Below are 55,624 nucleotides of genomic sequence, written 5' to 3'. Positions count from 1 at the left end.
CGCCGCACCGGCGCCGTCCCCGCGCGGGCGCTGGAGTCAGCCCACCTCGGCGCGGGCGGCGGCCCAGCGCTCGTTGAGCTCGGCGAAGTACGACGCCTTGTCACCGTCGGCGGCACCTCGGGCGATGTCCACGAGCTTCTGGCGGTACACGGGGCCGTAGAGGTCGATCTCGGCCTTGCTGATGACGTCGGCCTCGTAGCTCTCCTCACCGGTCTTCGCGGGCGTCATCTCGACATACTCCACGCCGGCCTCCTCGAAGTCGCCGAGCGTGGTCGGGGTCGGCCCGTCGACGAGCGGCGAGAGGCCGCCGTTGTCGAAGGCGTAGTTCGACTCCTTCGCGAACCACTCGATCCAGGCGCGCGCGGCCGCCTTGTGCTCGCTGTGCACGTTGATGGCGTTCTTGTAGTCACCGCCGACCTGGGCGTGGAACGTGCCGTCCACCTGGTACGGGAACGGCATGTAGCCGATGACGTCGCGCGATTCGCCCGCCGCTTCGGCAGCATCCTGCATCTGGGTGATCGCCCACGAGCCGAGCAGCATCGTGGCGACCTTGCCCGTGCCGAGCAGGTTCTTCGACTCCTCCCAGTTCGTGGTGAGCGGGTCCTCCTCATTCAGACCGTTCTCGACGATGTCGTAGAGGAGACCGTCGACGATGCCGTGCCACTCGTCCTCTGCCCAGGGGGTGTCGCTGTAGGCGACGTGAGTGTTGGAGTAGTCGGGATCACCCAGTGCGCCGCGGTTGCTGTCGGACTGGCTGAGGGGCCACCCGTCGGCGTAGTTCGTGTAGTACGGGATCGCGTCGGTCTTCTCGCCGATCGCCTTCAGGTCGTCGAGGAACTCCTCCGGGGTCGTGGGCAGATCGGTGATGCCCGCTTCCTCCCAGACATTCTTGTTGTAGACGAGGCCGTTGGTGTTGCCGGTGATGGCGATCCCGTAGGTCTTGCCGTCGTAGGCCTCCTCCGACGCGAAGCGGTAGGTCTTCGCGACCTCGTCGGTGTCGCCGATGGGCTCGAAGAAGTCGCCGAGCTGGTCGGGGTTGACGCTGTTGGGGATCAGCAGCACGTCGCCGTAGTCCTCGGTGTTCATGCGCACCGCGATCTCGCCCTCGTAGTCGGTGATCGCCTCGAACTCGACCGTGACGTCGGGGTACTCCTCCTCGAAGGCGGCCTTGTAGTCCTGGAAGACCGTGTCGACGATGTCGGTGCGCTGCGTCAGCACGGTGATGGTGCCCGCGACCGCATCGTCGCCGCCATCCGCAGCCTGACCGCCGCCGCTGCACCCGGCGAGCGCGAGCGTGCCCGCCCCGATCAGGGCGCCCGCCGTGAGGAACTTCTTCGTGACCATCATCGGTCTCCTGTCATCGTCGACATGGGTTCAAGGGGTGATTGCACTCAAGCACTTAAGCGCTTAAGTTGGCATGAGCGTAGACACGACGGCGCAGACCTGTCAAGCACTCTCCGATCCCCTAGGGTCGATCGCATGCCCGGAAAGAAGAAGTCGTCGCAGCGGTTGACGATCAGCGACATCGCGCGCCGGGCCGGGGTGTCGACATCCGCGGTCTCCTACGCCCTGAACGGAAAGCCCGGCGTCTCGGAGAGCACCCGCGCGCACATCCTCGAGATCGCCGCCTCGCTCGACTTCGCCCCGACCGCCGCCGCACGGATGCTCTCGCAGGGCCGCAGCGACACGGTCGGTCTGGTGCTGCGCCGCGACCCGCGGTTCCTGGCGAATGAGTCGTTCTTCATGCAGCTCATCGCGGGGCTCGAGATCGGGCTCGCGGAACAGGGCCGCGGCCTGCTCCTGCAGCTCGCGAAGGACCGCGAGTCCGAGATCGCGACCTATCGCAGATGGACATCCGAGCAGCGCGTCGACGGCGTCGTGCTGGTCGACTTCGAGAGCGACGACCCGCGCGTCGACGTCGTGCGCTCCATCGGCCTCCCCGCCGTCGCGATCGGAGACCCGTCGCTCACGGGCGATCTCGCCACCGCCTGGACCGATGACGCCGCCGGCGTGCGCGACGCGGTCCGCCACCTCCATGCCCTGGGGCATCGCGCGATCGCCCGCATCGCCGGCGGCGCGCACTTCGCGCACGTGAGGATCCGCGACGAGGCGTTCTCAGCCGAGTGCGACCGGCTGGGCGTGCGCTACGCAATCCGGCACGGCGATTTCGGTGTGGCGCTGGCCGAGCAGCACACGCGCGATCTGCTCGCCGCCGGAGGTTACTCCGCGTTCGTCTTCGACTCGGGGCTCACGGCCGTCAACGGCCTGCGCGTCGCGCGCAGCCTCGGCGTCGACGTGCCCTCGGCGCTCAGCGTCGTCGGCTGGGACGACTCGATGCTGACGCAGGTCACCGACCCGCCCATCTCCGTCATGTCGTACGACGTGGTGCAGTACGGTACCGAGGCCGCGCGCCTGCTCGGCGCCGTGCTCGCCGGCGAGCCGCCGCACGCCCGCCTCGGCGGCACGCCGACGCTGCACGAACGCGGCACCACGGCGCCTCCGCCCCGCTCAGCGGACCCGATCGGCTGAGGTGGACCGGATCGAGGTCAGCCCTCGTAGCTGCCTTCGAACAGCCCGATCTCGTTTCCGTCGGGGTCGCGGAAGAGCGCCCACCAGCTGGTCTCGCTGATCGGCGAGCGCTCCTTGAGCACGGTGCCTCCCGCGGCAGTGACCTTCCGCAGCGTCTCCTCGATCGAGTCCACCTCGACGACCGAGCGCGGTTGCGTGAAGCCTTCCTCGCGCGGCGTCAGGGCGCCGCCGGAGACGCCGTTGGGCGCCTGCCACATCGGGTACTCCTCGAAACCCGGAGGTGAGGCGAAGCTCCATCCGAACAAATCGGCGTAGAACTGCTGTCCGCGCTCCAGGTCACCGACCGGGATCTCGAGGTGAGTCACATCTCCGTGCGCCATCGCTGCCTCCTCATCTGGGTTCCGACGCGCTCACCGTACGACCCACGGCAGGCGGCGACAAGACCGATACGGTCGATCTGTGACGAAAACCCTCGAAGCGCGCGCTCTGCTGCTCGATATGGATGGAACCCTCGTCGATTCGACGGCCGTCGTCGAGCGGATCTGGCTCGAGTGGTCGGCCGAGCACGGCCTCGACCCGGAGACCGTGCTCGCCTTGATCCACGGCCGTCAGGCGTACAGCAGCATGGCCGTGCTGCTGCCCGAGCGACCCGCCGAGCTGAACCACGCCGAGGGCGCCGCGATGCTCGTACGCGAGACCGAGGACACCGACGGGGTCGTCGAGATCCCTGGCGCCGGGGCCTTTCTCGCCTCCCTCGCGAAGGTGCCGCACGCGCTCGTCACCTCCGCCAGTCTGCCGCTCGCCCAGGCCCGGATGAGCGCCGCCGGGCTCGCCGTGCCCGCCGTCGCGATCACCGCGGAGGATGTCCCCGCGAGCAAGCCCGATCCGTCCGGCTTCCTGATGGCGGCCGAGGCGCTCGGCGTCGATCCCGCCGACTGCGTGGTGTTCGAGGATTCCTACGCCGGGATCACCGCCGGCCGCGCGGCCGGGATGCGCGTGGTGGGCGTGGGGGCGGACGCCGTCGCGCACGATCCGACGCACGCGGTGCCCGACCTGCGCGGCGTGACGGTCACGCAGGAAGGGGACGGGGTGATCCGGATCGCCTTCGCCGGCTGACCCTTCGCGCGAGCAGTCAGACGGTGCCGGCCGGCGGCCAGACGCCGACGATCACCGCCATCACCACGATCGTGACGAGCTCGTGGGCGATGTTGAGCGTCGTGAGTCCAGACGGGCGGCCTTCGAAGGCGTCGTGCGTGATGAACCGCGCCGCCGTGAATCCCGCCCACAGCAGCAGCCCCGTCACGACAGCCGACACGAAGTAGCTTCCCTCGTAGAAGTGCCACGCGATGGTGGTGGCGCCCGCGAGCACCCACGCGGTGACGAAGCTCACCACGACCGTGACGGCGATCGGCACAACGGCGTCCTTGCCGGTGCCCTCCATGGACGCGCCGGACAACGTCGACCAGCGGGTGCCGAAGACCTTCGGCGCGTACCAGATGGTGCCGACGAGCATGCTCGACACCGTCGCGAGGAGGACGGCCCAGTAGTTGATCTCGGGAATCATGCCCCGACTGTAGCGGCACGGATACCCGCGCCGGGATACGCCCCGCGAGGTGTGCTTCGATACGGTCATGACGAGGGATGACTCTCCCCAGAGCCCGGCTGACTCCCCCTGGCACCGCTGGTCGCCCATCGGCGAGACGCTCGATGCGAGCGGGGTGAGCGGCGCCGGCGTGCCGAGTATCACCTCACTCCGATTCCTGCCGCTCGCCGAGATGCTCACGCCGGAGAATCCTCGTCACGGCGAGACGGACCCGTCAGAGTGCGGTCACTGCCGTCCTTCCCCGCACACGATCTGGGCGAACGACACGTGGGCGGTGCGGTCGGGGTTCGCGGTACCGGGCCTGCCCTTCATCGCGACGATCTCTCCTCGTGCTCATGTGCTGCTCGAGAGCGCGCCGCTGGATGTGCTGAGCGCGATGGGACCGGTGCTCCAGCGAGTCTCCAACGCCGTGAAGCGGATCCCCGGGGTCGCGCGGTGTCATCTCATGCGCTGGAACGACGGATCCGCTCATCTGCACCTCTGGGCGTACGCGCGTCCGGAAGGCATGATGCAGGGGCGAGGCGCCATCCTGCCGTTCTGGGAGCAGGTGCTCCCCGCCATGCCCGAGGAGATGGCGCACGAGCACATCGAGATCGTCGCGCGGGCGCTCGAAGCGAGCGGTGACGGGGCGTACTATCCCGAGCGCCGCGGATGACACGAGCCGGGCGTCCGCGGAGCAACCTGCAGCAGCGCCCAGAATGCGACGAGGCCCGGATCGGCGGATCCGGCCTCCTCGTGTCTTGCCGCGTCAGCGGGCGAGCAGCTGGCGCTTGGAGCTGATGACGCCCGTGTCGAAGCCGGCGAGGTGCAGGCCACCGTGGAACCGAGCGTGCTCGATCTTCACGCAGCGGTCCATCACCACGTCCAGACCGCCCTCCTCGGCGATCGCGGCGGCCTCCTCGTTCCACGAGCCGAGCTGCAGCCACAGGGTCTGGGCGCCCGCCTCGACGGCCTCGCGGGCGACGCCCGGCAGATCCTCGTCGCGGCGGAACACGTCGACGATGTCGGGCTTCACCGGCAGGTCGGCCAGGCTCGCATAGGCCGGGCGGCCCAGGATCGTCGTCTCGCGCGGGTTGACGAAGTACACCTCGTACGGCGAGCTCGACAGCAGGTAGGTGCCGACGAAGTAGCTGGCACGCGCGGGGTTGTTCGAGGCGCCGACGATCGCGATCGTCTTCGCGCGGCGCAGGATCTCGTATCGCGCCTGCGCGCCGGGCCCGACCCAGGTGCGTCCGGGGACGGGTTCCTTCGCCCAGGGCAGCTCGCAGGCGACCAGCCCGCCGGGTGCTTCGCTCATCGTGTGACTCCCGTCGCCTCGGTGAGGGCCTGATCCAGGTCCCAGATGATGTCCTCGACGTCCTCGAGGCCGACCGAGATGCGGATCAGGTCGGCCGGCACGCCCGCCGAGACCAGCTGCTCCGGCGTGAGCTGCTGATGCGTGGTGGAGGCGGGATGGATGACGAGCGTGCGCGCATCGCCGATGTTGGCGAGGTGCGAGGCGAGGCGCACGGAGTCGATGAACGTCTCGCCCGCCGCGCGCGCCGCATCGGCGACCGCGGCGTCGTCGGCGAAGTCGCCCTGCGGCTTCACACCGAACGCGAAGACGGAGCCCGGGCCGAGGGGGAAGTACTTCTTCGCGCGCTCGTGGTGCGGGTGGCTCTCGAGGCCCGCCCACGTCACGAACGACACGCGCGGATCCGTCGACAGCCACTCCGCCACGGTGCGCGCGTTGGCGAGGTGCGCGTCGATGCGCTGCGGGAGGGTCTCGACGCCCTGCAGCAGATTGAACGCGGCGGTCGGACCGAGCGAGGGGCCGATGTCGCGCAGCTGCTCGCTGCGCAGCTTGGTGAGGAACCCGTACTCACCGAAGTTGTCCCACCACTTGATGCCGCCATAGGAGGGCACGGGCTCGGTCATGGTCGGGAACTTGCCGTTGCCCCAGTCGAACCGTCCTGATTCGATCACGATGCCGCCGAGGGTGGTGCCGTGGCCGCCGAGGAACTTCGTGACCGAGTGGATCACGATGTCGGCGCCGTGCTCGAGCGGGCGCGAGAGGTACGGGGTCGAGAGCGTCGAGTCGACCACGAGCGGGATGCCCGCGGCGTGGGCGACCTCGGCGAGACCCTCGATGTCGGCGATCTCTCCCGACGGGTTGCCGATGCCCTCGACGTAGAGAACCTTCGTGTTCTCGCGGATCGCCGCGGCGTACTCCGCCGGGTCGCTGGAGGCCACGAACGTGGTGTCGACCCCGAAGCGGCGCAGCGTCACATCGAGCTGCGTCACGGTGCCGCCGTAGAGGTTGGCCGAGGCGACGACATGGTCGCCGGCTCCGACCAGTGCGGCGAAGGTGATGAACTCGGCGCTCATGCCGCTCGCCGTCGCCACGGCGCCGATGCCGCCCTCGAGGGAGGCGAGGCGCTCCTCGAGCGCGGCGACCGTCGGGTTGCCGATGCGCGAGTAGATGTTGCCGTACTTCTGGAGCGCGAAGAGGTTCGCGGCGTCCTGGGCACCGTCGAACACGAACGACGATGTCTGGTAGATCGGCACCGCGCGGGCACCGGTCGCGGCATCGGGGGTGCCGCCGGCGTGCAGCGCGCGGGTGCGGAACCCGAAACGGTGCTCCTCGGTCATGCGTTCTCCTTCGGAGTGTTGTCGGGCTTCTGCAGGGCATCGACGGCGTCGCGGATGCCGTCGACGGCCCAGGGGTTCTGCAGCGAGGTGGTGTCGCCCAGGGTGTCGCCCTGCCACAGCTGAACCAGCAGGCGGCGCAGGATCTTCCCGGAGCGCGTCTTGGGGATCTCCGGCACGAACACGAGGTGTCGCGGCTTGGCGATCGGGCCGATGTCCCGGGCCACCTGCGCGCGCAGTTCGTCGGCCGACACCTCGTCGCGCACGGTGACGAAGGCGACCACGGCGTGACCGGTCAGCGGGTCGTCGACGCCCGCGACGCCCGCCTCGCCCACGGCGGGGTGCGCGACGAGCGAGGACTCGATCTCGATCGTCGAGAGCCGGTGACCCGAGACATTGACGACGTCGTCGAGGCGACCGAGGATCCGGATGTATCCGTCATCGTCGACCGTCGCCCCGTCGCCCGCCACGTAGTACGCGCCGTGCTCGCCCTTGCCCGCAAAGGGGGCCCAGTACGAGTCGCGGTAGCGCTGCGGGTTGCCCCAGACCGTGCGTGCCATCCCGGGCCACGGGCGGCGCACAACGAGCGTGCCCGAGCGACCGGGCGCCACTGGTTCGCCGTCGTCATCCACCACGGCGGCATCGATGCCGGGAAGCGGGATGGTCGCTGATCCGGGCTTGAGGGTCGTGGCGCCCGGCAGCGGCGCGATCATGGCGGCGCCGGTCTCGGACTGCCACCACGTATCGACGATCGGCAGCTCGTCGCGCCCGTGGTTGCGACGGAACCAGACCCACGCCTCGGGATTGATCGCCTCGCCCACCGTGCCGAGAAGGCGCAGCGTCGACAGGTCGTGCTCCTGCGGGATCGTGTCGCCCCACCAGGTCATGAAGGTGCGGATCAGGGTGGGCGCCGTGTAGTAGACGGTCACGCCGTAGCGCTCGATGATCTCGAGATGACGATTCCGGCTCGGAGTGTCAGGCGTGCCCTCGTAGATGACCTGCGTGAGCCCGTTCGAGAGCGGGCCGTAGAGCTCGTACGTGTGCGCCGTGACCCAGGCGAGGTCGGCGGTGCACCAGTGCACGTCGGAGTCCTTGGCGTCGAAGTGCGCCCAGTGCGCCCAGCTCGCCTGCGTCAGGTACCCGCCCGATGTGTGGACGAGCCCTTTGGGCTTCCCCGTGGTGCCGGACGTGTAGATGATGAACAGCGGGTGCTCGGAGTCGAACGGCTGCGGCACGTGCGACGGTGACGCCGTCTCGACCACGTCGTGCCACCACACATCGCGTCCCTCGGTCCACGGCACGTCCTGGCCGGTGCGGCGCACAACGAGCACGTGTTCGATCGAGGCGATCCCGTCCGCGGCCTGGTCGGCGGCCGACTTGACCTCGACGGCCTTTCCGCGACGCCACTGCCCGTCGGTCGTGACGAGCAGCTTGGCGCCGGTGTCCTCGATGCGGAACCGCACGGCCTCGGCCGAGAAGCCGCCGAACACGAGCGAGTGCACCGCGCCGATGCGCGCGCACGCGAGCGCGATCACCACCGTCTCGATCAGCACCGGCAGATACACGACCACCCGGTCACCCGCCTCGATGCCCAGAGCGAGCAGACCGTTCGCTGCCTGCGAGACGCGCCGCTGCAGATCCGCATAGGTGACCGTGGTGCGGTCGCCGGGCTCGCCCTCGAAGTGCAGCGCGACCTTGTCGCCACGGCCTTGCTCGACGTGGCGGTCGACGCAGTTGTAGGCGACATTGAGCTGTCCGCCCACGAACCAGCGGGCGGCGGGCACGCTGAGCTCGCCATCCCCGTCGCGCACCGGCGGCTCCCACTCGTGTGCGGTGTGCCAGGGGGCCGCCCAGTCGAGACGGCGGGCCGCCTCCTCCCAGAAGGCGGTCGGGTCCGCCGCGGCACGCGCGTAGGCCTCTTCCCCGACATTCGCCTGCGCCGCGAAGTCTGCGGGCGCCGGGTAGGCGCGCGTCTCGACCAGCCGCGCCTCCTCAGCGTGATCGATGAGGGTCATCACAACCACCTCTTCAGCACGGCGCGCTCGAACAGCACAAGCAGCGCGTTGGTCAGGGTTCCGAGCAGGGCGAGCAGCACGATGGCCAGCAGGATCCGGTCGACGCGACCGGTGTTGCCCGAGTCGGAGAGCAGCCAGCCGAGGCCCATCGATGAGGCGATGAGCTCGGCGGCGACGAGGAACAGCCAGGCCTGCGCGAGCGCCAGGCGCAGGCCCGACACGAGCGACGGGACCACCGCCGGCAGCTGAACGGTGCGCAGCAGGGACCAACCGCGCAGGCCGAAGGAGCGGCCCGCCTCGACCAGCTGAGGATCGACCCGGCGCAGGGCTCCCGCGACGGTGGTGAACACCGGGAAGAACGCCCCGATCGCGATCAGGGTGATCTTCGACTCCTCGCCGATCTGCAGCCACAGGATCAGCAGGGGCACCCAGGCCAGCGACGGCACCGCGCGCAGCGCCACCAGCAGCGGGCTGAGCAGGATGTCTCCCGAGCGAGTGAGACCGACGATCGCGGCGAAGAACAGGCCTACGACGGATCCGACGAGGAAGCCGATGATCACGCGCTGGGTCGAGATCGCGATGTGCGTGAAGAGGCTGCCGTCGGCGATGAGCTGTCCGGCTGCCTGCACGACCGCGATCGGCGACGGCAGGCGGAAGGGCGGAACCAATCCGGTGAGCGTGACCGCCAGCCAGACCACGACGATCGCCACGGGCACGAGGAGGCCGCCCACGACCCGGACCGAGGTGCGCGACCACCACGGGGTCGCGCCGAGCGGGTGCGATGCACGCACGGTGGCTGCGGTCACGGTCCCCGCGACAGCGCGCTGATCCGGAAGGCTCAGGCCGGGTACGACGGATGCCGCCGTGGACGCATCCACGGCGGCATCCGCCTGCGAGCTCTCGGTCACTTGCTCGTGGCCGCCTTCGCGAAGGAGTCCTCGATGATCGACTCGAGCGCGGCGGTGACGGCCGCCTCGCCGCCGGCGACGTCACCGGAATCGACGATGACCGGCGCGATCTTCTCCAGCACGGCGATCTGGTCGTCTCCCGGGACGCCCGACACATCGAGGTTCGAACGCTCCTCGATCACGGTCTTCGCGACGGCGGGGTCGATCGCCGCCACCTCGGCGAGCAGCTCCGCCGTCTCCTCCGGGTGCTCCAGCGCCCAGGCGCGGGCCTCCTCGTACGCGTCGACGACGACCTGCGCGACATCCGCGTGGTTCGTGATGAAGTCCTCGGTGGCGTTGAGGAAGCCGTACGTGTTGAAGTCGACGTTGCGGTAGATCAGCTTGTCGCCGGACTCGACCTCGGCCGCGGCCATGATCGGGTCGAGGCCCGCCCAGGCCTGCACCGAGCCGCCGTCGAGGGCGGCGCGGCCGTCGGCGTGCTGGAGATTCTGCACCTCGACGTCGGCGAGCGTCAGGCCCGCGGCCTCGAGCGCCTGGAGCAGGAAGAAGTACGGGTCGGTGCCCTTGGTCGCGGCGACCGACTTGCCCTTCAGCTGCTCGACGTCGGTGATGTTGCTGTCCGCGCCGACCACGATGGCCGACCACTCCGGCTGCGAGTAGATGTCGATGACCTTGATGGGAGAGCCGTTCGAGCGAGCGAACAGCGCGGCCGAGCCCGCGGTCGATGCGACGTCGGCCGATCCCGAGCGCAGCAGCTCGTTGGCCTTGTTCGACCCGGCCGACTGCACCCACTCGACGTCGACGTCGTCGCCGAGGGCCTTCTCGATGAGGCCCTGATCCTTCACGATCAGGCTGAGGGGGTTGTACGTGGCCCAGTCGACCGTGACGGAGTCGGTCGACCATTCGGCCGCGCTGCTCCCGGAGGCGTCGTCGGCGGCGGCGGGCTTCGGGGCGTTCTCGCCGGCGACGCAGCCGGTGGCCAGCATCGCGATGGCGCCGGTCAGCAGGAAGGCGGGGGCGGTGCGGCGGATGATGCTCATCGGGTCTCCTCAGGGGTGCCGTACGGGTCGGCTGCGGTGGGGTCGCTGTGGTGGGTGGGAACGCCGAGCCCCTCGAGGAGGCCGGCGCGCAGGTCGGCGAGCGCTCGGTCGGCGCGGTCGCGCGGGCGAGATCCGGGCACGTCGACGATGTCGGCGATCGAGCCGGAGGCGGTGTCGTCGGCGCCGTGCAGGGAGCGCAGGAGCAGCACGCGGTCGCCGAGGTACAGGGCCTCCTCGACGTCGTGTGTCACGAGCAGGATCGTCGTCGGCTGGGCGGCGTGGATGTCGATCAGCAGGTCCTGCATACGAAGGCGCGTCAGCGCGTCGAGGGCCCCGAAGGGCTCGTCCAGCAGCAGCACCTCGGGGTTGCGCGCGAGCGCACGCGCGAGGGAGGCGCGCTGCGCCATGCCGCCGGACACCTCGCTGGGTCGCTGATCCGCGGCGTGATCGAGGCCGACGAGATGCAGCAGCTCCGCGACGCGCTCGCGCGCCGCGCGGCGACCGGCGGCGCCCGTGTAGGCACCGCGGGGCAGGCCGAGGTGCACGTTCTGAGCGAGCGTGCGCCACGGCAGCAGACGCGGCTCCTGGAAGGCGACGGCCGTGCGCTCGTCGGTGTCGGACAGCGTGGTGCCGTCGACGGTGATCTCCCCCGCGGTGGGCGAATCGAGGCCGCCGATGAGGCGCAGCAGCGTCGACTTGCCGCAGCCCGACGGGCCGATGACAGACAGGATCTCCCCGGCCGCGAGGCCGATGTCGACGCCCCGGAGCACCTCACGGGTGCCGGTCGGCGTCGCGAACGTGCGACTGACGGACCCGAGGCTCACGGCGCCCCCGCGCGCGCGAAGGCCGCCGGATGCGACGTCGACGGACGCGAGGGATCCTGCAAGCGGGGACATACCCCCATCGTCGCCAAGGCCTGTGAATATGACGAATCGTTCCGAAACACGGCGACATGGAGCACGCCACGGCGTCGTGGAGCACGTCCGGAGACGGGAAAGGGGCCGGATCCCGAAGGATCCGACCCCTTTCGACTCAGAGAGTCAGGCGGTCATTCGCCGATCGTCATCGGCCGCAGCCGATGAGCGGTCTGCTCAGCGACCGGCGAGCTTCTCGCGCAGAGCGGCGAGGGCCTCGTCGTCAGCGAGCGTGCCGGCGCCGGCCGACTCCGAGCTGAACGACGAACCGGCGGCGGAGAACTCCTCGCCGGCCTCGGCCTCGGCCTCGAGGGCCTTGGCGACCTGCGACTTGTGCTGCTCCCAGCGGGCCTGAGCAGCGGCGTACTCCTGCTCCCACTTCTCGCGAGCCTCGTCGAAGCCCTCGAGCCACTGGTTGGTCTCCGGGTCGAAGCCCTCGGGGTACTTGTACTCGCCGTTCTCGTCGTACTCGGTGACCATGCCGTACAGCGCCGGGTCGAACTCGGTGCCGTTGGGGTCGACCATCTCGTTGGCCTGCTTGAGCGAGAGCGAGATGCGGCGACGGTCGAGGTCGATGTCGATGACGCGGACGAAGACCTCCTCGCCCACCGAGACGACCTGCTCAGCCAGCTCGACGTGCTTCGCCGAGAGCTCCGAGATGTGCACGAGGCCCTCGATGCCGTCGGCGACGCGGACGAACGCACCGAACGGAACGAGCTTGGTGACCTTGCCCGGCGTGATCTGACCGATCGCGTGCGTACGGGCGAAGACCTGCCACGGGTCCTCCTGCGTCGCCTTCAGCGACAGCGAGACGCGCTCGCGGTCGAGGTCGACCTCGAGGATCTCGACGGTGACCTCCTGGCCCACCTCGACGACCTCGGAGGCGTGCTCGATGTGCTTCCACGAGAGCTCGGAGACGTGGACGAGACCGTCGACGCCACCCAGGTCGACGAACGCACCGAAGTTGACGATCGACGACACAACACCCTTGCGGACCTGACCCTTGTGCAGGTTGTTCAGGAACTGCGTGCGCGTGGCCGACTGCGTCTCCTCGAGGAGGGCGCGGCGCGACAGCACGACGTTGTTGCGGTTCTTGTCGAGCTCGAGGATCTTCGCCTCGATCTCCTGGCCGAGGTACGGCGTGAGGTCGCGGACGCGGCGCAGCTCGATGAGCGAGGCCGGCAGGAAGCCGCGCAGGCCGATGTCGACGATGAGGCCACCCTTGACGACCTCGATGACGGTGCCGGTGACGACGCCGTCCAGCTCCTTGATCTTCTCCACGTCGCCCCAGGCGCGCTCGTACTGCGCGCGCTTCTTCGACAGGATCAGACGGCCTTCCTTGTCCTCCTTCTGGAGAACGAGGGCCTCGACGACGTCGCCGACGCTGACGACCTCGTTGGGGTCGACGTCGTGCTTGATGGAGAGCTCGCGCGAGGGGATGACGCCCTCGGTCTTGAAGCTCACGTCGAGCAGGACCTCGTCGCGGTCGATCTTGACGATCGTGCCCTCGATGATGTCGCCGTCGTTGAAGGACTTGAGGGTCTTCTCGACCGCGGCCAGGAAGTCCTCAGCAGAGCCGATGTCGTTGATCGCGACCTGCTTGGTGGCCGGGGCGGTCGTTGCGTTAGTCATTTAGTGGGTTGTCCTTGTTGGATGTTTACTCGGGCCACGGCTCGGTCTGCACCCCCGGATGACCCGGACGCGCGAGACCACGGTCGAACCGCGGCAGTTGGATTGTGTTGGTGCATCACGCCGTGGTCCATCTCCGAGCAAGCCGAAGCGACGCGCACACGCGTGACACTCCAGGGTATCAGAGTCCTGACCCCGGATCCGAGGCCCTCCGCGCGGTCGCGGCGGGCTCAGTGAACGCGGGCGAAGAAGGCGCGGGCGCGCTCGCTCTGCGGGCGAGCGAGCACCTCAGAGGGGATGCCCTCCTCGACGACGACTCCCCCGTCCATAAAGACCAGCTTGTCGGCGACCTCGCGGGCGAAACCCATCTCGTGGGTGACGACCATCATCGTCATACCCTCGGCCGCCAGCGACTTCATGACCGCCAGCACGTCGCCGACCAGCTCCGGATCGAGCGCGCTGGTGGGCTCGTCGAAGAGCATCATGTCGGGGTTCATCGAGAGCGCGCGGGCGATCGCCACCCGCTGCTGCTGGCCGCCCGAGAGCTTCGCAGGATGCTGATCGGCCTTCACCGACAGACCCACGCGCTCGAGGTTCTCCAGCGCGACCTTCTTGGCCTCGGCGGCGCCGCGACGCAGCACCGTGCGCTGGGCGAGCATCAGGTTCTCCAGCACGGTGAGGTGCGGGAAGAGGTTGAACTGCTGGAAGACCATGCCGATCCGGGCCCGCACCCTGTCGAGGTCGGTCTCGGGATCGCGGATGTCGATGCCCTCGACGAGGATCTGCCCGTCATCGGCGTCCTCGAGCCGGTTCACGCAGCGCAGCAGCGTGGACTTGCCGGATCCGGACGGGCCGACGACGCAGACGACCTCGCCGGATCCGACACGGAAGTCGACGCCCTTGAGAACCTCGTTCGATCCGTACGACTTGCGCAGCCCCTGGATCTCGATCGCGGGCACGTCTGCGGACGCGGTCATCGCGTGGCCTTCCTCTGTCGACGCTCCATCCACGCCACCAGCTGCGTGAGAGGCAGCGTGATCACGAGGTACAGGAGCGCGGCCTGAACGAGCGACGTCGAGGTGCCGGCCGACAGACCGGATGCCTGGAAGTCACGCGCGAGCGTGGTGAGCTCACGCTGCAGGGGCTCCGCGCCGATGATCGCCAGCAGCGAGGTGTCCTTGATCAGCAGCACGAACTCGTTGGTGAGCGGCGGGATCACCACGCGGAACGCCTGCGGCAGCACCACGCGGAACATCGTCGCCCCCGAGCTCATGCCGAGCGAGCGCGCCGCCTCGGTCTGCCCCTTCGGAACCGCCTGGATGCCGGCTCGGATCGTCTCGGCCATGTAGGCCGATGCAACCAGCACAAGCGCGAGCAGGCCGGCTCCGACCAGGCCGCCGGGCGGCGACCAGCCGAAGGCGATCGGCACACCGAAGCCCATGAAGATGATCACGATCAGCGCCGGGAGGCCACGGAAGAACTCGATCCATGCCGTGGCCAGCCAGCGCAGCGTGGCGATCGGAGACAGCCGCATCAGGGCGAGGGCGAGGGCGAGCACGATGCCGCCCGCGAATGCGATCGCCGTGTACAGCAGCGTGTTGACGACGCCGACCGAGATCAGGGTCCACCAGTTGCCGGCGGCCGCCGGCGAGAGGAACTGCGCGCGGAACCGCTCGCTGTTGGGACCGAACAGCAGCCAGGCGAAGAGCCCGACGACCACGACCGCGACGACGACGTTCAGCGTGATGATCGCGGCGAGCCGCCGAGTTCGTCTGCTCAAGAGATACCCGTCCGGGAGGAGTCGACCGCGGTCAGTTGACGGCGAAGTACGAGTCGTAGATCTTGTCGTAGCTGCCGTCGGCGCGGATCTCCTCGAGAGCGCCGTTGATCGCGTCGAGCACGGCGGTGTTGCCCTTGCTCACGGCGAAGCCGTACTGCTCGCCGGTGTCGTACTGCTCGACGATCTGGAACGCGCCGTCCTTGGTGTGCTCGAGGTTGACCGGGAGGTCCTGGAGCAGCGCGTCGACCTGGCCGGCCTGGAGCGCGGGCCACATCTCGGCGTCGCTCGGGAAGGCGACGATCTCGGCGCCCTTGGCGTTCTCGGTGGCGTAGGACTCACCCGTGGTGGCCTTCTGCACACCGACCTTGACGCCGTCGAGGTCGCCGATCGAGGCGATGTCGCTGTCGTTGGCGACGAGGAGGGACTGCTCGGAGTCGTAGTAGGGGTCGGTGAAGTCGAGGTTGGCCTTGCGCTCATCGTTGATGGTGATGGCGGACGCGGCGACGTCGCACTGCTTCGAGTTCAGGACGATGCCCGACTGGATTCCGTCGAAGCCCTGGTCCTTGACCACGAGCTTCAGGCCGAGGTTCTCGGCCACGGCGTTCATGATCTCGATGTCGAAGCCGGTGTAGCCCAGCTCGCTGCCCTCGTCGAAGTCCTCGAACGGGGCGTAGGGCACGTCGGAGCACACGGTGAGCGAGCCGGCGGTGATGGTGGAGAGCTCAGCCTCCCCCGCGGGCTTCTCTGCGGAAGGGGCGCTGGAGCCGCAGGCGGACAGGGTGATCGCGGCGGCCGCGGCGAGAAGTGCCGTGAGCGGCACGCGAGTCTTCGACATATCGCGATCTTAATCGAGGGCCCGCGGGCTGCTATTACCCCATCTCCCAGAGAGATGGAACCGTTGCGTAACACCGTGCCCATAAGCTCTCGGACCCGGGTGGCGCGCAAGACGCCGTCGGACGCGCATCAGGGGTGCTCTGCCCCTCGGGCAGGAACCCTCGCCGCGCTAGTGTTTCTCGGAGGATCACCTGGGGGAAGGCGATCTCCACCGTCTCCCCGGGGCGTCCCGCACCGTCCACAGCGCCCCCGAGGAGTCTTATGTCCCTCCCTCCGAACGACGACACCGGCGTTCCGCCGGTTCCGCCCGAGCCGCCGCAGCCGCCGAGTGGTCCCGCGCAGCCTGATGCTCCGCAGGAGCCGGAGGTGCCTCAGGTTCCCCAGCCGCCGAGCTTCGAGTTCGCACCTCCCGCATACGAGCCGCCGAGCTACACACCGCCGGCCGCTGACGCACAGGAACCCCCGGCCTCGCCGGACGCCCCCGGGTACGCTGCGCCCACCCCCGGATACAGCGCACCGGCGGCCCCCGTCTACGGCGCGCCCACGGGCGAGGCTTCGTTCCCCGGTGCTCCCGCATCGCAGGGGCACCCCGGATCCGTTCCCCCCTACGCGACGGGCGGGTACACGGGCACTCCGTACGGCGGCGGGCCTGCCGCGCCGCAGGGATCGGGGAAGGGGCTCGCGATCGCCGCGCTCGTCCTCGGCATCGTGGGCATCCTCGGCATCGCGGTCGCCTTCATCCCGTTCGCGGGCTTCGCCGCCATCCTCGTACCGATCGTCGCCATCGTCCTGGGCGTCATCGCCCTGGCGAAGAAGAAGCCGGGCAAGGGCCTCGCCATCACCGGCACCGTGCTGGGCGCGGTCGCGCTGGTCGCCTGCACGACGATCGCCATCGCGATGACGGCGTTCGTCACGAGCGTGGCGAACGACCCCGACCGCTTCATCCGCGAGAGCTGCGAGGCCGCGGGTCTGACGCAGGAGGAATGCGACGAGCTGACGGCGGATTCGGGCGTCACCGATCCTGAGTCGGCGCCGCAGGACGATCCGGCCGAGCAGACGGCCGGCGGATCGGTCGAGGTCGGCGAGCTCGCCTTCGGCCAGATCGCGGGCGAGGAGGGCTCGTGGTGGTACGTGGTCACCCTCGACCAGGCCGACAGCGCGGCCATGTACGAGTACTTCTTCTTCGATGTCGAGGCGCTGGATGCCGCGGGCCGGGTGCTGGACACCGACACGCAGTCGGCCACCCTGCTGCCGGGCAAGACGGTGCTGATCGGCGAATTCTACGACCTCGGCGCCGACCCGATCGCCGAGCTGAACCTCGTCGGCCTGGACGACGAGATGAACGAGGCCGTGTCGCTCCCGGACGACTTCGCGGGCGAGTTCACATTCAGTGAGGTCACCGGCACAACCGACTTCGGTCTCACCACCGTCACGGGCACGATCAGCAGCACGTTCCCCGTGGACCAGGAGGCCGTGTACATCAGCCTCGTCGCCCGTGACGCGGCGGGAAAGCCCGTCGCCGTGGGCCGTGCGACCACCGACCGGATCCCGGCCGACGGCAGCGCGAAGTTCGAGGGCTACATGACCGGCGAGGTGCCCGAGGGCGCAACGCTCGAGGCGTCCGCTCAGCTCTACTGAACCGGGGCCTGTCGCAGGCACCGCCACCACGAAGGCCCGGCCGCGCAGCCGGGCCTTCGTCGTATCCACCGGGCTCAGTGTCGCGCCGCGTCGAGGGCGTAGTCATCCGGCGCGAGAACACGCAGCCCCGTGTTGTGCAGCAGGTACTGCGCTCGCAGGCGCATGCCGGTCTCCGCCATGGCATCGGCCATGGCCGCCGCCCACGCGAGCTCCTCGTCTCTGAAGCTCTCCTCTCCCTCGCGCTCCCAGACCACCACGAGCTGCGTGACGTCGATCGCCGCGCCGATCCGGCCGATTCGGTCGGCGATCAGGCGCGCGGCCGTGACCGGACCGAGGTCTTCGACCACGGCAGGCTCGTGCGGATCCTCCGGAAAGTCGGTGGTGGGCATGATCGCCTCGCTCATCCGATCGTCGTCATCGAGGAACATCAGCCACAGCTGACGTCGGATCGCGCCGGTGAGCATCAGCCCGACCAGTTCCTCCAGCGTGGCGTCGGTCAGGGACTCCTCGCGCAGTTGCGCCATGCGGCGCGCGGCCGCCTCCGTGTATGTCATGTCTCGAGGTTGGCGCCTCATCGTCCGCGCCGACGGGTCCAAGGCGATCCGGGGAGACGATCCCGCGAAACAGCTCCTGTGGACGACTCACACCGCGCAGCGCACGCAGCGAGACGCCGTCGGGCGGGCGCGGAGCCGATCCTGCGGGATCGGTTCCCCGCACACCTCGCAGATCCCGTACGTCCCCGCCTCGATACGGCCGAGAGCCGCATCGATCTCTCGCAGCTCGTCGCGCGCGGCGTCGCTCAGGCCCGCCAGACGAGACCACTCCCCCGACAGCGTGGCGCCCTCCGGGTCATGCTCGTCGTCGGCCGTGGCATCGCCCCGTGCGGCGGCCACGGCGGTGATATCGCCCGCCCGCGCGGCGATCCGCCGCTCTGCCTGACGTCGGCGCTCCTGCAGCAGCGAGCGCAGCTCGGCATGGGTCGCGGACATGTCGGCACCCTATCCGGCACCCGCCCGAAACGGGAACGACCCCCGCACCTTGTGGGTGCGGGGGTCTGGTCCAGCTCAGGTAGAGCGGTCTGTGGCGGGCTCAGCGCCCGGCGTCAGAACGTCAGAGGGTCAGCGCGCAGCCGAGCCCTCGACGTAGTCCTCGTCGGTCGACTTCCAGGCGAACAGGGCGCGCAGCTCCTTGCCCGTGACCTCGATCGGGTGACCCTGCTCCTTCTCGCGGAGCGACAGGAACTCCTGGGCGCCGTTGTCCTGGTCGTCGATGAAGCGCTTGGCGAACGCACCGGACTGGATGTCCGCGAGGACCTCCTTCATACGCTCCTTGGTGCCGGCGTCGATGACGCGGGGACCCGAGACGTAGTCGCCGAACTCGGCGGTGTCGGAGATCGACCAGCGCTGCTTGGCGATGCCGCCCTCCCACATGAGGTCGACGATGAGCTTGAGCTCGTGCAGCACCTCGAAGTAGGCGATCTGCGGCTGGTAGCCGGCCTCGGTGAGGACCTCGAAGCCCGCCTGGACGAGGTGGCTCATGCCGCCGCAGAGGACGGCCTGCTCGCCGAACAGGTCGGTCTCGGTCTCCTCGGTGAAGGTCGTCTTGATGACGCCTGCACGCGTGCCGCCGATGGCCTTCGCGTACGAGAGGGCGGTGGCCCACGCGGTGCCCGAGGCGTCCTTCTCGACGGCGATGATGTCCGGGATGCCGCGGCCTGCGACGTACTCACGACGCACCGTGTGGCCCGGGGCCTTGGGCGCGACCAGGATCACGTCGACGTCCTGGGGGGCGTCGATGTAGCCGAAGCGGATGTTGAAGCCGTGCGCGAACGCGAGGGTCTTGCCCGCCGTCAGGTTCGGCGCGATCGACTCGGAGTAGATGCCGCGCTGGTGCTGGTCCGGCGCGAGGATCATGATGAGGTCGGCCCACTTGGTCGCGTCGGCGACGTTCAGGACCTGGAAGCCCTCGTCCTGCGCCTTGGCGGTCGACTTCGATCCGTCCTTCAGCGCGATGGCGACCTCGACGCCCGAGTCGCGCAGGTTCTGCGCGTGGGCGTGGCCCTGCGAGCCGTAGCCGACGATCGCGACCTTCTTGCCCTGGATGATCGACAGGTCGGCGTCCGCGTCGTAGAAGATCTCGGTGCTCACGGTGGTGTTACTCCTTGGTGGGTTGGGTTCAGAAAATGGTGAAGCGGGTGGATCGGCCGGATCAGCCGCGCAACACGCGCTCGGTGATCGACTTGGAGCCGCGGCCGAGGGCGAGCAGGCCCGACTGCGCGAGCTCGCGGATGCCGAAGGGCTCGATGGCCTTGAGGAACGCGTCGACCTTGCCCTTGTCGCCGGTGACCTCGATCACCAGCGCATCGGGGGCGTAGTCCACGACATTCGCACGGAAGAGGTTGACGACCTCGAGCACGTTGGATCGCGTGGTGTTGTCGGCGCGCACCTTCACGAGCATGTGCTCGCGCTGCACGCTCGCCGACTGCTCGAGCTCGACGATCTTGATCACGTTCACGAGCTTGTTCAGCTGCTTGGTGACCTGCTCCAGGGGAAGGGCCTCGACGTCGACGACGACGGTGATGCGGGATAGACCCGGCACCTCCGTGACGCCCACGGCGAGCGACTCGATGTTGAAGCCGCGACGGGCGAACAGCCCGGCCACACGGGTCAGCAGACCCGGCTTGTCCTCGACGAGGAGGCTCAGCACGTGCGTGGTCATGTCAGTCCTCCTCGCTGAAGGCCGGGGCGTGGTCGCGGGCGTACTGGACGTAGCTGTTGCTGACACCCTGCGGCACCATCGGCCACACCATCGCGTCGGCGCTCACGACGAAGTCGATCACGACCGGGCGGTCGTTGGTCTCGAGCGCGAGCTTGATCGCCGGATCGACCTCCTCCGGCTTCTCCACGCGGATCGCGAGGCAGCCATACGCCTCGGCCAGCTTGACGAAGTCGGGGATGCGGATCGTGTCGTGGCCCGTGTTCAGGTCGGTGTTCGAGTAGCGACCGTCATAGAACAGGGTCTGCCACTGCCGCACCATGCCGAGCGACGAGTTGTTGATGATCGCGACCTTGATCGGGATGTTGTTCAGCGCGCAGGTGGCGAGCTCCTGATTGGTCATCTGGAAGCAGCCGTCGCCGTCGATCGACCAGACCACGCGGTCGGGCTGGGCGACCTTGGCGCCCATCGCGGCGGGCACGGAGTAGCCCATGGTGCCGGCGCCGCCCGAGTTCAGCCACGCGTTGGGCCGCTCGTACTTGATGAACTGCGCCGACCACATCTGGTGCTGTCCCACGCCGGCGGCGTAGATGCCCTCCGGACCCGTGAGCTCGCCGATGCGGCTGATCACGTGCTGGGGCGAGAGCAGTCCGTCCGTCGGCGGGGTGTAGCCCAGGGGGTACTGGTTCTGCAGCCCGCGCAGGAACGCCCACCACTCGCTGATATCGGTTCGGTCGCTCTGCGCGTGCAGCGCGGCGTCGAGGTCGACGAGCACGTCCTTCAGATCGCCCACGATCGGCACATCCGCGGTACGGATCTTTCCGATCTCAGCGGGGTCGATGTCGACGTGCACGACCTTGGCGTTCGGCGCGAACAGCGCGGCCTTGCCCGTCACGCGGTCGTCGAAGCGCGCGCCCAGGGCGACGATGAGGTCGGCGTCCTGCAGGGCGAGAACCGCGGGCACGGTGCCGTGCATGCCCGGCATGCCGAGGTGCTGTGCGTGCGAGTCGGGGAACGCGCCTCGTGCCATCAGCGTCGTCACCACGGGGGCACCGGACGCCTCGGCCAGCGTCTTCAGCTCCTGCGAGGCGCGGGCGCGGATCACGCCGCCGCCCACGTAGAGCACCGGCTTCTCGGCCTGGGCGAGCATCGCGGCCGCGGCCTGGATCTGCTTGCCGTGCGCCTTGGTCACGGGGCGATAGCCCGGCAGGTCGATCTTCGGCGGCCAGATGAAGGGCACCTCTGCCTGCTGAGCATCCTTCGTGATGTCCACGAGCACGGGTCCGGGGCGGCCGGTCGAGGCGATCTCGTACGCCGCCGCGATGGCGCCCGGGATCTCCGAGGCGTCCTTCACGAGGAACGAGTGCTTTGTGATCGGCATCGTGATGCCCACGATGTCCGCCTCCTGGAAGGCGTCGGTTCCCATGAGCGTCGAGAACACCTGGCCGGTGATCGCGAGCAGCGGCACCGAATCCATGTAGGCGTCGGCGATCGCCGTGACGAGGTTCGTCGCACCGGGACCGGAGGTGGCGATGCACACGCCGACCTTGCCGCTGGCGGCGGCGTAGCCCTCGGCCGCGTGACCGGCGCCCTGCTCGTGACGGACCAGGATGTGCCGCAGCTTCTCGGCGGACATCAGCGGGTCGTACACGGGGAGGATCGCGCCGCCCGGCAGGCCGAAGACGTCTTCGACGCCCAGGAGCTCGAGGGAGCGGACGACGGCCTCGGCACCCGTGAGCACGGGAGCGGAGGACGAGGAGGAGCGGGATGCGGGAGGGCGCGGCAGCACCTTCGCCGCGTCAGAGGCCGCGGAATCGGGCATGGTGATGTTCCTTGAGTCGAGTCGGGGGGACCACGTGAATGGACACGGGTCAGCCGGTCGTCGCGCCCTCCGCAGCGGAGCGCACGAGTCGCGAGTACTTCGCCAGAACGCCTCGGGTATAGCGCGGGGGCAGGGGCTCCCAGCCGGAGCGGCGGGATTCGAGCTCTGCGTCGTCGACGAGTAGGTCGATCGAGCGAGCCGCGATATCGACCCTGATCAGATCACCATCGCGCAGGAAGGCGATAGGACCACCGTCCACCGCCTCCGGTGCAACATGGCCGATGCACAGTCCGGTTGTGCCGCCTGAGAATCGACCGTCCGTCAAGAGTAGTACATCCTTGCCGAGCCCAGCGCCCTTGATGGCCGCCGTGATGGCGAGCATCTCGCGCATGCCGGGGCCGCCCTTGGGGCCCTCGTAGCGGATGACCACCACGTCGCCGGCCTTGACCTCGCCGTTCGCGAGGGCGTCCATCGCGGCGCGCTCGCGCTCGAACACGCGCGCGGGCCCCTCGAAGACCTCGGCGTCGAAGCCGGCGGTCTTCACGACGGCGCCCTCCGGCGCGAGCGATCCGTGCAGGATCGTGATGCCACCGGATGCGTGGATCGGGTTGTCGAAGGTGTGGATGACCTCGCCGTCGATCGGGTCGGGGTTGAGGTCGGCCAGGTTCTCGGCGAGCGTCTTGCCCGTGACGGTGAGGGCGTCGCCGTGCAGCAGCCCCTCGTCGAGCATCGCCTTCATGATCACGGGGATGCCGCCGTGACGGTCGACGTCGTTCATGACGTACTTGCCGAACGGCTTCATGTCGGCCACGTGCGGCGTCTTGTCGCCGATGCGGTTGAAGTCGTGCAGGGTCAGGTCGACCTCGGCCTCGCGCGCGATCGCGAGCAGGTGGAGCACGACGTTGGTCGAGCCGCCGAGCGCCATCGCGAGGGCGATCGCGTTCTCGAAGGCCTCCTTCGTCAGGATGTCGCGGGTCGTGATGCCCTGGCGGAGCAGGTTCACGACAGCCTCGCCCGAGCGGTGGGCGAAGTAGTCGCGACGACGGTCGGCGGAGGGCGGGGCGGCGGAGCCGGGGAGGCTCAGGCCCAGGGCCTCGGCGACCGAGGCCATCGTGTTCGCCGTGTACATGCCGCCGCAGGCACCCTCACCCGGGGCGATGGCGCACTCGATGCGCTTCAGGTCCTCTTCGCTCATCAGGCCCGCGCGGCAGGCGCCCACGGCCTCGAACGAGTCGATGATCGTGACGTCCTTCTCGGTGCCGTCCGACAGCTTCACCCAACCGGGCGCGATCGATCCGGCGTAGAGGAACACGCTCGAGAGATCGAGGCGGGCGCTGGCCATGAGCATGCCCGGGATCGACTTGTCGCAGCCGGCGAGCAGGACGGATCCGTCCAGGCGCTCGGCCATCATCACGGTCTCGACGGAGTCGGCGACGACCTCGCGCGAGACGAGCGAGAAGTGCATGCCCTCGTGGCCCATCGAGATGCCGTCGGAGACGGAGATGGTGCCGAACTGCAGCGGGTAGCCGCCGCCGGCGTGCACACCCTCCTTGGCACCCTGGGCGAGGCGGTCCAGGCTCAGGTTGCAGGGCGTGATCTCGTTCCAGCTGGACGCGATGCCGATCTGGGGCTTGTCCCAGTCTTCGTCGCCCATTCCGACCGCGCGCAGCATGCCGCGCGACGTGGTGGCCTCGATGCCATCCGTGACGACGCGACTGCGGGGCTTGATGTCGGGGGTTTCGGACGGATTTGCGAGGTCGACCATACGCGGAAGTCTATGCCCGGCGCGGAACCCTCCCCGGCCGTGAGTGCACTCCGCACAACACCCGGCTCACACCTCGGTCAGGATGCTCGCGCGTCGGCCAGCGCAATGAGCAGGTCGGCGAGCTCCAACGGATCGGCGACGCGCACGGCGGCCGCCGTCTCCCCGTCGCCCACACGCACGCCGAGGTCACCTGGACGCAGGCTCCGCAGAGCGTCCTCGTCGGTCACGTCGTCGCCCGCGAAGAGCACGGCCGTGGCGCCCGTCTCGTCCCGCAGGCGCGCGATCGCGCTGTCCTTGCCCTCATGCCGCCACGCGTACTCGATCAGGTCCTTCGCGAGGCGCCGGCGCCATCCCGGTGCCCGCTCGGCCACCAGCGCGTCGACGCGCTCGTTCGCGAGCGAGGTGCCCGCGTCATCGGCGAGGCGCGTGTGCACGGCGAAGCCATAGGCCTTGTGCTCGATCCATGCGCCCTCGATGCCGTCGACGGCGGCCTCCGCCGCGGCGACGAGCTCGGCCGCGAGCGTGCCGTCCGCGGGATCCGGCTCGTCCTCCGCGACCGGCGGAACGCCCTCGGGGCGCCAGTGCTCCGCGCCGTGGGATCCCGACAGCCAGATGCGCGAGTCGTCCGTGTGCTCGCCGATGACGCGCAGATCCGCCAATTGCCTGCCGGACACGAACGCGACCGTCGTCCGCGGCAGCTCCGACAGACGCTGCACGGCCGCGGCCGACTCCGGCAGAGCGCGCACCTCGAGCGGGCGATCGCTGAGGTGCGAGAGCGTGCCGTCGAAGTCCAGGGCGACGAGGAGGGTGTCCGTCGCCGCGATGTCGCGGACGGCGTCCGCCCATCCGGTCACTTCGCGGTGTCCCTTCGGGCGCGACGGATCTTGTCGATGTCGCTGAGGAAGTCGTGCGACCAGTCCTCGACGTCGTGGTCGAGCACACGCCGGCGCAGCGCGCGCATCCGTCGCGACTGCTCCCCCGGCGACATCTCGACGGCCCGCATGATCAGATCCTTCAGCCCGCCGATGTCGTGCGGGTTCACCAGCAGAGCGCTCGTGAGTTCGTCGGCGGCACCGGCGAACTCGCTCAGCACCAGCACGCCGGTGTTGTCGGTGCGCGAAGCCACGTACTCCTTCGCGACCAGGTTCATGCCGTCGCGGAGCGCGGTGACCAGCATCACGTCGGCGGCGAGGAAGAGGGCGACCATCTCCTCGCGCGGGAAGCCCTGGTGCAGGTACCGGATGGCGGTGTGGTGCATCGTGTCGTAGTCGCCGTTGATGCGGCCCACGGTCAGCTCGATCTCGTCACGCAGCTCGGCGTACGCGTCGACGCGCTGACGCGACGGGCTGGCGACCTGCACGAGCGTCGCGTCGCCGACCTGGAGCCGGCCGTCCTGGAGGAGCTCTCCGAAGGCCTTCAGGCGGTGACGGATGCCCTTGGTGTAGTCGAGCCGGTCGACGCCGAGCAGGATGGTCTTCGGATCGCCCAGCTGCTCGCGGATCTCCTTGGCCCGGGCGATGACGGCCGGATCGTTCGCGAGGTCGATATACGACTGCGCGTCGATCGAGATCGGGTACGACTTCGCGATCGCGACGCGCGAGACGCTCTCGCCGTCCTGGGGCGAGGCGACCACGATCTCGTTCGAGCGGGTCGTGTGGTGCAGCACGCGCCGCACCGAGCGCTGGAAGTTGCCGGCGTCCGCCTGCCGCTGGAAGCCGATCACGTCGGCGCCCAGCAGGCCCTCGAGCACCTGGCGGCGCCAGGGCAGCTGCGAGTAGAGGCCGTATGCCGGGAACGGGATGTGGTGGAAGTAGCCGATCGTGACGTCGGGGCGCAGCTCGCGCAGCATCTTCGGCACGAGCTGCAGCTGGTAGTCCTGCACCCACACGACGCCGCCCTGCTCAACTGCTCCCGCGGCAGCTTCGGCGAAGCGCTGGTTGACCTTGACGTAGGACTCCCACCACGAGCGGCGGTAGACGGGCGTCGCGATGACATCGTGGTAGAGCGGCCAGATGGTGCCGTTCGAGAAGCCCTCGTAGTAGCTCTCGATCTCGCCGGCGCTGAGCGGCACGGGCACGAGCTTCGAGCCCTCGAACTCGAACGGCTCGAGGTCGAGATCGGGCTGTCCTCCCCAGCCGACCCAGGCCCGGTCGGGCTTGCGCATCACGGGCTCGAGGGCGGTCACGAGGCCGCCGGGCGAACGACGCCAGCTCTCGGATCCGTCCGGGCCGATGACGCGGTCGACGGGAAGGCGGTTGGCGACGACGACGAGGTCGGCGCGGTCATCTTCGGTGGTCATGGGGCTCCTCCCTGGGGGCTCTCCCTCACGCTAACAGCGGGGCCCGCCGGGCAGGAGATCGCCACCGAGGGCTTGACTTGGCCCGCTACCGTGGGTCACATGGCTCTGCGCAAGTACCTCACCGGCACGGGACTCATCGGCACGCTGTCGACCGGATACTCCATGCTGCGGAGCGCGAATGACCAGCGCTTCACGTGGCGATCCGGCCTGGCCTGGCTCAGCTGGGGAATCACCTTCGCTCTGACGATCGGCACGATCCTGGACATCCACAAGGCCAGTGTCGGCCGTGAGGTGCCGCAGGACTCGCCCATCAAGGGCAAGGAGAAGAAGTACTTCTCCGCGATCGAGGCCGAGAAGCGCGCGCAGCGCCTCGCCGCCCGCCGCTGATCCCGGCGCGCCCTCGACGCCTCACCCTCCCGGGGTGAGGCCGCGGGTGAAAAGCGCCTCCGAATGTCCACAGATCCGCGGTTCCTCCCCCACCTACCGGATGTTCCGGCATATCGTTTCCTCACGCAGATCGGACTCGGACAGGGGACCCCCCGCCCCGCTTTCATGTCGCCGACGCGCGTGCTCGACTCAGCCGTGGTTCCTACCCCCGCAGGATGAACGCTCACCCTCGGCCGTCGAGGTCCCCCGTTGGTATCTGGATCCGGGACGGTGTTCGCCGTACCCGGGGAGGAGCAAGACGATGATCGAGACCCTCGAGATCTCCGCCACGCGTCTCAGCGACGTCGTCGCTGAGCGCATCGCGGACGCCATCATGGATGGCACCATCCCCGCCGGGTCGCGCGTGCGCGACCACGAGCTCGCCCAACAGCTCGGAGTCTCGCGCATGCCCGTGCGCGAGGCCCTGCAGCGCCTGCAGCGCGTCGGTCTCATCGAGACCGCCGCGAGCAGGTACACCCGCGTCACGGAGGTCACTCCGGAGCTCGCGGATTCCACCCGTCGTTTCTCTGGCCACTACATGGTGTCGCTGGTGCGCATGGCGATCGCGCGCATCGAGCCGAACGAGCGCACGAAGGCGGCGCGCTCGATCGACGACCTCGCGTACCGGCTCGAGGAGACGGGCGACCTCGTCGCCGCCCGTCGCGACATCCTCATCCTGCTGATCGCCCTGGCCAGCAATTCGTTCATCTCGGCGATGTCCTCGGACATCGGCATCGCGATCCAGCGCAACCTCATCGGCACTCGCCTGCCGCTCGACACGGCTCCCGAGCTCGCGGCCAGCTTCCGCGAGCTGCGGGATGCCTTCCTCGACGGCGACGCCGATCGCGCCGAGCGGATCGCCCGCGCCCAGTACGGCATCGACGACGAGTGATCGTCGTCTGAGCCAGGAAGGGGCGGTCGGCGCACACGCGCCGGCCGCCCCTTCCTCGGTTCTCCTGCGCCGCCGCGCGGGAACGACGAAGGCCCCGATCTCGCGACCGGGGCCTTCTCTGGTGCACCCCCAGGGACTTGAACCCTGAACCCACTGATTAAGAGTCAGTTGCTCTGCCGATTGAGCTAGAGGTGCATGCTGTCTGGAGGCGCTTTGCGCTCTCCGGCAACGAGGAAATACATTACCAGGAGTTCACGGGCCCGGCTAATCCGGTCGAGACTCCGGGCGTGTCTCCTCCGATCCCCGTCCCCACGGCGTCTTTCGCCCGGCATATGCTGTCCGACACGATGCCACTCGACGGCTACGTCTGGTCGCTGCCCGAGTGACCACGGGCGCTGCCCCCAACCTGTGCGATGTCGGAGAAGGTCGCGCGCTGTCGGGCGTGTCAGGGGCCGCCGGTATCCTCGAGGGGTGACCTTCCCGGACGCCTCCCCCGTTACGCCCGGTGCCCTCGACGACGACCTGCAGCTCGCGCTGCGACTCGCCGACGCCGCCGACGCTCAGACACTCCCGCGCTTCGACGCGGGTGACCTCGACGTGTCGCGCAAGGCCGACCGGTCGCACGTCACCGACGCCGATCTCGCCGCCGAGCGCGCGGTTCGCGCGCTGCTCTCCGAGCACCGTCCGGGCGACGGCGTGTTCGGCGAAGAGTATGGCGAGGGCGAGCGGTCCTCGCGCCGCTGGATCATCGACCCCATCGACGGCACGGCGAACTTCCTGCGCGGGGTCCCCGCCTGGGGCACGATGATCGGCCTGCAGATCGACGGGGTCGTCCGTCTCGGCGTGGTCAGCATGCCCGTCTGGGGCCGCCGCTGGTGGGGCGCGGAGGGGCTCGGCGCGTTCACGCGCACGGCGGAGGGCGAGACGCGCCCGATCCGGGTCTCGGAGGTGGCGACACTCGACGACGCGAGCGTGAGCTTCCAGAGCATCGCGCAGTGGGACGGCGCCGGTCACCTCGACGCGCTCATCGCTCTCACGCGCACCGTCTGGCGCGACCGCGCATACGGAGACATCTGGTCGTACATGCTGCTCGCCGAGGGACGCCTCGAGATGGTGGGCGAGTTCGACGTGAAGGAGTACGACCTCGCGGCCGCCGCCGCGATCGTCGCCGCCGCGGGGGGCCGTTTCTCGTCGTTCGACGGCGAGCCGACGATCGCGTCCGGCTCTGCCATCGCCACGAACGGCGTGCTGCACGACGCGATCCTCGCGGTTCTGCGCGGTGCGTCGTCCTCGGTGACCCCATGACGGAGTTCCGTCGCCCGGCGGCGCTCCTGCTCGCCGGCGCGGCGATGCTGTCGCTTGCGGCCTGCACGCCGAAGGGTGAGACGCCCGATCCCGACACCACGACGCCGGCGAACGAGGGCGCCGCAGCGCCCGACGCGCACCCTACGTGCACAACGATCATCCCGGAGACGCTCGTCGCCGACTTCAAGGAGTACGGCCTCAGCGCGATCGAGGAGCCGTTCGCCTTCGGCGACCCTGCGACCACGAAAGTTGAGGGCGGCATCACCTGCAAGTGGGGAAACCCCGAGGTGCCGACCGACCACGGCGTGCAGATCTACGGCTGGGCGCCGATGGACGAGTCCGGGCGCGAGAAGTGGACGGCGTTCCTCACGGAACAGGGCTGGACGCACTCGGAGGGCGACGGGCTCGAGTACTTCGGCGACCCGTTCGCCGAAGGGGGCATGACCTACGCGTTCGGCGACGGCTTCGTGATCGTCGCCGATACCGAGGACGCCCTGCCCCTCGTGTCGTTCCCCGCTTCCTGAGGAGAGGATCCGGATCTTGACGACCCGGATCCTCTGCGACCCGTGTCAGGGAGCGACAGGGAAGTGCGACGAGATCGCGACCCGGTTCCAGGCGTTGATCTCGATCGCGAGCCAGGTGATGGCCGAGACCTGCGCATCGGTGAGGTGCTCGCCGGGCTGCACACCGCGGTGGGGAATGCGGCCGTGATCACTCATCAGGGTGACGTCCTCGGCCAGCTGCAGCGCGGCCCGCTCGGCATCGGTGAAGTACTGGGACTCCCACCAGGCTGCGACGACCGCGAGTCGGTCTGCGGTCTCCCCCGCCTTGACGGCGTCGCGCGCGTGCATACGCAGGCAGAACGCACAGCCGTTCAGCTGCGACGCGCGGATCTTCACGAGCTCGATGAGCTTCTTGTCGAGGCCGGCCGCCTCGGCGGCGCTCTCGATGACGCCGCTGAGTGCCATCGTGGCCTGGTAGGCCTCGGGGTGCAGCTTGGCGATGTTGACGTGCGACATGGTCTTCCTCTCGCCGCGCCGGATGCGCGGCCTCACGAGGATTGACCGCGGGTTCGCCGATGATGTGACAGACGCGTCACATTCCCCGGATCCGTCCTGTCAGCACTGCAGGGAGCATCCGCACAGACGAGGGAGCAACAGCATGAAGATCGCCGTCGCCGGAGGAACAGGCACCGTCGGAGCACACGTGGTCGCCGCCGCGCGCGCATCGGGGCATCACACCGTGGTGCTCAGCCGGTCCGCCGGCATCGACCTCACCACGGGTCGAGGCCTCGCCGATGCCCTCTCCGGCGTCGACGCCGTGATCGACGTGGCCTCCACGTCCACGCTGTCGGGGCGTAAGAGCGTCGCGTTCTTCGAGACCGTGACCCGGCAGCTGCTCGAGGCCGAGCGCGCGGCCGGCGTCACACGGCACGTCGCGCTGTCGATCGTCGGCGCCGCGCAGATCGCCGATGGCTACTACGCCGGGAAGGCCGCACAGGAGCGGCTCGTGCAAGCATCCGGCACCGGTTGGACGATCCTGCGTGCGACACAGTTCCACGAGTTCGCCGCGCAGACCGCGGCCCAGGGCCGCATGCTGGGCCTGCACGTCGTGCCGGCGATGACCTCGCAGCCGGTCGCGGCGCGAGAGGTGGCTGCCGCCCTCGTCACCCTCGCCGAAGGCGAGCCCCAGGGAATCGCGCCCGACCTGGCGGGACCGCGCGTGGAGAGCATGCCCGAGCTCGTGCGCCGCTGGCTGCGCCACATGGGATCGAAGGGCCCGGTGCTCACCGTGCCCCTGCCGGGACGATTCGGTCGCGGGATCCGCAGCGATACGATCCTGCCCGGAGCGGGCGCGACGATCGGCAGGCAGACCTTCGACGAATGGCTCGCCGAGCAGGACTGAACGGCACCGCCACGTAGGATCGAAGACGTGCTCATCGGCGTCATCCGTCCCACCGAAACCCGCGACCTCGAAGCCGCCGGGGCCTCGCTCGAGGCGATCGCGAGCGCCTTCCAGGCCCAGGTGCCCGAGGGCTGGCAGCTGACCCATCAGAGCGTCACCATGCCCAAGGGCTCCTCCGCGCTGACGGCAACGGGGCGTATGGCGCGCTGGGGAGAGCTGCAGGAGGTGCAGGCGCCCGACCTCGACGCACTGCACGCCGCCGTGCCCGACGGCTGGGCGCTGATGTCGGTGCGCCGGGCCTGAGGCCCCACGGGGCGCGGCACCGTCTCAGTGCGCCCAGGGCATCCGCTCGGAACGCACCGGCTCGCCCGTGGCCACCGCCTCGCGGATGAGCAGTCCGAGGTAGTGATCCTGGGCCGCGTCGGCCAGTGAGTAGATCGGCGCGCCGCCGTGCACGTGGTCGCGCATGCCGAGCAGCGCGCGGGCGATGCCGATCTCGTCTTCCGCGAGGCGCGCGGGCGCGAGCTCGTTGCGCTCGAGCCAGCGGCCGTCCAGCTGGTAGCCGCGGAAGTGCATCCCCTCGTGGTTGTGCGGACCGCCCGCGTCGAGACGCGTGATCTCCGACCGCACCGGGGCGCCGTCGGCCTGGCGCCGCACGGTCGTGTCGCGCAGCTCCCCGTGCGATCCGCGAAGCTGCACACGCGGCGTGCGGACCCACGAGCGGTACTGCTGGTCGTCGAAGTCATACACGCCCAGGCGCTCACCCCACTCGAGCCAGGCGAGCGTACGCGAGGAGGTCGCGACGCGTTCCCGCTGCGGATCACCGGCGCGATCGGGCCCCCACACCACCGGTGCGAGGTGGCGCAGCGCGCGTATCGTCACCGGCTCGAAGCCGACGCCCAGCGCCCGGCGCAGCACGCTGATCCCGTGATACTCGTGTGCGATGGCGATGTCCGCCTGCTTCACGTCCCCGAGCAGACCCGATGCCCCCACAGCAAGCTGCGCGGATACCAGGGGCTCCAGGTGATACTGCTCCGCCACCTGGATGACCGCCCCTCGGCCGACGAGCTCGTGCAGCCCCACAAGCCCCGGCACGTCCGGCGCCGGCGGCGTCTCGACCAGCACGGGCTTTCCCGCGGCCACCAGCTGGGCGACGACGTCGGGCGCCTTGTCTCCCTGCACCGCGACGAAGACGAAGTCGGCGTCGCACTCCGCGGCGAGCGCGTCGACATCGCTCCACACGCGCACCCCGTACTCGGCTTCGAGGCCGGGCACGCGCTCGGGCCGCCGGGTCGCGAGGCCCGTGAGACGCAGCGCACCGGGGGTGAGACGCGAGACGACGCGGGCGATGAGCCCCGCGCGATAGCCGTCCCCGACGATGGCGAATGTCCCGGGCGTCTTCGACTCCATGCGGCCAGCGTAGGCCCACGCCGGGCGACGAGGGGCGGCGGGGCTGGCACGCCCCCACCGATCCCGTCAAGCAGGAGGCATCGGGATCGCCCCGCGGGTTTGATGGAGTCATGAGCAGCACTGCGGGCCGCGAGGCACCCGACGCCAAGCCGTCGCTGAGCGAGATCCACCGCTTGTCCTGGTGGTTCGTGGCGAAGAAGACGGTGCGCGAGTTCATCGCCGACCAATGCCGTGATCTCGCCGCGGGCCTCACTTTCTATTCCGTGCTGTCGCTGCTGCCGGCGATCGTCGCGGTGCTCTCGCTGCTGGGCGTGATCGGCCAGGACAAGGAGGCGGTGACGGCGGTGCTGCAGGTGCTGCAGGAGGCGAACCCCGACGCGGCGCAGTGGCTCCGTGGCCCGCTCGAGGAGCTGTCGCGGTCGTCCGGCGTGCGCTTCGCGCTCGGCGGTGGCATCGTGATCCTGATCTGGACCGCGTCGCTGTACGTGAGCGCGTTCGCCCGGGCCCTGAACCGCATCTGGGAGACGCCCGAGGGGCGGCCGTTCTGGAAGCTGAAGGGATCGCAGCTTCTCGTCACGGTGCTGGCGATCGCGCTGGTGTCGGTGGGCGCCGTGCTGCTGCTGATCGGCGGAGACTTCGCGGTGGCGACCGGATCGGCCCTCGGCATCGGCGAGACCGGATTGCTGGTGTGGCGGATCGTGCGGTGGCCTGCGCTGGTGATCGTGGTGACGCTGTTCGTGGCGCTGCTCTACTACTTCACCCCGAACTCGAAGCAGCCGCGGTTCCGTTGGGTGAGCGTGGGCGCGCTGATCGCGATCGTGGCGCTGGCCCTGGCCAGCGCGGGCTTCGCGCTGTACGTGAGCAGCTTCTCTCAATACGAGCGCGCGTACGGCTCGCTCGCGGGCATCGTCATCCTGCTGCTGTGGATGTGGATCGCCAACGGCGCGCTCCTCTTCGGCGCGCAGTTCGACGCAGAGCTCGAGCGAGCCCGCGAGCTGCAGGCGGGCATCCCCGCCGAGCACGGCATCCAGCTCCCCCCGCGCGACACCACGGTCATCGAGAAGCGCGCCGCCCAGGAGGCGAAGGATCAGGCCGACGCTCGGCGCATCCGGCACCGCCCGTGACGCGCGGAGTGAGGGTCACACAGGCAGCCGGAAGAGCCGGCGCATCGCCGTCTCCGCCGCGGCCGCGTCGGAGGATCGGATGCTCGCGGAGAGCTCGTCCACAGCCTCCTTGTGGATCGTCTGATCGACGGGAACGTCATAGCGACGCACGTTGCACCAGATGGCCGGGAGGCTCCGGTCCAGCATGCGCCCGAGGAAGTGCGTCGCCCCCGTATCGATCAATCTCCGAAGCACGTCGCGCACGACATCGGACAGCGTCGCCGGATCCTCGACGAGACCGAGATCCGCCACTTCGCGGATGAGCACGGCGCGCTCCCGATCGCTGAACTCCGGGAGCTTGGTGCGAAGCAGGACGCCGCCCGCGTACCCGGCGAAAGCGATCGTCTCCTCGGCGAGTTCTTTCGTCACGGTCACCACTCGGGTGAACCGGCTCGGCGAGGATTCGATCAAGCCGATCTGCTCGAGACGCTGCAGCGCCTGCCGCACCGGCATCCGAGAGACGTGCAGAGACGCCGCCAGCTCGGCATCGCGAAGCTTCGCGCCCTGCTCCAGGGCGCCGTCGCCGATTGCCGAGATGAGTCGCTCCAGCACAAGGTCCGAGAGCGCCGGCTTCTGGACGACGATGGGTTCGATCTTGGGCTGGACGTCATCGATCACGGAATCGAGCGTAAACCCGATCCGGACGCCGGCCGGACGCCGAAAGGCCCCGTCTTCCCTGCGTGAGCAGGGAAGACGGGGCCTTCGACAGAGTGGGTGTGTCCGTGGAGCTGGGGGGAATCGAACCCCCGTCCAGCACTGAGTCTCTGGGGCTTCTCCGGGCGCAGTCTGTGAAAGCGTTCTGCTCGGCTCCGACCTTTGTCACAGACACCTAAGTCGACGAGCCCAGTCGAGAAAGAGTCCCGCGAGACGTCTCGACACCGTCTCGCAGCGAGATCCCTAGATGACGCCAGGGTCCGTGTCGGGATCAGCCACGGTCTGACGGACTATCAGGCTCGCTTAGGCAGCGAGGGTGAAGTCAGTGCGCTTGGAGTTGGCACTTATTGGTTTGCAGGGAGCGTTAACGAGATAACCCCGCATCCTCGGCCCGCTTCTCGCAGATTCGCAAGCACTGTCGAAACCGATCAGCCCCGTGAATCCCTCGAATGAAGGGGACACATCCACACTGTTGATTTTCCAGGCCCTTCCGTCTCCGGAGGGGCCGCTCTCGGTGGAGAACACCGAGCATCACAGTCTACAACGGATCGGCGGGCCGGTCCATTCCGGCTGGCGCGTCGACACGGTGAGCGCGGACTGCACAGGCCTGCGAGCGTCCCCGGTGACACCGGCGGGCAGCTCCGAGACGGCGTCGACCCTCGCGCGAGTAGCCATGCACCCGCCCTCAGGTCAAGAGGGAGGCGCGTTCTCTTCAGCGCGCGTTACATGGTGAGTCCAGACCAAGCGGTAACGGAGAGGATGACCATGTCGCAGAACTATGGTGCGGTTCCGCCGTCGAACACGACGGGCTACGGATCGAATGACGCCGGGTACGGAACGTCGGGCAGCGTCGAGGGCGGGAACGGGACCGCCGAGACCGCGAAGCAGGAGGCCGTCGGGGTCAAGGACACGGCGCAGGCCGAGGCGGGGCACGTCGTCGAGACCGCCAAGCAGGAGGTGTCGTCCGTCGCACACGAGACGAAGGCGCAGGCCCGGCAGGTCTACGCCGAGACCCGCCGCGAGCTGTCGGAGCAGGCGGCCACGCAGCAGCAGCGAGTGGCCGACGGACTGCGGTCGATCGGCGACGAACTGCAGCAGATGGCGCGCGGCTCCGAGAACCCGGGCATGGCGACCGAGTTCGTCGAGATGGCGTCGACGCGGTTGTCGGATGCCTCATCCTGGCTCTCGCAGCGCGACCCCGGCTCGCTCGTGCATGAGGTGAAGACCTTCGCACGGCGCAAGCCCGGGCTCTTCATCGCAGGCGCGCTCGTCGCCGGCATCGCGGCCGGACGTCTCACCCGCGCGCTGGCCGAGGGAGCGAAGGAAGAGCACGCTGCCTCGGGCACGGGCGGCGCGGCCGGCCAGGCCTCGGCGGGGAGCACGGTCACCGGCGTCCCCACGGGCGGTGCATCGGCAAGCGGAGTACCGGCGTACGCGCCCCCGACACCGGCTCCGGCCGGAGTGGGCACGGAGACGCCGATGTACGACCGCACGCGGGTCGTCGATCCCCTCGGCGAGCCGGGTGTGGCGACCGGCCAGGGCTCCACCGGGGAGGCGCGCGATGGACTCTGACCCGACGCCCTCCGAGCAGAAGGCGGCCTCGACCTCGCTCGGCGATCTGCTGGGTGAGGTGACGCAGGACCTGTCGGTGCTGATCCGGCAGGAGATCGCGCTGGCCAAGGCCGAGCTCAAGGAGTCCGCCACCAAGGCGGGCACCGGTGCCGGCATGATCGGCGGCGCCGGATATGCCGCACTCATGGCGGTGTTCTTCCTGTCCGTCGCGCTCTGGTGGGCGCTCGGACAGCTGGTCGGCCTGGGCTGGTCGGCCGTGATCGTCGCACTCATCTGGGCGGCGGTCGCCGCGGTGCTGTTCTTCACGGGCCGCAATCAGATCAAGGAAGTGAAGGGCGCTCCCCGCACGGTGGAGACGCTGGGGAAGATCCCGGACGCCCTCAAGAGGAATGAGGAGAACCGATGACCGATTCGCCCGAGGCGATCCGCGCCGACATCGAGCGCACCCGCCGTGAACTCAGCTATGACGCCGACGCCCTCGTCGACAAGGTGACGCCGTCGAAGATCGCCCACCGCCAGACCGACAAGCTCAAGGGGGCGCTGTCTTCGGTGCGCGACCGCATCATGGGCGCCGCCGACGATGCGGGATCCTCGCTCCACGACGCGGGTCACTCCGTCGTGGACGGTGCCTCGCACGCCACCCACCGCGTGGCCGCGAAGGCCGAGGGCAATCCGCTCGCGGTGGGCATGATGGCCTTCGCGGCCGGAATGCTCATCTCCTCCCTGGTCCCCGCCTCGGAGAAGGAGAAGCACCTCGCCGAGGGCGTCAAGGAGCAGGCGCAGCCGCTCATCGACGAGGCCAAGCACGTGGCGCAGCAGGTCGGGGAGGACCTGAAGGAGCCCGTCCAGCAGGCCGCGACCGCGGTGAAGGACAGCGCGCAGGAGGCCGCGTCCCACGTGCGCGACGACGCACAGGATGCCGCGGGCACCGTGCGCGACCGTGCCGAGCAGGCACGGGACACGCTCGGCAACGGCTGATCCCCCGAGCAACCCGAGAGGGACGACGGCCCTGCGCCGTCGTCCCTCTTCTGCGTCCAGCGGAGGCCCGCGAGGCCTCACGCCTCGCGGGCACTACTGTGTCTGCATGGCACTCCCGAGCCAGGGCGCGATGACGCGCCCGCAACACGATGTCCCCCGCCGCGCGGGCGCTCCCGAGCGCCTGTCGCGGATGATCCGGATCCCGACCGTCAGCGCCGAGCACGCCATCCGGGGGCAGGAGCCCTTCGACCAGTTCGTCGCACTGCTGCGGGAGCTGTATCCGGGCACGCATCGCGTGCTCGAACTCGAGCGCATCACCGATCTGGGTCTGCTCTACCGCTGGCCCGGCGCCTCCGATCGCGACCCCGTGGTGCTGATGGCGCACTACGACGTGGTGCCGGCGTCGGAGGCCGACGGCTGGACCCACCGCCCGTTCGACGGCGTGATCGACGGCGGGTTCGTGCACGGGCGCGGCGCGCTCGATGACAAGGGTCCTCTGCTCGTGATCCTCGAGGCGGTCGAGGACCTGATCTCGTCCGGGTTCTCACCCTCGCGTGACGTCTACCTCTCCTTCGGCGGCAACGAGGAGACGTATGGTCACGCCGCCGCAGCCATCGCCCGCACCCTCAAGGAGCGGGGCATCACGCCCTGGCTGGTGCTCGACGAAGGCGGGGCGGTGGTCGATGCTCCCCTGCCGTTCGTCGCGGGACGCGCGGCGATGATCGGGGTCGGAGAGAAGGGTGTCGCGACGTTCCGGATCGAGGCGCTCGGCGAGGGCGGGCACGCGTCGGCACCGAGCGGTCTGACCGCGGTCGGGCGCATCGCCCGCGCCGTGCACCGCCTGGACGCCGGCACATTCCGCGCCCGCACCACGCCCACGATCTCGCGTATGCTCGCGCTCTTCGCCACCCGCGCGTCGGGGGCAGGCAGGCTGATCCTGCGTCTGCTCGCCGCGGCGCCACCCGTGGCGGCCGCCGTGTTCGCCCGCCTCGGCTCCGAGCCCGCCGCGCTCGTGCGCACCACCATCGCCGCCACGATGGCCGAGGGCGGATCCGCCGCCAATGTGCTCCCCGCACGCGCCTCGGCCACCCTGAACGTGCGGATCCTGCCTGGCGAGACCGTCGCCGGCAGCCTCGAGCGCATCCGCCGGCGCATCCGGGATCCGAAGATCGAGATCGAGGTGCTGGAGGGCAGCGACCCCTCACCCGAGTCCGATCCGGACGGCCCCGCCTTCGCCGCCGTCGCGTCCGCGGTGCGGCACGCGTTCCCCGATGCCCTTCCCGCTCCCTACCTGATGATGCAGGCGAGCGACTCGCGCCACTTCCATCGACACTGCCCGGATGTGCTCCGCTTCGCCCCTCTCGAGATGTCGACCGCACAGCGTGCGTCGGTGCACGGCGTCGACGAGCGGGTCGAGATCGCCTCGCTCGAGCGCGGCCGCGACTTCCACATCGCGCTGCTCACGAGCCTCCCCGCAGAAGCAGGAGCCCGCCCATGACCTCGGTCGCATCCGCGAAGCCGCGGCTCGGCGCGCTCGCCGGCATCGTCGGGTTCCTCGCCTTCGTCGAGTTCACCAGCGGCGTGCTGCAGGGGTGGTACACCCCGATGCTCACGGACATCGCCCGGCACCTGGGCATCCATGATGCCGATGTGAACTGGCTCGAGGGCTCGCAGCTGATGCTCTCGGCGCTCGTGGTGCCGATCTTCGCGAAGCTCGGCGACATGATCGGACACAAGCGCATGCTGCTCGTCTCCACCGCGCTGACCGCGGCGGCGTCGTTCGCGCTTCCCTTCACCGATTCGTTCGCCGTGTTCCTGGTCGCGTGGGCGCTGCAGGGGTTCTACGTCGTGTGGCTGCCCCTCGAGATCGCCCTGATCTGGTCGCGCGCCCGCCAGAGCGGATCCGGATCGCTCCTCACCGCCCGCGCCGCCGGCCTGCTCGTCGCCGCCCTGGAGGGCGGCGCCATCGCGGGGGCCCTCGTCGGCGGTGCGCTCGTGGACGCCCTGCCGCTGTGGATCGTGCTGCTCATCCCCGCTCTCTTCGTCACCGGATGCTTAGTCGTCATCCTGATCGGAGTGAAGGAGTCTCCGATGCTCAGCGGTGGACGCTTCGACACCACCGGTGTGGTGCTGCTGACACTCGCCCTCGCCGCGTTCACGGGAGGCCTCAGCCTGCTGCGTCTCGATGGCGGGCTCCTCGCCTGGGCGCTGGTACTCGGCGGGGCGCTGCTGATCTGGCCGTTCGCCGTCTGGGAGCTGCGTTCGACGGATCCGCTCATCGACGTGCGGATGTTCTCCGACCCCGCGCTGTGGCCCGTGTTCCTCACGGCCGGGCTGTTCGGTGTCAGCGTTCTCGGCGCGCAGGCTCCGCTGTCGACGTTCGCGCGCACCGATCCTGCGGTCTACGGCTACGGCCTGGGCACCGCCGGTTTCGCGACCTCGCTCATCATCGGGCTGTATCTGATCGCCATGATCGGCGGCGCGCTCCTTTACCCCGTGGTCGCGAGGCGTCTCACGCCCCGGATGGCGCTCATCGGCGCGTCCGTGCTCGTGGGCATCGGGTACCTGCTGTTCCTGCCCTTCCACAGCGCATACGGGCAGGTCGTCGCCAACATGGTCGTGGCGGGAATCGGGTCGGGTGCGCTGGTTGCGGCCCTGCCCGCGGCAGCCGCGTCGGCGGCGCCGTCGCGGGCCACCGGTCAGGCCACGGGTCTCACCAACGGCGTCAAGACGATCGGCGGGGCGATCGCATCGTGTGTGTTCGGCATCGCCCTGCTGCACGGCACCGGGGGCGTCGCCGAGTCGACGGCCGGCTCGTTCGCCGGCTACGTCACGGTGTGGCTCGTCTGCGGGCTCACCGCGCTGGTCGCGGCGGCCGCGCTGCTCCTCGTGCCGCGGGACGCCTTCACCGACCGCCGCGCCTGAGGCGACTCAGGCGTCGAGGACGCGATGCGCCCCCGGCTCCTCCTCCGCAGACCTCGCGGCCCAGTCGTCCCACTTCGCCATGAGCTGGTCGATGGCGGCGTGGAACCGCGCCGTCGCCGCGCCCGGGGTGGTGTCGCCGAAGTAGTGGCGCACCCAGTGCTGGAGACGGGCCGTGGCCTCGGGATCGGCGCGCACGCGCTCCACCTCGGTCACGATGTCGGAGGCCGCGTCCACGGTGAGCCACTCGCAGGCGCCGAGGTAGCCGCCCTCGTCGATCTGAGCGCGCTCGTCGACGGGGCGGGTGATCAGGATCGGCTTGCCCGCCGCGAGGCGGTCGTAGACCATGGCCGAGATGTCGACGATCGCCACGTCCGCGATCGAGAGCTGCCAGCCGAGCTCCGGACCGTTGTCATACACATGATGAGCGGACGGATCCGCGGCGTTCGCCGCTGCGATCGCCGCGATGATGCGCTGATTCGCGGCGCCGAACTCCGGGTCCACCACACCGGAGCGCGGGTGCGGACGGTAGATGACCCGATGGCGGCCGGTGGCCAGCAGCCCCTCGACGATCTTCTCACCGTGCGATGCCACCGAGCCGTAGAACGCCGCCGGCCGATCGCCCTCCCAGGTCGGCGCGTACAGCACGACGGTGCGCTCATCGGGCGCGAACGGCAGTTCGCCCGAGTAGTGGTCGGCCTGCGGCCTGCCGATCTCGATCGTCCTGCGGTCGAGGTCGAAGTCCCACAGCGTGCGGCTGAGGCGGTCACGCGCCGCCTGGCCCGCGATGAAGGCGTAGTCGTACGCCTTGTACTGGTTGGTGGTCATGTACATCTTGTCGGACTCGCCGTGATTGATGAACACGTGCCAGCGCTCGCCGTAGCGGAACATCTGGAAGTTGCGCGTGTTCTGATTCACGTAGAGGACGATCCGGATGTCCTGCTGACGCAGGAACTTCTCGATGTCGCCGACGGTCGGCAGGAACGCCACGGGCAGTGCGCCATCGCGCAGAAGCGATGCGGCCCCGGTCGCCGCGCGCGACAGCACGACCACCGGATGCGTCGCCGACAGCTCGGCGAGAGGGCGGTACCACTGACGGATCTGGTACATGTTCACGTCGCCGTCGGCGAAGTACACGGCGATCCGGAACTCTCCCCGCGGCAGCGGTCCGCGAGCGCGCATCTCGTGCTTCAGCGCGACCTTCGCCTGGCGTGAGGAAACGGCCTTCTGGATCAGTGCGACGGCTTTCCCGAGGTCTCCGGCTGCCTTCTTCATGTCCCTGGCGATACCCACCGTCCCAGGGTAACCAGGGGTCCTGCGGGCTCCCCGTGACATGATCGACGAATGCGTAACGATCCCGCCCCCCAGGCGTCCGGCCCCGTTCCGCGGGCCGCGGCGAGGCGGGACGCCCCGGTCGAGGAAGCCGGATCCGGGGTCTCCTTCGTGATGCCCGTCCTCAACGAGCAGGCCTATCTGCGGCGTGCCGTGGAGACGGTGCTGGAGCAGGATGTCGACGGTCCCGTCGAGGTCGTGCTCGCCCTCGGCCCCTCGAGCGACGGCACAACCGAGCTCGCCCGCCAGCTCGCCACCGAGGACAGCCGGATCGTGCTCGTCGACAATCCCGCCGCCGACATCCCCGTCGGTCTGAATGCGGCGATCCGAGCCAGCTCCCACCCGACGATCGTGCGCGTCGACGCGCACTCCGAGCTGGCTCCGGGGTACACCAAGAGGGCCCTGGCCACCCTCGCCCGCACACGTGCCGGCAACGTCGGCGGCGTGATGTCCGCGGCCGGACGCACGCCCTTCCAGCGCGCCGTGGCCCGCGCCTACAACTCCCCCATCGGCCTGGGAGGCGGCGCCTACCACGGCGGCGCGCCCGAGGGCGAAGCCGAGTCGGCCTACCTCGGGGTGATGCGCCGCTCGGTGCTCGAGGAGGTCGGCCTGTTCGATGAGTCGATCCGCCGCGGCGAGGACTGGGAGCTGAACCTGCGCATCCGCTCAGCGGGCTACCGCGTGTGGTTCGACCCGACGCTGTCGGTGACCTACTGGCCCCGCGAGAGCTGGCCCGCCCTGGCACGGCAGTTCTTCGCCACCGGAACGTGGCGCGCCGAGCTGGTGCGCCGCTACGGCGCGCGCAACTCGATCCGCTTCTTCGCGCCGCCCGCCCTCGTGCTGGGCGCGCTGCTCGCGATCGTGGTGGGCGTCATGCAGCTCACGGGCGCCCTCACCGGCGGATGGGCGCTGCTCGCCTCCCTCGTCTACGTGCCCCTCGCGCTCTACGCCGTGCTGATCATCCTGGTCGCGCTGGGCCGGGGTGGGGGCACGGGACTGCGCGACAAGCTGTGGACCCTTGCGGTGCTGCCCACGATGCACCTCGCGTGGGGCTCGGGGTTCCTCGTCGGCTTCCTGCGCGGGGCGGGCGACACGGTCGACACCTCGCGCCTCGGCGGGCGCAACACTCCCCTGCCCTGACGCTCAGCGCGCGAGCAGACCCTGGTCGAAGATGCGGGCCACGACCCGCTCGGAGGCGCGGCCGTCCTCGCGTGCGTTGAACCGTGCGGTCCACTCCGCGTACCGCGTGGCGTAGTGGGCCGGATCCTCGGCGAGCGCCGCGATCAGCTCGTCCTGCGACGTCACGAGCGGACCAGGGGCGCGCTCGGCGAGGTCGAAGTAGAAGCCGCGCAGCTCGCCACGGTAGTGATCCATGTCGGGCACGAGGAAGTACATCGGCTTGCCGGTGACGCCGAAGTCGAACATCACGGACGAGTAGTCGGTGATGAGGGCATCGGCCGCGAGCAGCAGCGGCGCGGTGTCCGGATAGCCCGTCACGTCGATGACGCGTGCGCCCTCGGCGTCCTGGCCCGGAATCAGGGTGCGCGAGTGCCCGCGCACCAGCACAACCGATCCGGTCTCCTGCGCGAGCTGCTCGGGATCGAGGAAGTCGACGATCTCCTGTCGGTCATCTCTCCACGTCGGGGCGTACAGCAGCACCTTCTCGCCGGGCCGGATCCCCAGCTCGGCACGCACCGTCGTGGCGTCACCCGTGGTGAGCACGTCGTTGCGCGGGTACCCCTCGATCCACACGGGCCTGCCGAGGAAGGCATAGGCCTTGCGGAGGATGCGCGCGGCGTACGGATTCTGAGCCAGCAGCACGTTCCAGCGGCGAGACTCCTTGATCACCGCGCCGATGCGGCGCGGATCGAAGCCGGGACGGTGCAGCGCCAGGCGCTTGAGGGGTGTGCCGTGCCAGGTCTGCAGCACCCGCTGGCCCGGACGCGCGACGTAGCGACGGCGGAGCCAGTCGTTGACGACCAGCAGGCGCGCCGCGCTGCGGGCGCGCCACCACTCCGGGCTGCCCTCGATGACGGGGATCGCGCCCTCGGGCACCTTCACCGAGAGATCGACCACGCTCCAGTACCGGATGACCCCCGGCGCGACGCGCGCGAGCTCGCGGTCGATCGCGAGCGGGTTGCAGCCGGCGACGCGCCCGTAGAAGCTCTCGAGGAACACGGCGTTCTCGAGCGGCGCGACGTGCGACGCATAGCGGTGCTCGAGCGCGGCCTGGGCGTCGGCGGTGTCATAGGCGGGGTCGACCGGCGCGCCCACCTCGAGGCGGTCTCCGCGCAGGGCCGCCCGCAGCCCGGGAAGCACCTTCAGAGCCACCTGGGCGTCGACGTCGACCCCTTCGATCTGCACGCGGTACTCCCCCGACGGCAGGGGAAGCTCCGGACCGCCCCAGCGCGAGGCCACGAGCGGCAGCCGCACCGTCCAGGTCTTGCCGCCGCCGGTGATCCGGGCCCGCGTCTGTGCGCGGCGCCCCGTGAGCGTGGCGGAGAGGGGCTTCGGTCCGGTGCCCCGGATCACCAGGGCCTCATCCTCGAGGCGGGCGCCGGCGAACGCCGGGGAGGTCTCGGGGGTCGTCATCGACTCGCCTTCCGTCGAGGGGACGCGCTCGCGCGCGCAGAGATGACCGCGTAGACGCGCTGAGCGGCGCGGCCGTCACGGAATGCGTGCACGTGATCGCTCACACGGCGAGCGCGCTCTGTTCTGTGCGCCACGACCTCGGGGTCGCCGAGCAGCGCATCGAGCTGCGGCACGAGCTCACCCCAGGTCGAGGCCGCGTCGTCACCCGCGATGTCGCGGTAGGCGCCGTAGAAGCCGCGTCGCCGCGAGTACTCGGCGACGTCGGGTGCCAGGTACAGCACGGGAAGCGGCACGAGAGCGGTGTCGTAGGCGAGCGACGAGTAGTCGGTGACGAGCGCGTCGAGCCCCGACAGGGCGGGCGTGATGTCGCCGAGCACGTCGGCTCCGAGCTCGCGCACCCGCGTCACGTCAGCCGGCGGCGCGTACTCGCCGGCCCCGAGGCGGTGCGAACGCACGAGCAGCACGGCGTCTCGACGCCGAAGCACCTCGTCGATGGCCCGCCAGTCGTCATCGGACGGCACGGCCGGATCCGCATCGCCGTCGCGCCAGGTCGGGGCGTAGAGGATCAGCGCGGAGCTGTCGGACAGATCGGGGATGAGCCGCTGCAGAAGGCCACGAGCGTCGCGCCGTCGCTCCTCCGCGGTGCCGCGGGAGAGCACGTCGACGCGCGGCTCTCCGGTCACGACGATGCGGTCGTCGGGCACACCGAACGCGGTCTCGAGCCGTGCACGCACGAGGTGCGATGCGGCGGGCAGCACGTCGATGCGGCGGTTGGACATCCGGTACAGGATGCCGAGCGCACGGCTGACCAGATCGGTCGCGAACGGAACGGGGCTGCGCAGCGTCTCGGGCGCATCCAGCCCGATGCGCTTGAGCGGGATGCCGTGCCACAGCTGCGCGATGACCACACGACCGCTGAGGGCGTAGGGGTTCACGTCGCCGAGGCCGTACGCGACCACGATCACGCCCGCCCGGGCCGTCGCCCAGAATCCCGCGAGCGACGACTTCGCCTTCGTGGGGATTCCGAGCCGGCGGGCCTCAGCCTGCTCGGCGGGGTCGTCGGTCAGCCACATCGCGTCATGCCCGTGCGCGTGCGCGACACGCCAGACCTCGAGCGGCCCGTCGCCGATGCCCGCGCCGCAGCCGAAGACCCAGCGCTCGCCGCGCGGCACGACAGCGGTGACGAGACGACCGAGCGCGTACAGCGGCAGCCGCGCGATCTTCCGCGCATTGCCCGCGCGGAACGAGAAGGAGGCCACCCCGTCAGCCTAGACGGGGTGGCCTCCTGCGCCCTGCGGGACGCGGTTACTGGGTGAGCTGGCCCAGCGTCACCTCGACATCGCGGCTCCGGCCGTCGCGCACGTAGGTGACCGTGGCGTCGCTCCCACCCGCGACCGCACGCACCTGCGCGGTGAGGTCGACCGCGTTGGAGATCGGCACGCCGTTGAACTTCGTGATGATGTCGCCCTTCTCGAGGCCGGCGGCCTCGGCGGCGCCGCCGTCGGTGACCTCGGCGATCAGCGCGCCCGCGACGGTGGCGTCCTCATCGGCGATCGACGGCTGCACGCTCGCGCCCAGCAGGCCGTGCGTGGCCTCGCCGTTCTCCTTGAGCTCGTCGGTGATGCGCTGCACGATGTTCGACGGGATCGCGAAGCCGACCCCGATGGATCCGGACTCCTCGCTTCCGCCCGACGACGCGATGGCGACGTTGATGCCGATCAGACGTCCCTTGGCGTCGACCAGGGCTCCACCCGAGTTGCCGTGGTTGATGGCCGCGTCGGTCTGGATGACGGCGATCGAGATCGACTGGCTCGGCGTGCCCTGCTGCTGCGGCTGGCCGTTGTCGAAGCGGAAGGGGCCGTTCTGGTCATCCGGATCCGGCTGGGCCTGGTCGCCCGAGTCGGGCGCGGCCGACGACGCGATCTCGATGCTGCGGTTGAGCGCGCTCACGATTCCGGTGGTCACCGTGTTGGAGAGCCCCAGCGGAGCGCCGACGGCGGCGGTCGTGTCGCCCACGTTGAGCTTCGACGAGTCGGCGAACTCGATCGGGGTGAGGCCGGATGCGTCCTGCAGCTTGATGACCGCGAGGTCGTACGTGGGGTCGGTGCCGACGACCTCCGCGCTGAAGATGCGCCCGTCCGACGTCGTGACGCGGATCTGCGGGTCGGCGGTGGAGCCGCCGAGCGTGACCACGTGCGTGTTCGTGACGACGTAGCCGTCCTCGGTGAGGATGGCTCCGGATCCGGATCCCGCCTGGTTGTCGCCGCTCACGTCGATCGTCACGACGCTGGGGAGCACCTGGGTGGCGATCGCGGTGGCCTCGTTGACCGAGCCCGGGTTGTTCACGGTGATGCTCGAGGGCCCGGAAGCGGCGCTGGGCGACCCGGCCGGTCCCGACAGCTGATCCCACAGCGCCGAGCTGCCCACACCCGCGGTGCCGCCGACCAGCGCGGCTGCCACGAGAAGCGCGGCGACCTTGCCCGCGCCCTTCTTGCGCGGCGCCTTCTGCGCGGCATCCTGCCCGTTCCACGTGTGCGGCAGGGGCTGCGTGGCTCCGTACATCGGCGTTGTGGGCTGGTGATCCGCCGGCGCGCCGTGGTGCGCGCCCCGTCCGAATCCCTCGCCCGTGTAGACGTGGTGCGGCTGCTGCGGCGCCTGCCCGTAGGAGGCGTGCGGGCCGGGAGCAGCGAACTGCTGGGCGCCCGGGTGCTGCGGCGCCTGCGCCGCCGACGGCGGCAGCGGCGGGCGCGGCGGAATGGGCAGGTCGGACGGAGCATTGTGCTCCGCCGCGGTCTGCGGGGTCGTGCTGTCGGCGGAGGCGCCCTCAGGCTGGACGCTGTTCTCGTCGGAACGCTCGGTGTTCATCGCTGCTCCTTCTTCCAAAGCCCTTACAGCGTCGCGCCGCATCCTTTGTGCTTCCTATGACGACGGTAAGCCTGAATTGTGACTTCGTGACGCGGCTAGCCTGACGGAATGCAGAACATCCCCGGCGGCTGGCGCCGCACCGCAGCGGGCGCGGGCCTCCTCCGCGCCGACGGATCGGTCGCGAGCACCATCTTCGCAGAGATGAGCGCCCTGGCCATGCGCACCGGAGCCCTCAATCTGGGCCAGGGATTCCCCGATGAGGACGGGCCCGCGGAGGTTCTCGAAGCCGCCCGCGAGGCCATCGCCACCGGGGCGAACCAGTACCCGCCCGGCCTCGGGATCCTCGATCTGCGGGAGGCGATCTGCGAGCATCAGCACCGCTTCTACGGCCTCGACATCGACCCCGCGACCCAGGTGGTGGTCACCGCCGGGGCGACCGAGGCGCTCGCCGCGGCGCTCCTCGCGTTCGTGGAGGGTGCGGACGACGAGGTGGTCGTCTTCGAGCCCTACTACGACTCGTACGCCGCCTGCGTCGCGCTGTCGGGCGCCACGCTGCGCACCGTGCCGCTGCGCTTTCCCGACTTCCAGCCGGATCTCGACGAGCTCGCCTCCGTCGTGAACGAGCGCACCCGGATCATCCTGGTCAACAACCCGCACAACCCCACCGGTGCGGTGCTGGAGCGCGCCGTGCTCGAGGAGGTCATCCGTCTCGCGCACATGCACAACGCGATCATCGTCACCGACGAGGTCTACGAGCACCTCACGTTCGGCGTCGCGCACACCCCCGTGGCCACCCTGCCGGGCGGATGGGAGCGCACGCTGACGATCTCGTCGGCCGGAAAGACGTTCCGCACGACCGGGTGGAAGATCGGCTGGTTCACCGGTCCCGCGGAGCTGGTCACGGCCGCGCTGACGGTCAAGCAGTACCTCACCTATGTGAACGGGTCGCCGTTCCAGCCCGCGATCGCCGTGGGGCTGCGACTCCCGGACACGTTCTTCGCCGGCGTGCGCGCCGACATGGCGCACAAGAAGGATCTGCTGGGCACCGGACTGCGTGCCGCCGGACTGGCCGTCTCCGAGCCGCGCGGCTCGTACTTCACGGTGGCGGACGCCGCCTCGCTGGGCGCGACCGATGCCGACGAGTTCTGCCGCGGTCCGCTCGCCGAGGCCGGCGTGGTCGGGATCCCGATCACGGCGTTCGTCTCCCCCGCCCGTCGCGCCGAATACGCGACGCTCGTCCGCTTCGCGGCCTGCAAGCGGGTCGAGGTGCTCGACGAGGCGGTGAAGCGGCTCCGCACTCTGCGCTGACATCGGTCGCGCGGCCCGCTGGGCGGTCGCCGCGCACAACGTCAGTCGCGAGGCAGCACGCGATAGCGGCGCAGCTCCAGCGCGGGGTTCACCCGGCGCACGTTGGCGATCGTGTCGTGGTCCGCCCACGCCACGGCGACGTCGGTGCCGGTGCCGATCTGTGCGACCGTGACGCCGAGGGGATCGATGACGGCCGAGTGGCCCACCCCCAGAGTGGGCGGGTGATCCGCGGCCGCGACGTACATCGTGTTCTCGATGGCGCGTGCGGCGAGCAGCGTGGCCCAGGCGTGCTCCTTCAGCGGGCCGCGCACCCACTCGGCTGGCACCAGCGCCACGTCGGCCCCGGCGTCTGCGAGCGCGCGAGCGACCTCGGGGAAGCGGAGGTCGTAGCAGGTCATCAGCCCGAACGTGAGGCCGGCGATCTGGAAGGTCTGCGGCGGCGTGAGCTCACCCGGCTCGACCCAGTCGGACTCCCGCTGGCCGAAGGCGTCGTACAGATGCTGCTTGCGGTACGACGCGACGACTCCGGATCCGTCCACGGCGACGACCGTGTTGCGCACGCGCGATCCGCTCTCGGCCTTCTCGAGCAGACCGGCCACGAGATGCACGCCCAGTTCGCCGGCGAGCGCCGCGAGGGTCTGCACGAAGGAACCGTCGAGCGGCTGCGCGTTCGAAGCCAGTGTCGTGTCGAAGGGGTCGACGAAATAGCTGGAGTACTCGGGGAACACGACGACCGACGCCCCGCGCGCGACGGCGCGCCGGGCGAGGCGGTCGATCTCGGCGAGGTTCGCTGACGCGTCGGCCGTCGGCGCGAACTGGGCGACGGCGATGCCGAGGGCGCGGGATCCGGATCCGGTCGTCACCATGTCAGTCGCACCTGCCGTCTCTTGAGCACCAGCGGGATGACGAGCCAGAGCGCGAGCACGATCACGGCGAGGCAGGCGGCGACCGCGGCGGCGACGGCCGTGCTCACCATGAAGTCGAACACAAAACCCACCACCCCCACGAGCAGCACCGACACCACGGCGAGCGCCGTGACCAGCGCGACGTGGCCGTAGGCGACGATCGTGCCCTTGGCGCCCTCCCCGAACAGGATCCGATGCAGCGCCACCGGCGCGAACGCGATGATCGCGCTGAGACCGGCGAGCACTACGAGGACCAGGTAGAAGACCTTCTGCCCCCGGGTGAGATCGACGAAGGTGGGCTGGAACGCGAGCGCGAGCAGGAAGCCCGTGAGGATCTGCGTGCCGGTCTGCACGACGCGCAGCTCCTGCAGCACGTCGTTCCAGTTGCGATCGAAGCGCTCGGCGGGCGTCTCGTCTCGCATCTCAGTGGAGGGTTCATCCCCGGTCATGGGCCTATCCTCCCGCCGCGGAGCACGCGCGGGCAAACCACGCCGGAGAGGTTGCGGACGGGCGCGTGCGGTGGCAGGCAGAGATAAAGCCCGGGTCCGAGCGTCGCACGGGTGGCTTCGCTCGGATCCGGGCTTGCGGATCGCGGGCTCCCCCTGGAGGCGCGATCCCAACGGCCTGACGGCCGGCGCGACGCCAACCCCCCGGTCGACGACGTGCAGATTCAGCGTGTCACGCCGACCTATGAACTCACAGGGTGAGAACTACCCATGCCGCGGGGGCACCTGCTCAGCCGCGGTCCGCGCGGGCGCGCAGCGCGTCGATCACGCCGATCATGTCGAGGCCGCCCCATCCGGCCTCGACGGCGTCCTCGTACAGCGAGCGGCTGGCGCTCGTGAGCGGATGCGCCGCGCCCGCCGCCTCGGCCGCCCGCTCGATGAGGCGCGCATTCTTGAGCACGTCGGCCAGCGCCGCCTGCGGCGAGAGGTCGCTCTCGGTGAGCTTGAGGGCCTTGCCCTGCGACACCACCGACGCCATGGGACCGGCCGCCAGCACGTCGCGCAGGACCGCGAGGTCGACGCCCGTGCGCTCCCCGATATGGAACGCCTCGGCAAGGCCCGTGACCATCGTGACGAGGAACGTGTTCACCGCCAGCTTGGTGGCGAGTGCCTCGGGAACGGCGCCGCAGCGGAAGCGCTGCCCGCACATCGCGTCGATCAGGGGCTCGACCCGCGCGATCGCGTCATCGGATCCGGCGATCATCGCCACGAGTGTGCCGGCGACGGCCGGCCCCCGAGACCCTGACACGGGTGCCTCGACGTACTGACCGCCGACGGCCTCGACCTCATCAGCGAGCGCCCGGGAGAACGCGGTCGTGAACGTGCCCATCTGCACGATCGTGTGTCCGGCGACAAGGTGCGGGAACTGATCCGTGCCGCGCGCCAGCACCGCGTCGACCGCCTGCTCGTCGCGCAGCATCAGGATGACCGTGTCGACCTGCGCGAACAGGTCGGCGACGCTCTCGGCCGCACGAGCGCCGGCGGTCACGGCGTCCTCGACGGCGGTGCGGCTTCGCCCCCACACGACCACATCGAAACCGCGCTTCGCGAGGTTCGCGGCCATCGGCGCGCCCATGATCCCCAGCCCGATGAAACCGACCCTGCGCTGACCCATGCGATCGACCCTAGGCCCGCCTGGCGCGCCCACGCCGCGAGTCCCGTGTCCACGCAGCCGGACGCGCGGGTCGATACCACGACGGCGGGGGTCATGTCAGCGGCTGTGGCGTGATCGGTCGGGCTTGTTAGGTTCCGAGTGTGACGCCGCGACGAGGAGACGACGCATGACCCGGCCCCTTCCCTTCGACGTCGCTCCCTGGAGCCTCGGGCTCAGCGGATTCGACGAGCACGGCCTCGCGCATCGCGAGTCGGTGTTCTCGCTGTCCAACGGTCATCTGGGGTGGCGAGGCAACCCCGACGAGGGCGACCCTCACCGCACGCCCGGCAGCTACCTCAACGGATTCTTCGAGCGGCATCCCATGCCCTACGCCGAGGACGGATACGGCTACCCGGACGCGGGACAGAGCGTGATCAACGTCCCCGACGGGAAGATCCTTCGACTGTTCGTCGACGACGAGCCCTTCGACATCCGGCACGGCCGGGTGATCCGCCACGAGCAGCGCCTCGATTTCCGTGCGGGCACGCTGACCCGGGAGATCGAGTGGACGTCTCCTGCGGGACGCACGGTCGAGATCGTGTCCACCCGTCTGGTGTCGCTGACGCACCGGTCGGTCGCGGCGGTGCGCTACGAGGTGCGTGCGGGTGACGGGCCGTGCGCGATCACCGTCCAGTCCGAGATCGTCGCAAACGAGCCCCTGACCGAGGTGCATCCGGATCCGCGCGTCAAGGAGGCGCTGGCGGCGCCGTTGGAGAGCCTCGGAGACCACCTGCTGGGCACGCGGGCGACGCTCGTGCACGTCACCCGGCGCAGCCGCCTGGGCGTGGCGGTCGCGATGGATCACGTGGTGCGCTGCACCGGTGGCCCGCCCGTCATCGCGACGGAGACATCCGCCGATCTGGCGCGCACCACCATCCGAGCGGATCTGAACGAGGGCGACCGGCTCGACATCGTCAAGGTGGTGGGCCACGAGTGGTCGGATTCCCCGTCGGCCACCGAGCTGCGTGATCGGGCGGATGCCGCCGTCATCGAGGCGCTGGGGATCGGGTGGGACGAGCTCGTCGCCGCCCAACGGGCGTATCTGGATGAGTACTGGGCGTGCGCCGACGTGCTCATCGAGGGGGAGCCCCGCCTGCAGCAGGCCGTGCGCTTCGCGCTGTTCCACGTGTGCCAGGCGGCCGCACGCCTCGAGTCGCGATCCATCCCCGGCAAGGGCCTCACCGGCGCCGGCTACCAGGGGCACACGTTCTGGGATTCCGAGACCTTCGTGCTGCCCGTCCTCACATCGACGGCGCCGGCGAGCGCGGCGCAGGCCCTCCGGTGGCGTCACGCCACTCTCGGCCACGCGCGGGAGAGGGCGACGCAGCTCGGGCTGAAGGGCGCGGTCTTCGCCTGGCGCACGATCGACGGGCAGGAGAGCTCCGGGTACTGGCCTGCGAGCATGATCGCCTTCCACCTCGGCGCCGACATCGCCGCAGCTGTGAGGGGATACGTGCGCGCCACCGGCGATGAGGAGTTCGAGCGCGAGGCCGGGCTGGAGATCCTGGTCGAGACCGCGCGCATGTGGGTGTCCCTCGGGCGATGGGATGACGCGGGGCTCTTCCACATCGACGGCGTCACCGGACCCGACGAGTACTCGGCGATGACGGACGACAACACCTACACGAACCTCTCGGCGAAGGCGAACCTCGAGGGCGCCGTCGACGCGGCGCTCCGCCATCCGGACGTCTCCGAAGCGCTGGGGGTGTCCGCCGACGAGATCGACGACTGGCGGCGCACGGCCGAGGGCATGACGATCCCGTTCAACGAACGACTCGGAGTGCACGAGCCGTCCGCCGGCTTCACCAGCCGAGAGCTGTGGGACTTCGCGTCCTCGGCCCCGGATCGCTACCCCCTCCAGGAGCACTTCCCCTACTTCGACCTGTATCGCAAGCAGGTCATCAAGCAGGCCGATCTCGTCTTGGCGCTCTACACGGCCCATGAGGCCTTCACGCAGGAGGAGAAGGCGCGGGCGTTCACCTACTGCGAGGCGCTCACCGTGCGGGACTCGTCACTGTCGGCGGGAGTCCAGTCGGTGATCGCCGCGGAGGTCGGTCAACTCGAGCTGGCCGCCGACTACCTCGCGGAGGCGGCGACCCTCGACCTCGACGATCTGCAGGGCGATACCGCCGACGGCCTCCACATCGCGTCGCTGGCCAGTCTGTGGACGGCGATCACCGCGGGCATCGGCGGCATGCGCCACGGCGTGAGCGGGCTCCGTTTCGCCCCGCGCCTGCCCGCGCAGCTCTCGCGGGTGAGCTTCGGCATCCGGATCGGAGGCCGCACGCTGCACCTGGACATCACGCCGGAGACGACCCTGTACCGCCTGACGTCCGGGCCGGAGCTCGGAATCGAGCACTTCGGGCGAGAACTCGTGCTGCGGCCGGGGGCGGAGACCACCGCGGCCAACCCGCCCGCGGCTGCGCCGGGCCCCCGCCCGGCGCAGCCCGCAAGCCGCGCACCGAGGCCGTTCTCGACCGCGTTCGCGCCCTGACGCGGCGCCGGCGGCCTCAGCGGCCGAAGAGATCGTCCAGCCCCGGCAGACCGAGGCCGCTCGCGAGATCGCCGATCCCGCTCCCTGCCTCGGCGACGTGGTCGCCGATGCCCTGCACATACTCTCCGGCCCCGGGCAGGAAGTCGCCCGCCCCCTGGGCGATCGCGTCCAGATCGACCCCCTGGGCGAGCGCATCGAAATCGATCCCCGCGGCCGCCGCCTGCCCGAGCATCGCGGCGCCGACGCCGCCCATCACGGCCGCGCCCGCGACCGCGCCCAGCGCGCCGCCCCCGACGAATGCGGCTCCCGCGACGCCCCGCCCCGCCCCGCCGGTCCGCGCGAGCAGACCGCGCAGCCGGCCCGGATGTGCCGCCTCGGCTCGGGCCGCCGTCCGGGCGAGGTCGGTGGGCTGGGCCGTGCGGGGGCGCTCGTGCGCGGGGAGCTCGGCGCGCATGTGCGCGGCGATCTGCTCACGCTGGTCGGGCGTGAGACGGGAGAACGCCTCGTGATGCACCTGCTCGATCTGGTCGGGCCGAGCGGTGCGCAGCAGGTAGTCATACCGGGCGATGGCGGCGCGGTCGTCGGCCGACCCGGACGGCGCACCGGCGGCGCTTCCGGGGGCGGGCGGCGGCGTGAGCGGATCAGCGGCCGCCCCCGGCCCCGAAGCGGCCGGACGGGCCTGGCTCCCCCAGTCCGACGGGACCTGCCCGTTTCCGCGGGCCGGGGACGACGACGACGCGGAGTCCATCGCCTTCTTCGCGAGCCGGATGAAGGAGTCGAGTCTGCTCATGTGGGTCCTCCAGAACGGTCGGCGCGCAGCCGACGGCGACCAAAGTCTCCTTCACCCCGGATGACCGGGGCCCGCGGCCCGGGACTCGATCGCGAATCCGTACTGACGGGCACGCCGCGTGGAAGTACTCCCTCTGTGGGCTCCGAAGCTACCGGCCGACCTTATGCGCTGCCCGGGAGCATGTCCGTCCCTGGCCGCTCCTCCCGCGTTCGGAACGACTCGACCGCCATCGCGATCACCCGCGCCATGGGGCGTCGGATCAGGTGGTCGCCTCCGCGGATGCGATGGACGGTGACGTGGCGCATCCGCTCGATGACGCGCAGCCCTGCGGGCACCAGGAAGGGGTCGAGCGTGCCGTAGACGACCTCGATGCGCACGTCGGTCGCCGCGGCGTCGGTCACGATCGTCTGCGTCTCGATCGCATTCTGGAGGGACAGCACAAAGGCCTCCCAATTCCGCTCGCTCACCTCGAACGCATCCTTGATGGGAGACATCCGTGCAAGCAGCGCCGCGTTGCGGAGTGTGAAGGTGCGCTTGCGCCGGAGGAAGTCGTAGACGCGCCGGTACAGTCCCATCGCCGCGCGATCGACCGGATCTCCCACGAGGTCCGGCGGGAGGTAGACCGGCGGGCTCACGAGCACCAGGCCCATCAGATCCGATGACCTCCGCGCGGCGAATCGCGTGGCGATGAGCGCGCCCATCGAGTGCCCCACGAGCACAAAGGGCTCTGCGAGGTCGAGCCGCGCCAGCGTGCGCTCGAGGTGCTCGACGTGCTCCTCCAGGGTGAATCGTGCATCCGGGGGCGAGGGGGACTCGCCGAAGCCCATGAGATCCACGGCGATGACCCGATGACGGCCTCGCAGAAGAGGAACGACGTTCTCGAACGTGGCGTGGGACGAGGCGATTCCGTGCACGAGCACAACGGCGGGCCCCTCCCCCTCGTCGACCGCGACATGCAGCGACGGGCCCCGCCGGGCGATCACCCGATCACGCAGCCGGGACACCACGGATCTGCGTGCGGACGACATGCGCACAGGATAACCGCGCGTCGATTCTGCGCAGCGGCCCGCGCCGACGCGAGACCGGGGTCGCGCGACGCCGCGCGACCCCGGTCTCGAGTGATCACTCGGCGGGCATCAGCACCGAGTCGATCAGGTACACGGTCGCGTTGGCGGTCTGAACGCCGCCGCACAGCACCATGGCGTCGTTCACCATCCACTCGTCGCCGCTGCCGGTGACCTCGAGGTCCGAGCCCTGCACGGTCGTGTGCGTTCCGGCGATGTCGGCCGGCTCGATCTGGCCGGGCACCACGTGGTAGGTCAGGATCGAGCTCAGCAGGTCGGAGTCGGTCTTGAGCGTCTCGATCGTGGCCGGGTCGATCTTGGCGAACGCGTCGTCTACGGGGGCGAACACCGTGAACTCGTCGCCGTTGAGCGTGTCGACGAGGTTCACGTCGGGGTTGAGCTCACCCGAGACCGCCGACACCAGCGTCTTGAGCATCGGGTTGTTCGACGCGGCGACCGCCACCGGATCCTGCGACATGCCCTGGATCGAGCCCGCGCCGTCCGGCACCATCTCGGCGTAGTCGGCGCAGGCGGGTCCGACGAGGTTCGCCGCGGGGTCCATCGCCGAGTCGGTGCTCGTCTCGGTCGGCTCCTCGCTCGTCATCGGAGCCGTGGTGGTGTCCTCCTCATCGCCGGACATCCCGCCGCCCGTGCACGCGCTCAGCGCGATCGTCGCGGCGAAAGCGAGCGCCACCGCGCCCGTGACCTTCAGCTTGCTGTGCATCATGACCTTCTCCTTCGTGTGAGGCACGCGCCCGAGGCGAGCGGTGCGACGCCTTCCGGCGCTCACTGGTCGTTCGGCGCCCTCGCTCCGTCGGATTGGAGGTCCGAGCAAACCGGTTGGGAGTCGGCGCCGAACCAGAGACGACGAGAACGAAGAAGGAGTTCCCATGACACTTGCGATCATCGGCTTTCTGGGAGGGCTGATCACCGGCATCTCGCCGTGCATCCTCCCGGTTCTCCCGGTTGTGTTCCTCACGGCCGGCGCCCAGTCGGCGCGGTTCGAGGGCGGATCGGGCGACCCGCGGCCGGCCTCGCGTGCCCGGCCCTTCCTCGTGATCCTCGGACTCATCACGAGCTTCACGATCGTGACGCTGTTCGGATCGCTCCTCCTGGGCGCTCTGGGGCTGCCTCAGGATGTGGTGCGGTGGCTCGGCATCGCCGTGCTGCTGCTGATCGGCATCGGCCTGATCATCCCGGCGGTCGAGCGCCTGCTCGAGCGCCCCTTCCAGTGGATCCCCCAACGCGAGGTCGCCAATCGCGGCGGCG

Annotated in this window: 54 protein-coding genes, 1 tRNA gene and 1 other RNA gene (1 of these 56 only partly in view); 20 read left to right on the top strand and 36 right to left on the bottom strand. The window is 69.9% G+C overall.

Annotated elements, in window-relative coordinates; all coding sequences use genetic code 11:
* Positions 1-36 precede the first annotated feature (36 nt).
* Positions 37-1,344 carry an ABC transporter substrate-binding protein gene (locus J5V96_RS12900; protein WP_208500085.1) on the bottom strand — a complete coding sequence of 436 codons (1,308 nt, stop codon included), beginning with the start codon at positions 1,342-1,344 and terminating at the stop codon, positions 37-39.
* Between the two features lie 135 nt (positions 1,345-1,479).
* Here J5V96_RS12900 and J5V96_RS12895 point away from each other — a divergent pair, with 135 nt between their 5' ends.
* Positions 1,480-2,529 (top strand): LacI family DNA-binding transcriptional regulator, encoded by a 1,050-nt coding sequence (locus J5V96_RS12895; RefSeq protein WP_208500084.1) that lies wholly within the window; start codon positions 1,480-1,482, stop codon positions 2,527-2,529.
* A 17-nt stretch (positions 2,530-2,546) separates the two neighbouring features.
* Here J5V96_RS12895 and J5V96_RS12890 read toward each other — a convergent pair whose 3' ends face one another.
* Positions 2,547-2,909, bottom strand: a complete 363-nt coding sequence (locus J5V96_RS12890) for a VOC family protein (RefSeq protein ID WP_208500083.1) — start codon at positions 2,907-2,909, stop codon at positions 2,547-2,549.
* Between the two features lie 79 nt (positions 2,910-2,988).
* Here J5V96_RS12890 and J5V96_RS12885 point away from each other — a divergent pair, with 79 nt between their 5' ends.
* Complete coding sequence (locus J5V96_RS12885) at positions 2,989-3,645, top strand: HAD-IA family hydrolase (protein WP_208500082.1); 657 nt, start codon at positions 2,989-2,991, stop codon at positions 3,643-3,645.
* Positions 3,646-3,661: 16 nt separating this feature from the next.
* On the opposite strand, the gene J5V96_RS12880 is transcribed toward J5V96_RS12885, so the two are convergent.
* The gene (locus J5V96_RS12880; RefSeq protein ID WP_208500081.1) at positions 3,662-4,093 is read right to left on the bottom strand and encodes a DUF1761 domain-containing protein; all 432 of its coding nucleotides are present in this window, start codon (positions 4,091-4,093) and stop codon (positions 3,662-3,664) included.
* A 67-nt stretch (positions 4,094-4,160) separates the two neighbouring features.
* Here J5V96_RS12880 and J5V96_RS12875 point away from each other — a divergent pair, with 67 nt between their 5' ends.
* Positions 4,161-4,787 (top strand): hypothetical protein, encoded by a 627-nt coding sequence (locus tag J5V96_RS12875; RefSeq protein ID WP_208500080.1) that lies wholly within the window; start codon positions 4,161-4,163, stop codon positions 4,785-4,787.
* A gap of 93 nt (positions 4,788-4,880) precedes the next feature.
* On the opposite strand, the gene J5V96_RS12870 is transcribed toward J5V96_RS12875, so the two are convergent.
* The 10 genes from J5V96_RS12870 to J5V96_RS12825 all read right to left on the bottom strand — a co-directional run bounded on the left by J5V96_RS12870 (position 4,881) and on the right by J5V96_RS12825 (position 15,881).
* Positions 4,881-5,429, bottom strand: coding sequence for a CoA-binding protein (locus J5V96_RS12870; protein ID WP_208500079.1), 549 nt, complete (start codon positions 5,427-5,429; stop codon positions 4,881-4,883).
* Entirely contained in the window at positions 5,426-6,763 is a 1,338-nt protein-coding gene (locus tag J5V96_RS12865; protein ID WP_208500078.1) for an O-acetylhomoserine aminocarboxypropyltransferase/cysteine synthase family protein, read from the bottom strand. Before J5V96_RS12865 ends, J5V96_RS12870 begins: the two co-directional genes overlap by 4 nt.
* Positions 6,760-8,775, bottom strand: coding sequence for an acetate--CoA ligase (gene acs, locus J5V96_RS12860; protein ID WP_208500077.1), 2,016 nt, complete (start codon positions 8,773-8,775; stop codon positions 6,760-6,762). Before acs ends, J5V96_RS12865 begins: the two co-directional genes overlap by 4 nt.
* On the bottom strand, positions 8,775-9,581 hold the full coding sequence (locus J5V96_RS12855; protein ID WP_372439927.1) for an ABC transporter permease: 807 nt from the start codon (positions 9,579-9,581) through the stop codon (positions 8,775-8,777). Before J5V96_RS12855 ends, acs begins: the two co-directional genes overlap by 1 nt.
* Positions 9,582-9,679: 98 nt before the next feature.
* On the bottom strand, positions 9,680-10,723 hold the full coding sequence (locus tag J5V96_RS12850; protein WP_208500076.1) for an aliphatic sulfonate ABC transporter substrate-binding protein: 1,044 nt from the start codon (positions 10,721-10,723) through the stop codon (positions 9,680-9,682).
* The gene (locus J5V96_RS12845) at positions 10,720-11,619 is read right to left on the bottom strand and encodes an ABC transporter ATP-binding protein (protein WP_208500075.1); all 900 of its coding nucleotides are present in this window, start codon (positions 11,617-11,619) and stop codon (positions 10,720-10,722) included. The genes J5V96_RS12850 and J5V96_RS12845 overlap by 4 nt, the downstream gene beginning before the upstream one ends.
* A gap of 195 nt (positions 11,620-11,814) precedes the next feature.
* The gene (gene rpsA / locus J5V96_RS12840) at positions 11,815-13,269 is read right to left on the bottom strand and encodes a 30S ribosomal protein S1 (RefSeq protein WP_208500074.1); all 1,455 of its coding nucleotides are present in this window, start codon (positions 13,267-13,269) and stop codon (positions 11,815-11,817) included.
* Between the two features lie 227 nt (positions 13,270-13,496).
* Entirely contained in the window at positions 13,497-14,243 is a 747-nt protein-coding gene (locus J5V96_RS12835) for an amino acid ABC transporter ATP-binding protein (protein ID WP_208500073.1), read from the bottom strand.
* Positions 14,240-15,046, bottom strand: coding sequence for an amino acid ABC transporter permease (locus J5V96_RS12830; RefSeq protein ID WP_236014367.1), 807 nt, complete (start codon positions 15,044-15,046; stop codon positions 14,240-14,242). The genes J5V96_RS12835 and J5V96_RS12830 overlap by 4 nt, the downstream gene beginning before the upstream one ends.
* Before the next feature lie 31 nt (positions 15,047-15,077).
* The gene (locus J5V96_RS12825) at positions 15,078-15,881 is read right to left on the bottom strand and encodes a transporter substrate-binding domain-containing protein (protein ID WP_208500072.1); all 804 of its coding nucleotides are present in this window, start codon (positions 15,879-15,881) and stop codon (positions 15,078-15,080) included.
* A gap of 365 nt (positions 15,882-16,246) precedes the next feature.
* On the opposite strand from J5V96_RS12825, the gene J5V96_RS12820 reads away from it, so the two are divergent.
* Complete coding sequence (locus tag J5V96_RS12820; RefSeq protein ID WP_208500071.1) at positions 16,247-17,518, top strand: DUF4190 domain-containing protein; 1,272 nt, start codon at positions 16,247-16,249, stop codon at positions 17,516-17,518.
* A gap of 74 nt (positions 17,519-17,592) precedes the next feature.
* On the opposite strand, the gene J5V96_RS12815 is transcribed toward J5V96_RS12820, so the two are convergent.
* From J5V96_RS12815 to J5V96_RS12780, 8 genes are all read right to left on the bottom strand, one after another.
* Complete coding sequence (locus J5V96_RS12815) at positions 17,593-18,072, bottom strand: hypothetical protein (RefSeq protein ID WP_208500070.1); 480 nt, start codon at positions 18,070-18,072, stop codon at positions 17,593-17,595.
* A gap of 87 nt (positions 18,073-18,159) precedes the next feature.
* Positions 18,160-18,507: a TraR/DksA family transcriptional regulator gene (locus J5V96_RS12810; protein ID WP_208500069.1), complete on the bottom strand. Its 348-nt coding sequence runs from the start codon at positions 18,505-18,507 to the stop codon at positions 18,160-18,162.
* Positions 18,508-18,636: 129 nt separating this feature from the next.
* Positions 18,637-19,665, bottom strand: coding sequence for a ketol-acid reductoisomerase (gene ilvC, locus J5V96_RS12805; protein ID WP_208500068.1), 1,029 nt, complete (start codon positions 19,663-19,665; stop codon positions 18,637-18,639).
* A gap of 61 nt (positions 19,666-19,726) precedes the next feature.
* The gene (ilvN, locus tag J5V96_RS12800) at positions 19,727-20,236 is read right to left on the bottom strand and encodes an acetolactate synthase small subunit (protein WP_208500067.1); all 510 of its coding nucleotides are present in this window, start codon (positions 20,234-20,236) and stop codon (positions 19,727-19,729) included.
* Between the two features lies 1 nt (position 20,237).
* Entirely contained in the window at positions 20,238-22,055 is a 1,818-nt protein-coding gene (locus J5V96_RS12795; protein ID WP_208500066.1) for an acetolactate synthase large subunit, read from the bottom strand.
* Positions 22,056-22,104: 49 nt separating this feature from the next.
* Positions 22,105-23,820, bottom strand: coding sequence for a dihydroxy-acid dehydratase (gene ilvD, locus J5V96_RS12790; protein WP_208500065.1), 1,716 nt, complete (start codon positions 23,818-23,820; stop codon positions 22,105-22,107).
* Between the two features lie 77 nt (positions 23,821-23,897).
* The gene (gene otsB / locus J5V96_RS12785) at positions 23,898-24,674 is read right to left on the bottom strand and encodes a trehalose-phosphatase (protein WP_208500064.1); all 777 of its coding nucleotides are present in this window, start codon (positions 24,672-24,674) and stop codon (positions 23,898-23,900) included.
* The gene (locus J5V96_RS12780; RefSeq protein ID WP_208500063.1) at positions 24,671-26,119 is read right to left on the bottom strand and encodes an alpha,alpha-trehalose-phosphate synthase (UDP-forming); all 1,449 of its coding nucleotides are present in this window, start codon (positions 26,117-26,119) and stop codon (positions 24,671-24,673) included. Before J5V96_RS12780 ends, otsB begins: the two co-directional genes overlap by 4 nt.
* Positions 26,120-26,218: 99 nt before the next feature.
* On the opposite strand from J5V96_RS12780, the gene J5V96_RS12775 reads away from it, so the two are divergent.
* Together J5V96_RS12775 and J5V96_RS12770 are read left to right on the top strand one after the other, a co-directional pair.
* Positions 26,219-26,506, top strand: a complete 288-nt coding sequence (locus J5V96_RS12775) for a hypothetical protein (protein ID WP_236014366.1) — start codon at positions 26,219-26,221, stop codon at positions 26,504-26,506.
* 301 nt (positions 26,507-26,807) lie between these two features.
* A complete protein-coding gene (locus J5V96_RS12770; protein WP_208500062.1) occupies positions 26,808-27,437 on the top strand; it encodes a GntR family transcriptional regulator in 630 nt (209 codons plus the stop codon).
* A gap of 119 nt (positions 27,438-27,556) precedes the next feature.
* Here the strand turns inward: J5V96_RS12770 and J5V96_RS12765 are convergent.
* Positions 27,557-27,632: transfer RNA gene (locus tag J5V96_RS12765), tRNA-Lys, on the bottom strand.
* Between the two features lie 276 nt (positions 27,633-27,908).
* Here J5V96_RS12765 and J5V96_RS12760 point away from each other — a divergent pair.
* Together J5V96_RS12760 and J5V96_RS12755 are read left to right on the top strand one after the other, a co-directional pair.
* The gene (locus tag J5V96_RS12760; RefSeq protein ID WP_307793308.1) at positions 27,909-28,742 is read left to right on the top strand and encodes an inositol monophosphatase family protein; all 834 of its coding nucleotides are present in this window, start codon (positions 27,909-27,911) and stop codon (positions 28,740-28,742) included.
* Positions 28,739-29,266: a hypothetical protein gene (locus tag J5V96_RS12755; protein WP_208500060.1), complete on the top strand. Its 528-nt coding sequence runs from the start codon at positions 28,739-28,741 to the stop codon at positions 29,264-29,266. Before J5V96_RS12760 ends, J5V96_RS12755 begins: the two co-directional genes overlap by 4 nt.
* A 45-nt stretch (positions 29,267-29,311) precedes the next feature.
* On the opposite strand, the gene J5V96_RS12750 is transcribed toward J5V96_RS12755, so the two are convergent.
* A complete protein-coding gene (locus J5V96_RS12750; protein ID WP_208500059.1) occupies positions 29,312-29,761 on the bottom strand; it encodes a carboxymuconolactone decarboxylase family protein in 450 nt (149 codons plus the stop codon).
* Positions 29,762-29,903: 142 nt separating this feature from the next.
* Between J5V96_RS12750 and J5V96_RS12745 the strand changes: the two genes are divergently transcribed.
* On the top strand, positions 29,904-30,647 hold the full coding sequence (locus J5V96_RS12745; protein WP_208500058.1) for an SDR family oxidoreductase: 744 nt from the start codon (positions 29,904-29,906) through the stop codon (positions 30,645-30,647).
* Positions 30,648-30,674: 27 nt separating this feature from the next.
* Positions 30,675-30,950, top strand: coding sequence for a hypothetical protein (locus J5V96_RS12740; RefSeq protein WP_208500057.1), 276 nt, complete (start codon positions 30,675-30,677; stop codon positions 30,948-30,950).
* Between the two features lie 24 nt (positions 30,951-30,974).
* Here the strand turns inward: J5V96_RS12740 and J5V96_RS12735 are convergent, their stop codons facing one another.
* Entirely contained in the window at positions 30,975-32,057 is a 1,083-nt protein-coding gene (locus J5V96_RS12735; protein WP_208500056.1) for a Gfo/Idh/MocA family protein, read from the bottom strand.
* A gap of 110 nt (positions 32,058-32,167) precedes the next feature.
* Between J5V96_RS12735 and J5V96_RS12730 the strand changes: the two genes are divergently transcribed.
* Positions 32,168-33,181, top strand: coding sequence for a YihY/virulence factor BrkB family protein (locus J5V96_RS12730; RefSeq protein WP_208500055.1), 1,014 nt, complete (start codon positions 32,168-32,170; stop codon positions 33,179-33,181).
* A gap of 15 nt (positions 33,182-33,196) precedes the next feature.
* Here the strand turns inward: J5V96_RS12730 and J5V96_RS12725 are convergent, their stop codons facing one another.
* Both J5V96_RS12725 and ssrA read right to left on the bottom strand, forming a co-directional pair.
* Positions 33,197-33,838, bottom strand: a complete 642-nt coding sequence (locus tag J5V96_RS12725; protein ID WP_307793302.1) for a GntR family transcriptional regulator — start codon at positions 33,836-33,838, stop codon at positions 33,197-33,199.
* Positions 33,839-33,940: 102 nt separating this feature from the next.
* Positions 33,941-34,310: a transfer-messenger RNA gene (ssrA, locus tag J5V96_RS12720) on the bottom strand.
* Positions 34,311-34,639: 329 nt separating this feature from the next.
* On the opposite strand from ssrA, the gene J5V96_RS12715 reads away from it, so the two are divergent.
* The 5 genes from J5V96_RS12715 (at position 34,640) to J5V96_RS12695 (ending at position 39,349) form a co-directional block, all read left to right on the top strand.
* A complete protein-coding gene (locus tag J5V96_RS12715; protein WP_208500054.1) occupies positions 34,640-35,446 on the top strand; it encodes a hypothetical protein in 807 nt (268 codons plus the stop codon).
* Positions 35,436-35,852 carry a phage holin family protein gene (locus tag J5V96_RS12710; RefSeq protein ID WP_208500053.1) on the top strand — a complete coding sequence of 139 codons (417 nt, stop codon included), beginning with the start codon at positions 35,436-35,438 and terminating at the stop codon, positions 35,850-35,852. The genes J5V96_RS12715 and J5V96_RS12710 overlap by 11 nt, the downstream gene beginning before the upstream one ends.
* Positions 35,849-36,424 (top strand): DUF3618 domain-containing protein, encoded by a 576-nt coding sequence (locus J5V96_RS12705; protein WP_208500052.1) that lies wholly within the window; start codon positions 35,849-35,851, stop codon positions 36,422-36,424. Before J5V96_RS12710 ends, J5V96_RS12705 begins: the two co-directional genes overlap by 4 nt.
* A 106-nt stretch (positions 36,425-36,530) precedes the next feature.
* Positions 36,531-37,922 carry a M20/M25/M40 family metallo-hydrolase gene (locus J5V96_RS12700; protein ID WP_236014365.1) on the top strand — a complete coding sequence of 464 codons (1,392 nt, stop codon included), beginning with the start codon at positions 36,531-36,533 and terminating at the stop codon, positions 37,920-37,922.
* On the top strand, positions 37,919-39,349 hold the full coding sequence (locus J5V96_RS12695; protein WP_208500051.1) for an MFS transporter: 1,431 nt from the start codon (positions 37,919-37,921) through the stop codon (positions 39,347-39,349). The genes J5V96_RS12700 and J5V96_RS12695 overlap by 4 nt, the downstream gene beginning before the upstream one ends.
* Before the next feature lie 6 nt (positions 39,350-39,355).
* Here J5V96_RS12695 and J5V96_RS12690 read toward each other — a convergent pair whose 3' ends face one another.
* Complete coding sequence (locus J5V96_RS12690; RefSeq protein ID WP_208500596.1) at positions 39,356-40,621, bottom strand: CDP-glycerol glycerophosphotransferase family protein; 1,266 nt, start codon at positions 40,619-40,621, stop codon at positions 39,356-39,358.
* A gap of 69 nt (positions 40,622-40,690) precedes the next feature.
* Between J5V96_RS12690 and J5V96_RS12685 the strand changes: the two genes are divergently transcribed.
* On the top strand, positions 40,691-41,818 hold the full coding sequence (locus tag J5V96_RS12685) for a glycosyltransferase family 2 protein (protein ID WP_208500050.1): 1,128 nt from the start codon (positions 40,691-40,693) through the stop codon (positions 41,816-41,818).
* A 3-nt stretch (positions 41,819-41,821) separates the two neighbouring features.
* Here J5V96_RS12685 and J5V96_RS12680 read toward each other — a convergent pair whose 3' ends face one another.
* The 3 genes from J5V96_RS12680 to J5V96_RS12670 are packed head-to-tail and all read right to left on the bottom strand — an operon-like array spanning position 41,822 to position 46,135.
* Positions 41,822-43,270 carry a CDP-glycerol glycerophosphotransferase family protein gene (locus J5V96_RS12680; protein ID WP_208500049.1) on the bottom strand — a complete coding sequence of 483 codons (1,449 nt, stop codon included), beginning with the start codon at positions 43,268-43,270 and terminating at the stop codon, positions 41,822-41,824.
* Positions 43,267-44,529, bottom strand: a complete 1,263-nt coding sequence (locus J5V96_RS12675; protein ID WP_208500048.1) for a CDP-glycerol glycerophosphotransferase family protein — start codon at positions 44,527-44,529, stop codon at positions 43,267-43,269. Before J5V96_RS12675 ends, J5V96_RS12680 begins: the two co-directional genes overlap by 4 nt.
* Before the next feature lie 46 nt (positions 44,530-44,575).
* The gene (locus J5V96_RS12670) at positions 44,576-46,135 is read right to left on the bottom strand and encodes a S1C family serine protease (protein WP_208500047.1); all 1,560 of its coding nucleotides are present in this window, start codon (positions 46,133-46,135) and stop codon (positions 44,576-44,578) included.
* A gap of 108 nt (positions 46,136-46,243) precedes the next feature.
* On the opposite strand from J5V96_RS12670, the gene J5V96_RS12665 reads away from it, so the two are divergent.
* A complete protein-coding gene (locus J5V96_RS12665) occupies positions 46,244-47,443 on the top strand; it encodes an aminotransferase class I/II-fold pyridoxal phosphate-dependent enzyme (protein WP_208500046.1) in 1,200 nt (399 codons plus the stop codon).
* A gap of 41 nt (positions 47,444-47,484) precedes the next feature.
* Here J5V96_RS12665 and J5V96_RS12660 read toward each other — a convergent pair whose 3' ends face one another.
* The 3 genes from J5V96_RS12660 to J5V96_RS12650 all read right to left on the bottom strand — a co-directional run bounded on the left by J5V96_RS12660 (position 47,485) and on the right by J5V96_RS12650 (position 49,968).
* The gene (locus J5V96_RS12660; protein ID WP_208500045.1) at positions 47,485-48,309 is read right to left on the bottom strand and encodes a carbon-nitrogen hydrolase family protein; all 825 of its coding nucleotides are present in this window, start codon (positions 48,307-48,309) and stop codon (positions 47,485-47,487) included.
* Positions 48,303-48,797 carry a DUF6328 family protein gene (locus tag J5V96_RS12655; RefSeq protein ID WP_208500044.1) on the bottom strand — a complete coding sequence of 165 codons (495 nt, stop codon included), beginning with the start codon at positions 48,795-48,797 and terminating at the stop codon, positions 48,303-48,305. Before J5V96_RS12655 ends, J5V96_RS12660 begins: the two co-directional genes overlap by 7 nt.
* A gap of 286 nt (positions 48,798-49,083) precedes the next feature.
* A complete protein-coding gene (locus J5V96_RS12650) occupies positions 49,084-49,968 on the bottom strand; it encodes an NAD(P)-dependent oxidoreductase (RefSeq protein WP_208500043.1) in 885 nt (294 codons plus the stop codon).
* A 166-nt stretch (positions 49,969-50,134) separates the two neighbouring features.
* Here J5V96_RS12650 and J5V96_RS12645 point away from each other — a divergent pair, with 166 nt between their 5' ends.
* Positions 50,135-52,501 (top strand): glycoside hydrolase family 65 protein, encoded by a 2,367-nt coding sequence (locus tag J5V96_RS12645; RefSeq protein WP_208500042.1) that lies wholly within the window; start codon positions 50,135-50,137, stop codon positions 52,499-52,501.
* Between the two features lie 16 nt (positions 52,502-52,517).
* On the opposite strand, the gene J5V96_RS12640 is transcribed toward J5V96_RS12645, so the two are convergent.
* The 3 genes from J5V96_RS12640 to J5V96_RS12630 form a co-directional block, all read right to left on the bottom strand.
* Positions 52,518-53,291, bottom strand: coding sequence for a cation-transporting ATPase (locus tag J5V96_RS12640; protein ID WP_236014364.1), 774 nt, complete (start codon positions 53,289-53,291; stop codon positions 52,518-52,520).
* Between the two features lie 161 nt (positions 53,292-53,452).
* A complete protein-coding gene (locus J5V96_RS12635; protein WP_208500041.1) occupies positions 53,453-54,319 on the bottom strand; it encodes an alpha/beta fold hydrolase in 867 nt (288 codons plus the stop codon).
* A gap of 94 nt (positions 54,320-54,413) precedes the next feature.
* The gene (locus J5V96_RS12630) at positions 54,414-55,082 is read right to left on the bottom strand and encodes a fasciclin domain-containing protein (protein WP_208500040.1); all 669 of its coding nucleotides are present in this window, start codon (positions 55,080-55,082) and stop codon (positions 54,414-54,416) included.
* A 163-nt stretch (positions 55,083-55,245) separates the two neighbouring features.
* Between J5V96_RS12630 and J5V96_RS12625 the strand changes: the two genes are divergently transcribed.
* On the top strand, positions 55,246-55,624 hold the beginning of the coding sequence (locus tag J5V96_RS12625) for a cytochrome c biogenesis protein DipZ (protein WP_208504285.1). Its footprint extends 1,343 nt past the window's final position; only the first 379 of its 1,722 coding nucleotides appear in the window; its start codon is at positions 55,246-55,248; its stop codon lies beyond the right edge, outside the window.

This window comes from Microbacterium stercoris, assembly GCF_017592545.1.
Lineage (GTDB): Bacteria > Actinomycetota > Actinomycetes > Actinomycetales > Microbacteriaceae > Microbacterium > Microbacterium stercoris.
This window is presented reverse-complemented; position numbering and strand designations above follow the sequence as displayed.

Coding starts and splice junctions, on each gene's coding strand:
- J5V96_RS12850 (WP_208500076.1), bottom strand. CDS start 10,723: ATGAGCATCATCCGCCGCACCGCCCCCGCCTTCCTGCTGACCGGCGCC.
- acs (WP_208500077.1), bottom strand. CDS start 8,775: ATGACCCTCATCGATCACGCTGAGGAGGCGCGGCTGGTCGAGACGCGC.
- J5V96_RS12770 (WP_208500062.1), top strand. CDS start 26,808: ATGATCGAGACCCTCGAGATCTCCGCCACGCGTCTCAGCGACGTCGTC.
- J5V96_RS12745 (WP_208500058.1), top strand. CDS start 29,904: ATGAAGATCGCCGTCGCCGGAGGAACAGGCACCGTCGGAGCACACGTG.
- J5V96_RS12755 (WP_208500060.1), top strand. CDS start 28,739: ATGACGGAGTTCCGTCGCCCGGCGGCGCTCCTGCTCGCCGGCGCGGCG.
- J5V96_RS12705 (WP_208500052.1), top strand. CDS start 35,849: ATGACCGATTCGCCCGAGGCGATCCGCGCCGACATCGAGCGCACCCGC.
- J5V96_RS12665 (WP_208500046.1), top strand. CDS start 46,244: ATGCAGAACATCCCCGGCGGCTGGCGCCGCACCGCAGCGGGCGCGGGC.
- J5V96_RS12880 (WP_208500081.1), bottom strand. CDS start 4,093: ATGATTCCCGAGATCAACTACTGGGCCGTCCTCCTCGCGACGGTGTCG.
- J5V96_RS12685 (WP_208500050.1), top strand. CDS start 40,691: ATGCGTAACGATCCCGCCCCCCAGGCGTCCGGCCCCGTTCCGCGGGCC.
- J5V96_RS12695 (WP_208500051.1), top strand. CDS start 37,919: ATGACCTCGGTCGCATCCGCGAAGCCGCGGCTCGGCGCGCTCGCCGGC.
- J5V96_RS12630 (WP_208500040.1), bottom strand. CDS start 55,082: ATGATGCACAGCAAGCTGAAGGTCACGGGCGCGGTGGCGCTCGCTTTC.
- J5V96_RS12890 (WP_208500083.1), bottom strand. CDS start 2,909: ATGGCGCACGGAGATGTGACTCACCTCGAGATCCCGGTCGGTGACCTG.
- J5V96_RS12650 (WP_208500043.1), bottom strand. CDS start 49,968: ATGGGTCAGCGCAGGGTCGGTTTCATCGGGCTGGGGATCATGGGCGCG.
- J5V96_RS12680 (WP_208500049.1), bottom strand. CDS start 43,270: ATGACGACCCCCGAGACCTCCCCGGCGTTCGCCGGCGCCCGCCTCGAG.
- J5V96_RS12655 (WP_208500044.1), bottom strand. CDS start 48,797: ATGACCGGGGATGAACCCTCCACTGAGATGCGAGACGAGACGCCCGCC.
- J5V96_RS12825 (WP_208500072.1), bottom strand. CDS start 15,881: ATGTCGAAGACTCGCGTGCCGCTCACGGCACTTCTCGCCGCGGCCGCC.
- J5V96_RS12810 (WP_208500069.1), bottom strand. CDS start 18,507: ATGTCCGCGACCCATGCCGAGCTGCGCTCGCTGCTGCAGGAGCGCCGA.
- J5V96_RS12845 (WP_208500075.1), bottom strand. CDS start 11,619: ATGTCCCCGCTTGCAGGATCCCTCGCGTCCGTCGACGTCGCATCCGGC.
- J5V96_RS12795 (WP_208500066.1), bottom strand. CDS start 22,055: ATGCCCGATTCCGCGGCCTCTGACGCGGCGAAGGTGCTGCCGCGCCCT.
- J5V96_RS12640 (WP_236014364.1), bottom strand. CDS start 53,291: ATGAGCAGACTCGACTCCTTCATCCGGCTCGCGAAGAAGGCGATGGAC.
- J5V96_RS12750 (WP_208500059.1), bottom strand. CDS start 29,761: ATGTCGCACGTCAACATCGCCAAGCTGCACCCCGAGGCCTACCAGGCC.
- J5V96_RS12835 (WP_208500073.1), bottom strand. CDS start 14,243: ATGACCGCGTCCGCAGACGTGCCCGCGATCGAGATCCAGGGGCTGCGC.
- J5V96_RS12895 (WP_208500084.1), top strand. CDS start 1,480: ATGCCCGGAAAGAAGAAGTCGTCGCAGCGGTTGACGATCAGCGACATC.
- J5V96_RS12870 (WP_208500079.1), bottom strand. CDS start 5,429: ATGAGCGAAGCACCCGGCGGGCTGGTCGCCTGCGAGCTGCCCTGGGCG.
- J5V96_RS12875 (WP_208500080.1), top strand. CDS start 4,161: ATGACGAGGGATGACTCTCCCCAGAGCCCGGCTGACTCCCCCTGGCAC.
- J5V96_RS12715 (WP_208500054.1), top strand. CDS start 34,640: ATGTCGCAGAACTATGGTGCGGTTCCGCCGTCGAACACGACGGGCTAC.
- J5V96_RS12780 (WP_208500063.1), bottom strand. CDS start 26,119: ATGACCACCGAAGATGACCGCGCCGACCTCGTCGTCGTCGCCAACCGC.
- J5V96_RS12700 (WP_236014365.1), top strand. CDS start 36,531: ATGGCACTCCCGAGCCAGGGCGCGATGACGCGCCCGCAACACGATGTC.
- J5V96_RS12730 (WP_208500055.1), top strand. CDS start 32,168: ATGAGCAGCACTGCGGGCCGCGAGGCACCCGACGCCAAGCCGTCGCTG.
- J5V96_RS12635 (WP_208500041.1), bottom strand. CDS start 54,319: ATGTCGTCCGCACGCAGATCCGTGGTGTCCCGGCTGCGTGATCGGGTG.
- J5V96_RS12660 (WP_208500045.1), bottom strand. CDS start 48,309: ATGGTGACGACCGGATCCGGATCCCGCGCCCTCGGCATCGCCGTCGCC.
- J5V96_RS12645 (WP_208500042.1), top strand. CDS start 50,135: ATGACCCGGCCCCTTCCCTTCGACGTCGCTCCCTGGAGCCTCGGGCTC.
- J5V96_RS12865 (WP_208500078.1), bottom strand. CDS start 6,763: ATGACCGAGGAGCACCGTTTCGGGTTCCGCACCCGCGCGCTGCACGCC.
- rpsA (WP_208500074.1), bottom strand. CDS start 13,269: ATGACTAACGCAACGACCGCCCCGGCCACCAAGCAGGTCGCGATCAAC.
- J5V96_RS12815 (WP_208500070.1), bottom strand. CDS start 18,072: ATGACATACACGGAGGCGGCCGCGCGCCGCATGGCGCAACTGCGCGAG.
- J5V96_RS12710 (WP_208500053.1), top strand. CDS start 35,436: ATGGACTCTGACCCGACGCCCTCCGAGCAGAAGGCGGCCTCGACCTCG.
- J5V96_RS12690 (WP_208500596.1), bottom strand. CDS start 40,621: ATGAAGAAGGCAGCCGGAGACCTCGGGAAAGCCGTCGCACTGATCCAG.
- J5V96_RS12670 (WP_208500047.1), bottom strand. CDS start 46,135: ATGAACACCGAGCGTTCCGACGAGAACAGCGTCCAGCCTGAGGGCGCC.
- J5V96_RS12775 (WP_236014366.1), top strand. CDS start 26,219: ATGGCTCTGCGCAAGTACCTCACCGGCACGGGACTCATCGGCACGCTG.
- J5V96_RS12735 (WP_208500056.1), bottom strand. CDS start 32,057: ATGGAGTCGAAGACGCCCGGGACATTCGCCATCGTCGGGGACGGCTAT.
- J5V96_RS12900 (WP_208500085.1), bottom strand. CDS start 1,344: ATGGTCACGAAGAAGTTCCTCACGGCGGGCGCCCTGATCGGGGCGGGC.
- ilvD (WP_208500065.1), bottom strand. CDS start 23,820: ATGGTCGACCTCGCAAATCCGTCCGAAACCCCCGACATCAAGCCCCGC.
- ilvN (WP_208500067.1), bottom strand. CDS start 20,236: ATGACCACGCACGTGCTGAGCCTCCTCGTCGAGGACAAGCCGGGTCTG.